At 40.1% G+C, this 50,709-nt stretch carries 52 protein-coding genes and 2 tRNA genes; 10 read left to right on the forward strand and 44 right to left on the reverse strand.

The window, feature by feature from the left end:
- From PE36_RS15800 to PE36_RS15960, 32 genes are all read right to left on the reverse strand, one after another.
- The coding region (locus PE36_RS15800; RefSeq protein ID WP_006033043.1) for a hypothetical protein at positions 1-373 on the reverse strand (373 nt) is incomplete at its 3' end.
- A gap of 10 nt (positions 374-383) precedes the next feature.
- Positions 384-662: a hypothetical protein gene (locus tag PE36_RS15805; protein ID WP_006033044.1), complete on the reverse strand. Its 279-nt coding sequence runs from the start codon at positions 660-662 to the stop codon at positions 384-386.
- Positions 663-820: 158 nt separating this feature from the next.
- Positions 821-1,114 carry a hypothetical protein gene (locus PE36_RS15810; protein WP_006033045.1) on the reverse strand — a complete coding sequence of 98 codons (294 nt, stop codon included), beginning with the start codon at positions 1,112-1,114 and terminating at the stop codon, positions 821-823.
- Between the two features lie 96 nt (positions 1,115-1,210).
- Positions 1,211-1,660, reverse strand: coding sequence for a hypothetical protein (locus tag PE36_RS15815; RefSeq protein WP_006033046.1), 450 nt, complete (start codon positions 1,658-1,660; stop codon positions 1,211-1,213).
- Positions 1,661-1,674: 14 nt separating this feature from the next.
- A complete protein-coding gene (locus PE36_RS15820) occupies positions 1,675-2,046 on the reverse strand; it encodes a hypothetical protein (protein ID WP_006033047.1) in 372 nt (123 codons plus the stop codon).
- Complete coding sequence (locus tag PE36_RS15825) at positions 2,037-2,669, reverse strand: hypothetical protein (protein ID WP_006033048.1); 633 nt, start codon at positions 2,667-2,669, stop codon at positions 2,037-2,039. The genes PE36_RS15820 and PE36_RS15825 overlap by 10 nt, the downstream gene beginning before the upstream one ends.
- Positions 2,670-2,671: 2 nt before the next feature.
- On the reverse strand, positions 2,672-2,998 hold the full coding sequence (locus tag PE36_RS25025; RefSeq protein ID WP_006033049.1) for a head-tail adaptor protein: 327 nt from the start codon (positions 2,996-2,998) through the stop codon (positions 2,672-2,674).
- A 2-nt stretch (positions 2,999-3,000) separates the two neighbouring features.
- Positions 3,001-3,543, reverse strand: a complete 543-nt coding sequence (locus tag PE36_RS15835) for a head-tail connector protein (RefSeq protein ID WP_006033050.1) — start codon at positions 3,541-3,543, stop codon at positions 3,001-3,003.
- A gap of 42 nt (positions 3,544-3,585) precedes the next feature.
- A complete protein-coding gene (locus PE36_RS15840; RefSeq protein WP_006033051.1) occupies positions 3,586-4,836 on the reverse strand; it encodes a phage major capsid protein in 1,251 nt (416 codons plus the stop codon).
- 107 nt (positions 4,837-4,943) lie between these two features.
- Positions 4,944-5,579, reverse strand: a complete 636-nt coding sequence (locus PE36_RS15845; protein ID WP_006033052.1) for an HK97 family phage prohead protease — start codon at positions 5,577-5,579, stop codon at positions 4,944-4,946.
- Positions 5,569-6,852, reverse strand: coding sequence for a phage portal protein (locus tag PE36_RS15850; protein ID WP_006033053.1), 1,284 nt, complete (start codon positions 6,850-6,852; stop codon positions 5,569-5,571). Before PE36_RS15850 ends, PE36_RS15845 begins: the two co-directional genes overlap by 11 nt.
- Positions 6,853-6,862: 10 nt before the next feature.
- Positions 6,863-8,563, reverse strand: a complete 1,701-nt coding sequence (locus PE36_RS15855) for a terminase large subunit (protein WP_006033054.1) — start codon at positions 8,561-8,563, stop codon at positions 6,863-6,865.
- A gap of 8 nt (positions 8,564-8,571) precedes the next feature.
- The gene (locus PE36_RS15860) at positions 8,572-8,931 is read right to left on the reverse strand and encodes a P27 family phage terminase small subunit (protein WP_006033055.1); all 360 of its coding nucleotides are present in this window, start codon (positions 8,929-8,931) and stop codon (positions 8,572-8,574) included.
- A gap of 201 nt (positions 8,932-9,132) precedes the next feature.
- Positions 9,133-9,465 carry an HNH endonuclease signature motif containing protein gene (locus PE36_RS25030; protein ID WP_006033056.1) on the reverse strand — a complete coding sequence of 111 codons (333 nt, stop codon included), beginning with the start codon at positions 9,463-9,465 and terminating at the stop codon, positions 9,133-9,135.
- A gap of 267 nt (positions 9,466-9,732) precedes the next feature.
- Positions 9,733-9,975 (reverse strand): hypothetical protein, encoded by a 243-nt coding sequence (locus PE36_RS15870; RefSeq protein ID WP_006033058.1) that lies wholly within the window; start codon positions 9,973-9,975, stop codon positions 9,733-9,735.
- Positions 9,972-10,145: a hypothetical protein gene (locus PE36_RS24430; RefSeq protein ID WP_006033059.1), complete on the reverse strand. Its 174-nt coding sequence runs from the start codon at positions 10,143-10,145 to the stop codon at positions 9,972-9,974. The genes PE36_RS15870 and PE36_RS24430 overlap by 4 nt, the downstream gene beginning before the upstream one ends.
- Before the next feature lie 101 nt (positions 10,146-10,246).
- Positions 10,247-10,666, reverse strand: a complete 420-nt coding sequence (locus PE36_RS15875; protein WP_006033060.1) for a DUF5675 family protein — start codon at positions 10,664-10,666, stop codon at positions 10,247-10,249.
- A complete protein-coding gene (locus PE36_RS24435) occupies positions 10,663-10,809 on the reverse strand; it encodes a hypothetical protein (RefSeq protein WP_157517796.1) in 147 nt (48 codons plus the stop codon). The genes PE36_RS15875 and PE36_RS24435 overlap by 4 nt, the downstream gene beginning before the upstream one ends.
- 72 nt (positions 10,810-10,881) lie before the next feature.
- On the reverse strand, positions 10,882-11,043 hold the full coding sequence (locus PE36_RS24440) for a hypothetical protein (RefSeq protein WP_006033062.1): 162 nt from the start codon (positions 11,041-11,043) through the stop codon (positions 10,882-10,884).
- 199 nt (positions 11,044-11,242) lie between these two features.
- A complete protein-coding gene (locus tag PE36_RS15885; protein ID WP_006033064.1) occupies positions 11,243-11,500 on the reverse strand; it encodes a hypothetical protein in 258 nt (85 codons plus the stop codon).
- An 872-nt stretch (positions 11,501-12,372) separates the two neighbouring features.
- Positions 12,373-12,449: transfer RNA gene (locus PE36_RS15900), tRNA-Met, on the reverse strand.
- A 442-nt stretch (positions 12,450-12,891) separates the two neighbouring features.
- Positions 12,892-12,978 (reverse strand) — tRNA-OTHER (locus tag PE36_RS15905).
- 450 nt (positions 12,979-13,428) lie between these two features.
- Positions 13,429-13,791 (reverse strand): hypothetical protein, encoded by a 363-nt coding sequence (locus PE36_RS15915; RefSeq protein ID WP_006033068.1) that lies wholly within the window; start codon positions 13,789-13,791, stop codon positions 13,429-13,431.
- The gene (locus tag PE36_RS15920) at positions 13,781-14,122 is read right to left on the reverse strand and encodes a VRR-NUC domain-containing protein (RefSeq protein WP_006033069.1); all 342 of its coding nucleotides are present in this window, start codon (positions 14,120-14,122) and stop codon (positions 13,781-13,783) included. Before PE36_RS15920 ends, PE36_RS15915 begins: the two co-directional genes overlap by 11 nt.
- 70 nt (positions 14,123-14,192) lie before the next feature.
- Positions 14,193-17,054, reverse strand: coding sequence for a plasmid replication protein, CyRepA1 family (locus PE36_RS15925; RefSeq protein ID WP_157517797.1), 2,862 nt, complete (start codon positions 17,052-17,054; stop codon positions 14,193-14,195).
- Positions 17,055-17,120: 66 nt separating this feature from the next.
- The gene (locus PE36_RS15930) at positions 17,121-17,759 is read right to left on the reverse strand and encodes a lambda exonuclease family protein (RefSeq protein WP_006033071.1); all 639 of its coding nucleotides are present in this window, start codon (positions 17,757-17,759) and stop codon (positions 17,121-17,123) included.
- Positions 17,759-18,022: a hypothetical protein gene (locus PE36_RS15935; RefSeq protein WP_198138627.1), complete on the reverse strand. Its 264-nt coding sequence runs from the start codon at positions 18,020-18,022 to the stop codon at positions 17,759-17,761. Before PE36_RS15935 ends, PE36_RS15930 begins: the two co-directional genes overlap by 1 nt.
- Positions 17,994-19,661 (reverse strand): DEAD/DEAH box helicase, encoded by a 1,668-nt coding sequence (locus tag PE36_RS15940; protein ID WP_006033073.1) that lies wholly within the window; start codon positions 19,659-19,661, stop codon positions 17,994-17,996. Before PE36_RS15940 ends, PE36_RS15935 begins: the two co-directional genes overlap by 29 nt.
- Positions 19,662-19,721: 60 nt before the next feature.
- Positions 19,722-20,303, reverse strand: a complete 582-nt coding sequence (locus tag PE36_RS15945; RefSeq protein ID WP_006033074.1) for a hypothetical protein — start codon at positions 20,301-20,303, stop codon at positions 19,722-19,724.
- Between the two features lie 4 nt (positions 20,304-20,307).
- On the reverse strand, positions 20,308-20,961 hold the full coding sequence (locus tag PE36_RS15950) for a hypothetical protein (RefSeq protein ID WP_006033075.1): 654 nt from the start codon (positions 20,959-20,961) through the stop codon (positions 20,308-20,310).
- Between the two features lie 233 nt (positions 20,962-21,194).
- Complete coding sequence (locus PE36_RS15955) at positions 21,195-22,733, reverse strand: recombinase family protein (protein ID WP_006033076.1); 1,539 nt, start codon at positions 22,731-22,733, stop codon at positions 21,195-21,197.
- Positions 22,734-22,858: 125 nt separating this feature from the next.
- Positions 22,859-23,560, reverse strand: a complete 702-nt coding sequence (locus PE36_RS15960; protein ID WP_006033077.1) for a hypothetical protein — start codon at positions 23,558-23,560, stop codon at positions 22,859-22,861.
- A gap of 1,352 nt (positions 23,561-24,912) precedes the next feature.
- On the opposite strand from PE36_RS15960, the gene PE36_RS15965 reads away from it, so the two are divergent.
- The 10 genes from PE36_RS15965 (at position 24,913) to PE36_RS16005 (ending at position 30,325) form a co-directional block, all read left to right on the forward strand.
- Positions 24,913-25,602, forward strand: coding sequence for a division plane positioning ATPase MipZ (locus PE36_RS15965; protein WP_006033078.1), 690 nt, complete (start codon positions 24,913-24,915; stop codon positions 25,600-25,602).
- Complete coding sequence (locus PE36_RS15970; protein ID WP_006033079.1) at positions 25,602-26,030, forward strand: hypothetical protein; 429 nt, start codon at positions 25,602-25,604, stop codon at positions 26,028-26,030. The genes PE36_RS15965 and PE36_RS15970 overlap by 1 nt, the downstream gene beginning before the upstream one ends.
- Before the next feature lie 132 nt (positions 26,031-26,162).
- Complete coding sequence (locus PE36_RS23790) at positions 26,163-26,915, forward strand: hypothetical protein (RefSeq protein WP_052298098.1); 753 nt, start codon at positions 26,163-26,165, stop codon at positions 26,913-26,915.
- Positions 26,916-27,004: 89 nt separating this feature from the next.
- A complete protein-coding gene (locus PE36_RS15980; RefSeq protein ID WP_006033081.1) occupies positions 27,005-27,913 on the forward strand; it encodes a hypothetical protein in 909 nt (302 codons plus the stop codon).
- A gap of 14 nt (positions 27,914-27,927) precedes the next feature.
- Positions 27,928-28,302, forward strand: coding sequence for a hypothetical protein (locus PE36_RS15985; RefSeq protein WP_006033082.1), 375 nt, complete (start codon positions 27,928-27,930; stop codon positions 28,300-28,302).
- A gap of 96 nt (positions 28,303-28,398) precedes the next feature.
- Positions 28,399-28,521: a hypothetical protein gene (locus PE36_RS24875; RefSeq protein ID WP_006033083.1), complete on the forward strand. Its 123-nt coding sequence runs from the start codon at positions 28,399-28,401 to the stop codon at positions 28,519-28,521.
- A gap of 10 nt (positions 28,522-28,531) precedes the next feature.
- Positions 28,532-28,798, forward strand: coding sequence for a hypothetical protein (locus tag PE36_RS15990; protein ID WP_006033084.1), 267 nt, complete (start codon positions 28,532-28,534; stop codon positions 28,796-28,798).
- Between the two features lies 1 nt (position 28,799).
- Positions 28,800-29,102: a hypothetical protein gene (locus PE36_RS15995; RefSeq protein ID WP_006033085.1), complete on the forward strand. Its 303-nt coding sequence runs from the start codon at positions 28,800-28,802 to the stop codon at positions 29,100-29,102.
- Positions 29,099-29,509, forward strand: coding sequence for a hypothetical protein (locus PE36_RS16000; protein ID WP_006033086.1), 411 nt, complete (start codon positions 29,099-29,101; stop codon positions 29,507-29,509). Before PE36_RS15995 ends, PE36_RS16000 begins: the two co-directional genes overlap by 4 nt.
- 252 nt (positions 29,510-29,761) lie before the next feature.
- Complete coding sequence (locus tag PE36_RS16005) at positions 29,762-30,325, forward strand: outer membrane beta-barrel protein (RefSeq protein WP_006033087.1); 564 nt, start codon at positions 29,762-29,764, stop codon at positions 30,323-30,325.
- Between the two features lie 152 nt (positions 30,326-30,477).
- Here the strand turns inward: PE36_RS16005 and PE36_RS16010 are convergent, their stop codons facing one another.
- The 12 genes from PE36_RS16010 to PE36_RS16065 form a co-directional block, all read right to left on the reverse strand.
- Entirely contained in the window at positions 30,478-33,291 is a 2,814-nt protein-coding gene (locus tag PE36_RS16010) for a hypothetical protein (protein WP_006033088.1), read from the reverse strand.
- A gap of 2 nt (positions 33,292-33,293) precedes the next feature.
- Positions 33,294-34,898: a hypothetical protein gene (locus tag PE36_RS16015; RefSeq protein WP_006033089.1), complete on the reverse strand. Its 1,605-nt coding sequence runs from the start codon at positions 34,896-34,898 to the stop codon at positions 33,294-33,296.
- A 9-nt stretch (positions 34,899-34,907) separates the two neighbouring features.
- On the reverse strand, positions 34,908-35,324 hold the full coding sequence (locus tag PE36_RS16020; protein ID WP_006033090.1) for a hypothetical protein: 417 nt from the start codon (positions 35,322-35,324) through the stop codon (positions 34,908-34,910).
- A 9-nt stretch (positions 35,325-35,333) separates the two neighbouring features.
- The gene (locus tag PE36_RS16025) at positions 35,334-35,636 is read right to left on the reverse strand and encodes a hypothetical protein (protein WP_006033091.1); all 303 of its coding nucleotides are present in this window, start codon (positions 35,634-35,636) and stop codon (positions 35,334-35,336) included.
- An 88-nt stretch (positions 35,637-35,724) separates the two neighbouring features.
- Complete coding sequence (locus PE36_RS16030; protein WP_006033092.1) at positions 35,725-41,445, reverse strand: hypothetical protein; 5,721 nt, start codon at positions 41,443-41,445, stop codon at positions 35,725-35,727.
- A 1-nt stretch (position 41,446) separates the two neighbouring features.
- The gene (locus tag PE36_RS16035; RefSeq protein ID WP_006033093.1) at positions 41,447-41,908 is read right to left on the reverse strand and encodes a hypothetical protein; all 462 of its coding nucleotides are present in this window, start codon (positions 41,906-41,908) and stop codon (positions 41,447-41,449) included.
- A 71-nt stretch (positions 41,909-41,979) separates the two neighbouring features.
- Positions 41,980-46,887, reverse strand: coding sequence for a hypothetical protein (locus PE36_RS23795; RefSeq protein WP_006033094.1), 4,908 nt, complete (start codon positions 46,885-46,887; stop codon positions 41,980-41,982).
- Positions 46,884-47,282 (reverse strand): hypothetical protein, encoded by a 399-nt coding sequence (locus PE36_RS16045; protein WP_006033095.1) that lies wholly within the window; start codon positions 47,280-47,282, stop codon positions 46,884-46,886. The genes PE36_RS23795 and PE36_RS16045 overlap by 4 nt, the downstream gene beginning before the upstream one ends.
- A complete protein-coding gene (locus PE36_RS16050) occupies positions 47,270-47,815 on the reverse strand; it encodes a hypothetical protein (RefSeq protein WP_006033096.1) in 546 nt (181 codons plus the stop codon). The genes PE36_RS16045 and PE36_RS16050 overlap by 13 nt, the downstream gene beginning before the upstream one ends.
- Positions 47,812-48,393 (reverse strand): hypothetical protein, encoded by a 582-nt coding sequence (locus tag PE36_RS16055; protein ID WP_006033097.1) that lies wholly within the window; start codon positions 48,391-48,393, stop codon positions 47,812-47,814. Before PE36_RS16055 ends, PE36_RS16050 begins: the two co-directional genes overlap by 4 nt.
- On the reverse strand, positions 48,390-50,366 hold the full coding sequence (locus tag PE36_RS16060) for a hypothetical protein (RefSeq protein WP_006033098.1): 1,977 nt from the start codon (positions 50,364-50,366) through the stop codon (positions 48,390-48,392). Before PE36_RS16060 ends, PE36_RS16055 begins: the two co-directional genes overlap by 4 nt.
- A 10-nt stretch (positions 50,367-50,376) precedes the next feature.
- Positions 50,377-50,709 (reverse strand): hypothetical protein (locus PE36_RS16065; RefSeq protein ID WP_006033099.1); only part of this gene is annotated, 333 nt, incomplete at its 5' end.

The following is a 50,709-nucleotide window of genomic DNA, read 5'->3' on the forward strand; positions in this document are numbered from 1 at the left end:
CAATTTTCTCATCAGTATCACCAAGTATCGAACCTAGTTGCTCTGTGCTAATACCAACAGTTTGAGCGGCGAACGCCATTGATTGAAACTTTGATGCTGATATTCCAGCCGCGTACGCTGACCGCTCTATTTCTATACTTGCGCTAGCCATTTCACTAACGAAACTAGAAACGCCACTGATTGAAAAACCGATAGCTATTGCAGAACTAATGGCGCTTGTTGCTTTATTTACGCTTTTACTTAGATTTTTATAGCTACGCTCCATGCCTTTAAGCTGTTTATCTGTCTGGTCTTGAGCTTTCTTTAATGCCTGGACGTATTGCGCGGTTGACGCATTAAGCGCAACGTTTACGCTTGATAATTGTTGAGCCATTGCGCCCCCATTAAGCGATTAGTTTTTTTAATTGACGGATAACGTAATAATCAGGATCGTCTAAATCACCCTCTATCTGAATTTCTTCTTTGATAGCGGTAATAAATGTTTTCAGGTTTGATTCACGCAGTTTATCTGGCATGTTTATTGTGGAATTTAAAATTTTACGGGCTTTACTAACTCTCTCGTCTTCTAAAAAATCAGGTACGCCAGGCTGTAAATATGGGAATAATTCCGTTGCTGGCTGGCCTTTTTTATAGACCTGGTGTGTTAACAGTGAGGCAATCAAACCTAACTGATTTGCTTGCCTGTCATCAGTCCAGGGATTCCAGGCATTTAATGCTTTAAGCTCTGCCAGGACTTCAAAGGGTAGATCTTCACATTCTTGTATTCTCCAACCTGTTTTCAGTGCTAGTTGAAGAATAAATTTACGCTCTGGATTTTCTATTAACGCCCGCGCGGCTTTTTTTCATCACCCATCAACGCTGCTTTTGAAACCGTGTTAATAATTACGTTAGGTAATTGTTTAACGTCTTCCAGCTCATCAATTGTAAACATTAATTGTCCGTCTTCTTCACACGCGCATAATGCAAAAATTGTCGCGTCAATATCACCTGATTTACATGCTGACAATAAATGTGATTGCGAACCTTTAAGGTGCATGTAATGAATTTTTTCACCCATACATTCAACTGTGTTAATTTTGTTTTTAATTTTTAATAAACGTTCTTTAATGCTCATACTCAATACCTTTTAAAAAACCACGCATTTCGCGTGGCTAGATTTTTATCCTGTAAAACCCATCGCCGGTGCGCGTGTTTTTGGGGGTTTACTCTGTTAAGTCGGGTTATCTTCCCAATCGCCTAGAGCGTCATCGACTGCAAGGCTAAATGTTAATGTTGTAACAGCGTCAAATTCGCCAGCACTTGAGCGCGAACTAACAAAACCATTCCAGGTAATAAATGTGCCAACAGCAGAACCAGCAGCCTCTAAGATCTCAATTTTAAATGACTCTTTATCACCAGCCTTGTAACTGGCTAATAGATAGATGTGAGAAGCGTCAGCAGGATCGAAATTAACTACGATCTCAGCGTTACCAGTTGTTGAACTGCCTGGTAGTTTTCGCGGGTACTTCTGGCCGAATTGCGGGACTTCAACAATATTTAATTCATCTGTCGGGTGTGTTATTGATTGTATATTTGCAATTTCTACAAACGTGCCCGGGGTGGCGCTTTCATAGTAAACTTTGGTAAAGTTACCTACTGAAATATCGGTTAAACCAGCCATGTTATTACTCCTTGTTATTCCCGCAGACGAACTGTCACGGTTAAAATTTTAATGAATACGTCTTTATCTGGATCGTATTCGTCTGCTACGTCCTCTACTAAAGTGAGTAAAAAACTTGAATCAGAATATTGATCTAATGTGCTTATTAAATTCTGAGTTAATAGCTGCGCCTCACTAAATTCATGCGCTACCAGGTACACGTTAAAAACGTGGGCTGAAATAGTCGTTCCGTTTTGGTTACTGTCAACATCGCGCGCCACTGATTCCATCGAATAACAAATAGCGGGATACTTTGCGGTTTCTGGTATGTAAACGGGATATGAATCTAAATTAGTGAGGTTATCTATTAGGGTTTTGAATTGCGGGTGTATTAGGGTTAGCGCCATCTATTACCTTGGCCTCCTGTTCTTCTGAAATTTCTTTCCGCACTTTTTAAAGTTGCGTAAGTGGATTTCGCATAAAACGATAAGTAATAATCCATTTTTCGAATCCAAATGCTAACCACCTTGTCAGCGTTTTGGCCTAATGCTCTGTGCTGGAATAAAAGCTGTTTTCGTGGGGCTTTTCTTTTAACAAGGTGAAGCTTTCCGTTAGTGCTAACTCTCGCGTATGTTTGAGGGGCAACGCCAACCTCATTCATAAACGGATAGCGAACGGGGCGACCTTTTCGGTCTTCTGGTGCGGAGTCATTGAAAGATTCTTTTAGCGTTGTAGCTATGCGGTATTCCTGCTTCTTACCTTTCTTAACCTTGCCAGATTTAGAGATAGGGCTAACCTTTCCGCCTATCTTGTTATAAATACCCTTAGTAAGCGTTAGGCTTCGTTTTGTTAGACCAGTAGCAAACGGGGATTTATTACGGGCGGCATAATTAACAACGTTAAAAGCGTCTTTACCGGCGCGAAGCATTGCGGTCCGCTTCCAATTTAGGCCGCGCTCATCTGTCATGCCCTTTAAGGCTTTATTAAGATGATCAACACCAATAGCATTAGAGGTTATTTGTAACGGCATAATTACCGCCTTGTAGCAGTTATAACCAGGTACTCGTTTAACAATCTAGGGTTAATGACAGAGCCAATGTCGTACTCACTGCCTTTAAATTTGATATACATCGTTGGATCTATATCTTCCAGCGATTTGTTATACCTGGTAGTGAACTCGACAACGTTTTGAACCTGTCGTAACGTACCGTCTGCTGTCTTACTTGATAGGTGATTTGACTCGCACCAATAAACACCAATGCTTTCGGTTTCGTTAGTGATAGCGCCGAATTCGTCTTTCACCTGGGAGGGTTTAACAACTTCGACTCTGTGTCTTAATCTTCCAGCTCTTACAGTCATTTCTAGCCCCCTGACGGTATTCTATGGAGGTTAAATAAACGTCTTGATGTGATGGGAACTTTAAACGCCTGAACGCCGTAGGTAACATCCTCGCGCACGTTATACATGCTAGCTGTTGCCATAAATACGCCCTGCTTAATAGCACTAGGCAGTGAGCCTATGGCATAACCGCATTCATAACGAATTACAAAATCTGTATGGTTTCGATATAACGATTCATTTAATGAAATGCTTTCGTCAATTTCGTTAAATTTATAACCAGTTATAATCTCAACTTCATCTGATGTATTTGTTGCTGACACCTCAACAATCGCGGATACCTCACCATAAGGCAGGTATATTTTTTCGCGGTATGTAGCAACGTAAGCATCAACCACGGACGGGGTTAATAATCGGTTTGTTTCTTTCTCTGCCGTATCAATGGCCGCCAGGTAATAAGCGTTTATTAAATCGTTGTCGTAATCATCATCAACACGTAAATGATCACGCATTTCTTTAGGCTGGAAAGCATAAAATTCTTCACGGCTTATAACTTTGGTTCTCATCAGATCCCCCAATAAAAAAGGAGGCCGAAGCCCCCTGATTAATTACGCGCCGTTAGTAGTGGCAACACCCATAACAATACTGTCGTTAGCTCCCGCCATTTCGAAGTATTCCATAGATTTTTTCAGGATTGTTTGACCATCAACCGTGATTTCGTCCAGGATAGTCTTGTTAACATCGCCGTTAGTAACGTTAATAGCTTCTGAAAGCTGACCATACATAATGAATGGAACGTTAGTATCAGTGCCGTTAAGCGCGGGCATGAAATCAGACAGAACAACAGGGATACCAAGAATGGTAATACTGTTAGTTTGGAAAGAATCCATGAAGATCGGACGCTGGTAAGCATCGCGTACTTTCTTAAAGCGTTGTAGCGTTGTTTCGTGCATATACATTTTCGCGCCAGAACGATATTGAATCTTGATCTGATACATTAAATCTATAAGCCAATTTACAATATCTAGATCGTCAACAGGTAAGCCAGTTGATACGCCAGTGGCGAAAGCAGGATAGAAATCAAGATCGCGCGAGTCAGCGCCGTATGTTGGTTTCCAAGATTGACCAGTTGTGTTGGTAATATCTAAACGGTTGCTAGATAAGATACCGCGCATTGAACGCTTAGAGCCTGTGTCTGAACCATCGCCAAACAGGATAGATTTTTCTAGATATTCATTTTCAACGATCTGGATCTCGTACATCAAATCCGACCATAAATTAATATCAGTACCTACCATCGCCTCGTCTGTAATTGGGTATTTACCATGACGTTTGAATACGTGAGAACGGATCTCACCAGTGTTAGGTGTATCCGATTCAGGCCATGAACTACCCGCAACATTTTCGAAACCATCCTCTACGCTGGTGAAAGATGTTGTCACTGTACGGCGTGTATTTCGAGTCATACCGCGCGAACCAACATTACCGATAATCGCGGTAGTTTCACGCGCGCGTTTTAGGATGCTACGATCTAGAATTTCAGCAACGGCGTTACCACCCTCGGCAGATGTTGTAAGGTTAAGAATTTTTTCAGCGAAAACTTCGAAACCGTATGTTTTTTCCTGGCCTGAAAGCTTGCCGTACTCTTTGAACATCGTAGCCCAGTCAGCAGATTCTAAGATTTGCTTTTCTGTTTTAGTCTCTACGTGTTGAGTTGAGCGAGTAGCAAAGTTAGCAATTTCGTTTTTAAGTTCTTCGATTGCGTCGATTTGCTTTTGTTGTACTTCCGTTAGTTGCTTAACTTCTGTTTCAACTGCGTCAAATTTTTCTACGGCTGTTTCTAGTGCTTTAGTGTCCATGATATTACCTTTTGGGTTTGGGTGATTTAGCTCCTGTGCGTATATCCCACACACACGAAATCGCGCCCGTTGATCCCCAACGTTCGTAATATAAAAAAGCTGTTTAGTTATTTAGATGTGAATTTTTGTAAGATTGAGTTCAGTTCGTCGTTATCGTCATTTGCTGACTTATTAGAAAACTGATTCATGATTTTTTCGGCTGTGCGCTTTGAGTAACCGCACTTGTACTGTAATAGGTCTTGTACTTCGCGCTGTGTTGGCAGGTCTTCATTAGACTTTATGTCGATCAGTACTGATTCTTCGTTACATGGAAAGTTACAAGCTGAGATCTCTTTAATGTCGATTTCTATTAGCTTGTTAATGCCTTTCTCGCGGTCGAATTCTTCTTTCTGTACCGTGTAGCCGATACTAAAAGAATTAACCGCGCCGTCTTTCATAAGCTCATAGAGATCTAAGCCCGCTGTAGTCTTTGAAAGCTTGCCTTTGAACATCAGGCCGCGCTCATCTTCTTTCATTCCTGTAATCACACCTACGGGCATTTCTCGGCCATCGTGTGACCAAAGCAATTGCGGCATAGTGCCTTTTTCAATATGGTTTTGTATCGACTTCTGATATGCGTTATTTTGCGTTTCGTCTTTTGCGTGATCCACGAAATTTTTCGTATTTCCGTAGGCGCTAAACGTCATACTTTCCTGATCAATGTATTTAACATCGAAGCCAACCTGTAAATATTTATTCTGCATTGTTGTTATTCTCCGCTGGGGTTGGTTTTGCGTTTGGATCTGGTAACTCTGGTTTTTCGTATTCCGCCCACGTTCCAAACATTAAATTATTCGTAGTTGTGGCAAATACCTCGCCACCCTCGACAGGTTGAAAGCCCAGGGCTTTTCGTCCCTCGTTAATGGTGATTAAACCCATTGAAACCTGTTTACTAATGATCTCGGTTTGAGTCGCACTATCGCCGCGCATAAAATGCGTATCATCAATTTTTATTTTGAAACCGCGTGGCATTAGTAGATTTAGATGTGACTCAATACGGGTTATGTATGGGGCTAGGGTGTCGGTATAAAATGATTTGTTATTCTGTTCTACGCTGGCATATTTAGAGCCGCTAGCATCGTTTAAGCGGTGCAACGGTATTCCAAACATCGTAGCGATTTTTCCGCGTGATAAAATTCGCTGCTCAATAAGCTGAGAATCAACAGGGGTCATCTGTAGTGGCCTGGCCTTGAAACCAAACTCAAGCAATGCAGTTTTTCCGCTATTACCAGATCCTTTATGGACTTCGTTCCAACTGTCACGCATACGGTTAAACGCTGTAAGGTCATCACCGAATGTCTGATCACTTTCAAGCACCATTCGCGGCGTTGCGTCATTCTCAAATATTGAAGCGGTATGTTTCTCTGTCGCCAGGGCAATACCAAGTTCTTTGCGCGCGTGGGTTAATATTGATGTGCCTATATACCCATCGTATGAATTCATTTTTATGTGAAGAATATCGAACGGGGCAAACGTCTGTTTAACAACTAAACCTGTTTCGCTGCTGTTGGTTGTGTAGGTATACTGAATTGAGCCATCAGTTAACATGATCACGTCTACAGAATTTTGCTGATAAAATGGGATTATTTGCGCTATATTTCCGTAGCGGTTACGGACAATCTCAGCATAGAAATTACCAGATAACGCCAGGCAACTAATACACTGTTCTAGCCATTCCTGGGTCGTTTGATAAAAGTTAGGCTGAACAGTAAATATATTAGCTAGTACCGTGTCTTCGACAGGCTCTAATACGTTATCAACCTTTCTATTAAGTACGATTGGTAGCTGGCCGATTGCGGTTGATAGGATTCTCACGCAGCTAAAAACATCACCATTTTTTGCCACTGTATCGAAATTAATCGGTAAACCAGCCTCTTTCGTTGTCGTTGAATAACGATGTAAATCTAGTATTTCTTTTTTCTTTAGATTCGCGGGAACGTCAGGAAATAACCAGCCCCGTATTGCTTCTTTTATCATTATTATTTCCTTAGAACACTAGGACAGGCCGTGATAGGTACGGGTTAATTTCGGGGGCTTTGTTTAGAGTTGCGCAGGAAAGCGCGATAACAGTTGCAACGATTGCATCAATTTTGTTTTGATAAACTTCTTTCTCAATGCGAACGTTACCCTGGCCGTTTACTTTTAAAATCGCGTTTGTTGCGCAATATTCAAAAATATTACAATCGTATTTAAAACGATTTTCTTTTATCAGTGCTTCTAGCTTGGTGCTAGGCTCTGACATATTCGACATCATTTGCCCCATGCCAAGCATAGGAACGCTTTCAAATTCCAGGTCTTCTGCAATCTCGCCCATCTTCCAGGGATCGAACGCAATAACCTTGGGCTTAAACTCTTTATTCAAGCGCCTGATTTCTTCAATCAAGTATTCGTCGCGTATGGTCTTGCCAGGTATTAAAATTAAGTTACCCAGGGCAGCAGATTTTTTATATATCTGTTGCTGTAGGACACTGGCATTTTGTACGGCATATTCGGGTAGATAGTTTCGAAGAAATACAGAACAACCACCGTCAGGTGTCGGGAATAATAATGCGAAACTTGTTATGTCATTTTTTTGGCTTTTGTCGATTCCGATGTAACACTCTTTACCCCTGAAATCATCAATGTTTAAGCTCTTATCTCTGCAAGCTTTTACTTCGTCCATATCCAGCCAGGAATCAGTACCAGTCACGAAAATATTTAACCTTTTCGTATACCAGCCCGCTTTTTTCTCGACTGAAATTTTAGCCATTTCTGCCTGGGCGCGTAGGGTCTTAATGTTGGGTAAACCGTGTGCCATGCCTAAATTTGCTTTGTACCAGTTTTCTTCTAACCAGGGATCATCGCCCTCATCAATTTCAGCGATCAAATAAAAGTATGAGTCCTGGTTTACCTGCTGTTCTAGTACGGCTTTGCCATCCCGATTAAGTTGGGTACAAAGACCATCTAAAATGAATCCGGCTGTAGTGATAATTAGGAATAATTGATCTGGAATTGTTCCCATTGCCGACTCTAAAACTTCATACAAATTTCTGTCAACGATAGCGTGTGCCTCGTCTAAAATTGAGATCGTAGGCTCTTTTCCGTCAAGCGTATGACTTTGAGAAGCAACAGGGCGAAAGATTCCCTGCTTATGTGGTAGCCTAATTTCGTTCTGTAAGACTTTAAATATTGTTCTCAGCTTTGGTGATTGTGAGATCATTATTTTTGCCGCATTCCATAGAATAGCGGCTTGCTCGCGGGTAGTTGCAGCAGAAAACGCCTGGGGTGCGTAACCGCCTTTAATTAATTTGAAAAGGGTTATCCCGCCGCTCAATGTGGATTTTCCACCTTTTCTGGCGATCTGCGCGTAACAGTAGTTATATTTAAGTAAGCCGTCTTCCTTTGATTTCATCCCGAACAGACAGCAAAGCATAAATATCTGCCACGGTAACAGCGTTGTCGATGGATAAACCACGTTATCCATCTTGCAAGGAATGAAACCAAAAAAATCGACTATCTCTTGCGCCGATTCTTCGTCAAAGTACCAATTTTCGCTGTTTATATCGCGGAAATGACGTTCAGCGGCTAGTTTTACCCACTTTCCAGCAGGTATAAGGCCGTTTAAAACGTCATACGCGTATCTGTGACACCATTTAAAGGTTTGGTCTTTCAGAGTGAGTTCAGGATAGGCATATTTTGCTATATCCATCTAAACCCTTATGTCATGAATTGCTCAAGGCCGCCGAATGTCGGAGAGTCCTTAACATTGCTGTTTTGATAAAAGCCTAACTGCTTTTTCATTTGGAATAGTCGCGCCTCCATCTTGTCGAGTTGGTTTACCTCTGGGCGCGCTTTAACACTGACATTACCGCGATCTGTATCGCTGTCGTATGTGTTACCCTCGCGGGCTAAAAATTTCTTTAAATTATCAATCTCAATAAACAAAACGGCATAAGATCCGATCGCTTCACGGTTAGATAACGTGGGATCTCCGACTACCTCGACATATATTTTCAAAAAGTAGTCATATACCTTTTTTTGCTTCTTGCCTTTGATCTCAATCGGGTATGATTCCATAGCAAAAACCGTCCAAAAGTGGCTAAAAGTGGGGTATTTTAGGTCAAAAAGTGTGATTTAACGTGAGTAAAGGTTTCAAGCAGCTATAACCATGATCGAGGGTTTTTCAGAACCTCCCCCCCTTGCGTTCGAGGTCGGAGGCATGTCATGGCATAGATTTATTTATTTATTCGCTTAGAATTGCATACAGAGACAATTAATTTATTTATATTGTCTTAATATATGTATGTGTGCATCACTCATAGGGCTAGGCTTATAGTCCATACACCAGTGTATGAGCTTATGTGGTGTAGCACGTATGCGCCTGTACTCTGCTGTTTTCTGCCTATGGCATGGGGCACATAGAGACACTAGATTATCTAAGTCCCATATAAGCATCCTAAAATCAATGATCTCTAACCAGTGATCTATCTCAGCAGCAGGGGTAAGAATATCAATGGTATTGCATAGCTCGCATATAGGGCTGTTCTGTATTTTACGCTCACGTAGGGCGCGCCATTTAGAACTGTTATATATGTTGTTTAATCTACCCATACGGTGATGGTCTAGCACCTTAGATGGTGCTGATATTAATTTGTGCTTCTCGCAACGGCTTCTATTAGTGGCTATCTGCTTACAGCCACCATAGGAACAGCACCTATTCAACTGTTTTTCGTTTCCGCTTAGGCTTATCTATGTGCATGGCCTTATTAATAATGCCCTGGCCGATAACCTCGTATTTATTAGGATCACGCTCATATAGCCACTTAGCTATAGTTAGCACCTGGCCTGTTTTAATGTGGGTTACTTCTAGCTGATGGCTCATTTTAATTTGTCCTCTAATCGAGTTAATCGCTTATCGAATTCATAGACGTATTCAGTGCGGATAGTTGATAGCTGAGTTCTAAATAACATCAGGTCTTTTTGTACCTGGGCTATAACGACCTGTTGCTTGATTAGCATCAACTGATTGTTACTCACTGTATTAGCAATCCACGCAGACATAGCTAATAGCAATGATATAAATAGCGTCAATACAATGTTATTAAATTTGCTGTCTGTCATAGCTTGGTTCTTAATTTGTAGTTATGTTTAACCAGGTCTTTGATCTTTTCACCGTCTTTATTCATAGACGTATCTTTACGCTCTGTAATCATATCAACGATGCTATCTAGCAGCATGAGAAGAATGTCAGAGCCAACAGTTTTAAGTAACATTAAGATAAACGCTTTCATGTGCTAATTCCTTTTAATTAAGGTGCTGAAAGCAATCCCATTAGGCAGCGCCAGGGAAAGCCTTATCAGTCCAGCGAGAACCTATCAGCAAATATGGTTAGCTAGAGTCGTTTGATCTCAAGCGTTACACCTGGGTTATTGTCTACCAGGCGGTAAAATTCTTTTATGGCCGTGTCACTATCATCTAAACCCCACAAGTTGGGATTCCATGATTTACCTAGTAAAATACAGCCTGTGGTATCAGCAGTTGTATTACCTGCATGAAAATAAACATAGGTACGCTGGCTGTTGCCGTTTAACGTTACGCCTAAGTTAAGATTATATAAGGCCAACACCATTCCGAACTTAGGTGAGCTGTGCCAGCGTAAATCGTAAGTACCAGCAGGAATACAGCTAATATTTTTCGCATTGTTCACCCATTCAAGTTCGAGACTGTAAGCAAAGTGACGGCCATTTACGAATAACTGACCGAATGTTGCCACGCCTGGTATCGTCTTTGTTTCAAGTAGCAGCTTAATCATAATCTAACCAGCTTTTTACCATCGCCAATATCGTTAACGACTAAAATTAACTGTCTAATAATGTATTCTAATTCTTCTATCTTCTCATCTTGCCTGGCAACTTTTAGTTCTACATAATGAAATTGTTTCTGTAATTCGTTCATTTTATTTTTCTCCACGCATAAAAAAAGGCTATCCGATTAGGGATAGCCTTTGTGTATGTGAGTATGTTTTGTTTAAAGCATTGAGCGTGATATACCGTAAACAATGGTGATGATTAACACGCAAGAAATATAAAGCTTTCGGTCTGACTTGTTGCGCTTGTTTAGTTCAGCAATACGCTCTATAAGCCTGTTATTATGCTCGATGATCTCTTGCATCAATTCATCCTTGTTCATTGGCTCATCCAGATATTTAAACCTAACGCTATGAAGTAAACAGAGGCGTTAATCAACAGCCACTTAACGTAACGCTTATTGCTTGCGAACATTCGCTCATAAATTTTTAGATTGTCCTGGCTCAAGCCTAGAATTATTTCATCACGTAATTTTATTGAGTTATTTAACCGTTCTACTTCTTCAACGTGTTTCAGTGTGTTCATCGTCTTGCAATCCATCCAGTAGGCTCTTTATCATCAGCAAAGCCATTACCTAACCATTTACCAAGCTCAAACAATGCGCGTTCTTCTGACTCGAAACAGAAGCGCGAACCATAACCAGAACCATCTAAATCATGCAGTATGGCCGTTGTGAACATTAAGCTAGTTAAACAACTGTAAGTATCCGATTCTTTGTGGTGTACGATTTGGTAATAGTGGTTCGATTCTAAGAACTCAACGAATTCTGGGTTAATCATTTGATCGTTTCCTTGGTTTAAGCTGACATATTAAGCAGAACAGAACGGTATAGCCTGCTGTGCTTAGACTCCGGCGAGTTGTCAACCTTTGGCGCTTGAGCCGCTAACTTAGCTGCTCGCTGCTTTGCTTTATACTGTAATTGATACGCAGCTATTTTTACCGCGTTTTTAATCCGTGATCGCCTTGCAACTTCGGGATTATATTTGCTCCTGGTCTTATCACCGCCAGCGCCATAACGTGACTGATGATAAGCAGCACAACACGGCTTACACTTATTCTGCAGGCCGTCTATGTTTTTAGTTGCTTTGCTAAACTCTGAATCGTCTTTAAACTCAAAGCATGTATTGCATGGTTTGGTCATAGTGTTGGCATCATCATTAAAACCTTTCGGTATAGCTCACTGTGATTTAGCAACTTAGCCTCATCATTTTTAAGCTTGATGTAATATTTACATGAACCATCAGAGATAACGTTTTTGCGTGGTGGTTTAGCTATCTTGGCTCTTAGCTTGCGCTGATACTCTTTATGGTAAGCATTACGCTTAGTGTGGTCTTGCGGGTTTTTAATCCTGTTAAGCCTGGCAGATACTTTACAGCATTTTTTGCAGTTACTTTGTAGGCCGTCTGGCCTACTGATACGCTTATAGAATTCGGTTACGTTCTTAACCTGGTTGCATTTACTGCACATCTTATCCATAAAATACCTTAATTCGTTTAGCAGGTACTAATAGCTCGACCTAAAAATATAAATAAAAAGCACCACATAAGTTGCTGCTATTAGTACCTACTAAAAAAACTATTAAAGAGTGACGCGCTTTGATTTTTAATTTATACATCGTTTTAAGATATATGATGCGTCACTCTTTAATTTTTGGTGGCTCTGATTGAACTTGAATCAATGACCCTCCCGTTATGAGCGGGACGCTCTAACCAACTGAGCTACAGAACCGAACTTGGCGCACTCCCCTCGCGTTTTAATACGACAATCTTGGTGGATTTTGGGGAATGCATAATTTGGCGCGCCGACCTGTAATCGTGCTGTTCAGCCCCCATTTTAAAAAAAGGCTTAACAAACCAGGTCGGCGCATTATTTAAGATAGAAGACGAGGCTAAACAGAGAAATAATACTTGAGACATAACAGCCCTATAATAAATCCCGTCTTCTAAATTTGGCGGGACAGTTCCACGCAGCGGATTAACAAGGCAAGAAACGATCAAATAACACCTTGATACTGTCCCATAAATTGGGTGGCGGGATAGTTGCCCAGAGGAATGATCAAAAACCCCTGTACCCCGCCATAATTCGTTATTTTTAAAGTGTCACTGCTACTCGTCATAAATACAGAATCGGAAACATTCAAATTTAAAAAACAGTGACACCATAAAAATATTGGTGCGGGGGATAGGTATTGCACCTATGACCTCATAAGGAAATCTTTTAAACCTTATGCGCTCTAACGTTTCTGAGCTACCCCCACATTATTCATCGCATAACAGGCATTGATAAAAGTGGATTAAACACCGGCTTAATAACCTGTGGCTTAACACATTTTTTCCTGTTAGCTATTACCTTGTCTTGATTGTTAGCCCGCCATAATTTCTGTTTGGATAAACGTGCTGCTTTCTTCTCTGGCGATAACTCAAGGTAAGCTCTACGCTGTCCCTGCCTTACCGTTTCACGGTTTGCAGCCTTAAACGCTGTAACCTCAGTGCTTTTACACGTCTTGCAAGAACCTTGATAGCCGTCTGATGTTGATTTATTCTTATAAAATTCAGTTACCAGCTTGGTTAATTTACAGCTATAACACCTCTTATCCAACATCGTAAACCCTTTTAGCACTCAATAAAAAACCCGCTTATCTATTGCGGGCTGTCGCTCTTGCAAGCTACGAAATAATCTTACATAAGGTGACTATTTTAGTCAACAGTTATTTTGTTAACTGATTCTTAAATACTATTCTACATAAATAGAGCCGTTTTTTATATGCCATAATACTAATGTTTATATGTTCGGCACGTTCTATCTGACTCCTGAATGTTTGCCTGGTTAACCCGTACTCAATATCAAATACCTGGCGCTGACCTTTGCTGATCTCATTCTCATATACCTGGTAAATAAAATCCAGGCGGTCTGATAAGAATAAGCCGCACGTACCCTTTTTGCGTTCTCCTTTGTTCTCGCCTGACTGTATCTGATCGCCCTGGTTTAATCCGCTGGCCTCACGACTTGAGATACATTTATCATTCAGTAACCAGTAAGCAAATAGATCTAACTCATCTTCAAAGCCCATACACAACCCCGCAACCAGCGTTTAACGAGGCTTTAACATCATCAATACTACGAACTACAGCAGCCAGGCCGCCATGCATAGCAACACGTTTTAACCACATACGCTGATGATCGCTAATTCTGCCCGTTGGTGTCTTAACCTCAATAGCTAAAAATTTACCGTTGCACGTCATCCCGATAATATCAGCCGTTCCACGACCTAATCCGAATTCGACCATCCGACCGTTAACCAGGGATTTACCTGTATTGCATCTATGCACCCAAGCGATGCGATCATCCCTGATTAAAAAGTTGATAATATCCGCCTGAATTCTGGTTTCTAGTCCTGACATATTATGTCCTATATGTGGCCGAATCCTCCATATTAGTTATAAGTATATACATAGGATTCGGCCATCTTAGTTAATGTTTATGGTAACTGAACTGGTGTTCAATGACGTGATTGATCATTTTTTGTTTCTCGTTATTCGTTAATAAAATCGGCTGTCTGTCGCCGCTTATCTGTCTGCGTGATCTGTTTGTCATAACACCAAACCTGATTAGCGTTTCCTTGGCGAACTTAATAGGCTTTGTTGGTCGTGGTTTATCTACCTGCTTATTCGAATATCGCTTAGTGGAATACTGAGGTGATAACAGTCCCAGGAATATCAAACGGTCTTTGCGTGACCACATATGATCTATTAGCTTTTCGGCGTTTGATTCGGTTAGCTCAAAATCTTCCTGGTACGCGTAATTAATCGAGTTCATAAGCTTACGAACTTCCGCGCCTCGCACTTTCTTGAATGCGTGTAGGCTTGATGCTTCGCTATCGTCTTCTGATAATTCGGGTAGGTGTTTAGCCCACATCATTCGTTTAGCCTTAACAACTCCACGATCTTTATAGAACGACAACCAGGTTTCACAAACTGATTCGATCCCGCACGATTTACAAATCACATAACAGGCTATTGCTGCATCGTCTGCCAGGGTTGGATTACCTAAATCAGTTAAGCGGTCGTATTCGTCATCCGTTGGCATATCAGCCGCAATGATCGCCGCTTTGAATTCTTCGTTATATTCTTTGCTGAATTGCTCAAAACAATCAGCCTGGTCTATTTCTTCTATGTTGATCATGTTTACCTTGAACCCATATTCTGCAAGCATCACGTATAGGTACGCCGAAAAGTTATTTTTAGCGCGGGATTCTTTAGACTCGATTTTATTTTTCAGCGTGTCGAAGTCGTGCGAGCTGGCCGTAACACCGTAATTATTTTTAGACTCATCTGATAAGATCTGTTGTTGTTCGTTCAGCAACCATTCGTCTTCGAGTAATGCGCTAAATATCTCAGCTACACCGATTACCCAATGCTTAACCATTCGCGCCCTCCGTAACATTTGAATACAATCCTGTGGAATTATTGAACCGCCACCAAACAGGCCAAAGCCAATATCAAATTTAACATCGGTAATACTTAGGCCGCTGCGGATTGATGGACTATGAATTATGCAATCATATTTAGCCGCTTCTACATTAGCGTTACCCATGAATTTGCTGGCTGGTTTGTATGGCTTGTCGGTGGTCTTGCTGGTAATGAGTAGAAATGATTTTTCGGGATATTCTTTAACTAACATAGCGTGAAGCTTTTCAGCATTACCGCACCAATCACACGCCACGATAGAACGCTGATCATTCTCTAATGCAAATTTAATACTGTTGGTAACATAATCACGATAACCATCACCGTAAAACCAGTCGCACGTCATGCCAGATTCTAATGCTGTCGGGTTAGGTACGGCAATAATATTAAACCGTTCACCTGGTCGGCAATATTCTAAAAATTCTAGTGTTGCCGTGTCTAGATCTGCATCGAGTACCAGGACTGATGCGGCTTTGTTTATTATGTATTTAAGCTTTTCGTAAACAGCTACGTTATTCATGCCGTTTAGCTTGGCAGTGATCATCCTTACTACCTGGCTAACCTCATCAATGATTAAAACCTGTGTTCTATCAACAAGGCTTTCAAGCTTACCGATTATTGACGGTAAACACGTTGCTAATTCTGTGTACTGCCTGGTGCTTTCGTTTAACTGCAAACCAAGTATTAATGATTCTTCTTTTACATCGTCGTAATGGTTTGTCTTGAACTTATTAACCAAGTCAGCAACCAGCGTTCGAAGATGAGCAAGCACCGTTATATATTCGCCCCTGGCCTTGGCATCGTTAAAAAACGGTATGCCTAACACGGACGTTTTGCCGCCTGCGTGAGGTGCTTTTACAACTGTTACGCCGAAATGATTAAGGGCAGAATTAACAGCCTCTGATATTTTTTTATATCGTTTGTAGTTGTGGCGGCCTGTTGTTTGCTTGTCGATACTGATTTGATCTTTTGCCTGGCGCGCGATTTCACGGCTGACTATTTCAATGCGGCGTTTTAATGATTCCGAAGTCTCAACGGACATAAAAGGATTTAGGCAGATTAGCCAATTAAAGAACGGGCGTTCACCACCATGTACCGTGAATATATCCGACTGGCAGCGCGTTAATAATGTAATTGCAGTGCGGGCTATGGCTTCGGGTGCGTCTGGTGATAATGCTGATAGCAGTTGAATCATCTTTTTTTTCTGTCGGCCATCTTCCGTGTCCAGTGCTTTAACCTGCCACATGTTAAAGTCAGGTAAAGGATCTCGCACGTTGTCCAGTTCCAGGGCTACAGCATTTAATCCCTGGCTAACATAAATATCATTCCAATCGCCAGGTTTACCAGGTACAACCCATCGCGTGACGGACTCCATGCAAACCCGTTGGCCTGTACGTGATTTGCTATCGTTATCCAGGGCAACCACAACAGAACAACCAGGTTTAATCTGCCTCAACTGCCTAACCAGGTTGGGTGCGTTTTTCTCGCCTACAATTGCCAGGATGCAAACATCATCAGGACAGCCCAGGGCGTTCCAGACCGTTACCCCATCAGCGAAACCACCAGTAATGATGAAGTCGTTATACTGTGCGGCCTGTTTGAATGTGCAGCCAATCGGGGTAAAACGTGGCGCTGAATTTTGATGTGCTTTATATTTTGCATCAAGCATCGTTCGCTTGCCGTCTATAAATATCCATTCCTCCCCACATTTGCCATATGCTAGGGTATATATTTCTCTTGCTATGTAACAGCCTGAAAGATCTGTTCGGTGGTCGTTGGTTGCATCGCTTGCGCGCAATGAAACGCGGGACATACTGAGCTTATTAAGCCCCTTTGCAATTATGTAGTTATTTGCTAGTATATCCATGCGTAAAAACCTGTAAGTAAATTAATGTATAGCCCGACTTGTTAAGCAGTCGGGCTTTTTTATGCTTTATTTTGGTGACTGAATGACGCTTATTGCCTGTGCCATTTCAAACATAAAAACGTCTATTCGTTGCTGCATATCCTGTATATATTCTTCATCACGATAAACACGTTCAGTTAAATAACCGCTGCGTTCTGGTAATCTTGGATCATAAGAAACAAAGTCGCACCACTTGCGGCCTGTGACTAATAAACCGAATTGTATTTGCGGTTTATATTCATCATGAATAGTTTCTTGCTTAACAACTAATTCAAAGAATCGCTTAACCTGAGTTGTTGATTTAGGGCATTTAATCTCTAATAACCCATCACCATAAATCACCCCGTCAGGACTATAACCGACATAATCATTTAACTCAAAAAACCCGATCTCTGTCACTGTATTACCTGAATCAAATTCGTACCGCTGACGGGCTTCGTCTTCGTAATCGTTGCCCCACTGCATTTCTTTTGACTTGAATTGCTCAACTGGTTTACCTGTCAACTTATCCGCAATCAATTGAATCATATAGTTTTTAGTCATTAATGATGGTTTACCACCTCGACCGTTTGACATAAGATTGTGAACCATAGACCCTGTAATTTTACCCAGGCGTATTTTTAGCCACTCATCAGATCCTTGCTTTAACGTTTTATGAATTATCATTAGCTAATCACCAGGGCGTTTTTAATTTTACCTACCAGGCAGAACAATCTATATTTGCTGATGTACTCGTTATCTAACGTGTATTTTCTGTAGCGGTTGCCCTTAGTCATAACAAATTTAATAGCATCTGATGTCACTGAAATGTTAAGCGTATCAGCGCCAATATCTCGTTTAATGTGATCGGTCATCTTTTGTATTTCGATCTTCTTTTCTATCGTTTTATGATGCGTTGTATTAAGCATTAAATCTGCCGACTTTTTCATAGTGACTTTCGATTTCTTCACAAATTTTATCCCATCTTGATTCGTTAGTGAGTACCATTAAGCAACTGGCTTGGTGTTTACTCATCCGTGTAAACTGATACTTTTCAGGTAGTCGCAATAGTTGCGCCTCGCTCGCCTGTTCTTGTAACCATTTACGCTGCTTACCTGCTAAATCTGGTTGCCCGTATTGGCTAACAAAATCGTCAGCAGTTGCCAGGGCTTCAACCTTATTTTGTGTGCAGCCTAATAATTTATGCTTACACTTCTTTTTAGCGCCGACCGTGTAAAATACGCCTTTCATGTTGTAGACCAGCACCCAGGCATCCCAACCATGTGACACTAAAATCTGACCATGCCGGAATGGTTCGTAATAGAACCGCGCTAGGGCGAATATCTCTTTTTCTGTCATCGTGAAGTTTGTTATTTTGTCTTTGCCGTTATCAATGATCTTGCCGTTCTTGTCTTTCTCGATCATGTATAAGCATTGAGGGCATTGTTTATCCTTTGGTTCGATAGCACCACCGCAACACGGACACTGTAACGCCGCGTCTATCTCAGCATCATAATCATGCTTATCAAACGTTAGGCGGTCGCCCGCGTTCAAATTGCCGTGTCGTATTAACGAGACACCAAAATCTAATATCAAAGCATCATGTTTAATTACGTTGGGATAATCTGATGGGTTAACCTTTCGGAGTACGCGCCCCGCCATTTGGATTAATGCGCCTTTGCTAGATGATCCCCGGAGGATAAGCAAACAGCTTACCGGGGGGCAATTCCAGCCCTCAGTTAATAGCGTTGCATTTGTTAGTACCTGGTACTCACCACGCTCAAACGCTTTCAATCTTTTTTTGCGTTCCCTGGGCTTCATTACTCCGCTAACATGCGTTGCTGCTATGCCGTTGTCGTTGAATGCCTGGGCTACATCTTTAGCGTGATTAACGGTTTGACAGAAAGCGACAGTTAACCTGGTACTCGCTCGCTCTTTCCACTCGTTAACTATTCGTTGATTGGTTACATCAGTGTTTAATACGGCCTCTACTTGTTCATCGTCTTTAGCGTTGGCCGCTGCTTCTACGCCATCAACTTTGATAACGAAAGCCCTGGGCGGGACTAGATAACCCTGGCGAATAAGATCATCAAGTTGTACCTGGTGCGCCACTACATCTAAGTATTTAGATAGTGACTTTTGATCTCTACGTTCAATAGTTGCTGATGTACCGAAAACTTTTACATCAGGGTTTATTACCCTGGCGCGTTCAATGATCTTTTCGTAACTGATAGCCCCCAGGCGGTGACACTCATCAATTATAATTAGGTCATAATGCGTCATATCATCAAGGCGATGTACAACGGTTTGCATCATTCCGAAAGCATAAGGCTTATTAAAATCGTTATTGTCTGGATCAATGAAACCATAATCTAACTTAGGGTTTACCCATCCAAAAGTCTCGGCGTTCTGTTGTTTCAATTCGTCCAGGTGTTGCAGTATTAACACTCGATTAAACTGTGCTGCTATATATGACAAAACGCAGGTCTTACCCGCGCCTGTAGCGGCCACGCAAGCAACGCCCTGATACTTCAATAAAGCGTCTAACGACTTCTCTACCATTTCTTCCTGGTATCTTCTGAGCTTCATAAATCCACCTTATAAAAAAAGCCCCTGGTATCGGGGCTTTCTGCTATTTTGGTAACTGAATTAGAAATCATCAACCGGAGCAAAATTGTTTGATGGTGCTGGCTGTTGTGCGCCCCAACCCTGGTTTGACGCTGCGCCCATATCAACGGGGTTTCGTTCGTCCTTGTCTTCCAGTGCAGCAACCATTTCATCAATATGTAATGCACTTTCTTTGTTGATAGCTTCTTTAAATGTAACACCTGTTCGTGCTGAGAATGGCATTTTAATATCGAACTTGTAACCATCTGTATTGTCTTGTTTTGTATACAATACTTTCTGTAACACCAGGCCGATTTCAAGCCCTAAAAATTCGTTTACGGCCTGTTCATGCCCCAGGTTATCAATGTTGATTTCGTTTAGTTTAAGCAAGCCCATCATTGCCATTATAATATTGTGACCGCCTTTGATTATTTTACCATCTGCTTTTTCGTAGTAGACAGTTAGATAATCAATCGACTGTTCAGAGGTCGGCCACAATGAAAACTGAATGCCTTTCGTACCTGTGCCAGCAATGATCTTTTTAGCTGTTAGCTTGCCAATATGCTTGCCAGTTTGAAAGCCCATCTGACCTGCTTTTACTGCTTCTTCTTGATTAAATTTCATTTAATTAAATTCCTTCGTATTCTCGAATGATGGCATCAATTGCCGCTAAATCGTTATCAATTTCTTCATATTCAAACATACCCATCGGCGTTTTTACGCAGTCCAGGCCGTTCGTTTTGGTGCTAAAATAATGCTTTCCGTCCCGCTCGTAACAGCGAAACACGATGGTAAATAAACCCTCAAGACATACCTGGCTATCAATCAGTTTACCTACCGTTTTAGGCTTAACGTTGCCGCGCTCGTCTTCCTGGATGTGCGACATAATATAAACGGTCACATCATCAGCCAAGGCGCTACAGTGCTCTATCAGGCCGATATAGCTCTTAGCCATAGCGGTAAACTTTGTATACCCTGTTTCGTCTACACGGCGTAGTGATTCGTTTTGCATAAAGTAATTGGAATCGTCAATGATTATGCATTTTTTACCCGCGTTAACTGCTGCGTCAATCACCTTGTGAACGGTTGTGTAGTTGTCGCTGATATACAGTGAGCCGCTTGTGTCTTGCGCGCTGAATTTCTTGCGCCAGGGCGTAGATTTGAACGGTAATGATTTTCCTTTGTTTGGCTGTATCAGTAGTGATTTTTTAGCATCTTGATTTCTTAATGACGCGCTCTTACCACTACCAGACCCGCCAATAATTAACGACAGTACGGCCATTTAATATCCTGCTATTTTGGTAACTGAATGATACCGACAAAAAAACCAGTAACTAGGTTACTGGTTGGCGGTGTTTATTTAATCTTAAATTTAATAATTTTAATTTTAATGCCGAGGTGAGATATAACTATCCCCTCGTTTTTTGAGAAACAATCCATATTTTAAAAGAACACCTAATCCGTAAGTTCGCAAACAGACTACTCCGATTATCGGTGTTCAATCAAGTATTTTTTTTAAGATATATCGAGAGTTACATCTACATGAGGCATTTTAATTATAACCTCACCTTTAGTTTGATTAATAAATATATCGTTATTCATTGATTTCATAAAGATAGAACCATCTTGATTAAAATCACAAACGTCTAATATAGTTGACAGATTAATAATGAATTCTGCGCGGTTATCGTCATTAGATAGATCTTTAGACAGTTCGCTAATTTTTTTATACGCGCCCTCTATACCGCCAAACTTATTAATGGTCGATATATCCTCAAGCGTCTTATATATTTTGTTGTTAATATTTTCTAAATCTACGTTTAATGATTTTATTTTATCTTTAATAATATCAATACCAATTTCAGATATTAGATCCGCTAACTGTTCGATCTTAATTTCTAGGGCTGCTTTGTCGTTCTTCAATGATCCTAGCGTACCCCTAAGGTAAGCAACGCGCTCTACAGCTTCGTGTTCGTGTGGCATGTTCTCAAGCAGTCCAGCAACAACGATAACGATGGCCTCAACGTACTTATAACGAAAGCTAGGAAGCTTACATTTTTCATTATTATACTTTCGGCTAGAGCATGTTAAATATCTGTAGTCCTGGATCTCTCCGCTTGCTGGATATTGCTTTTTTCCATGCAGATAGAGGTTCATGCCGCAAACGCCGCATTTAGCAATTTTAGTAAGGATATTTGATGTTTTTAGATTTGATAGTATCGGATCTGAGTTAGTAGAGTTGCGCCTTTTAATCTCTGCCTGGGTTAAATAAAAGGTGTCTTTGGATATTACGCCAGGGTAAAAGTCTTCGTGCTGGAACGTTCTAACGTCTAATAGGCCATAAGTTGCCTTGTTAACTAATATTTGCCTAACTGATGTTTGACCCCATTTCTTAGCAGATCCAAGGGTGTTAATGTTCATATCATTTAACAGTCTTGCAGTTGCAGACATTGATTTATTATCGAGGTACTTTTCAAAACATAACTTAACTGATTTTGATAAATCATTTAATATATATTTCTTGTTCTGTTCGTCATAGGTAAACCAGGCAGGACTTTTAAGTTTTGGAGTTTCACCGCTTTCTATTAATTCCCTTTTTACACTCCAAACTTTTGCGGCTGAATTAGATTTTTTTAGTGATGATTTCTTTGCTTCCCATAATTCAATAAATTTAAAAATTAGATTATGGATAGCATTCGGTTCATCTTTAGTATAAATATGATCGCAATCTGTGGTAGCCATGTTAATTCCAAGGCTCATAAGTAAATATATGTCAGCATAAAAATTATGGACGTTCTCTCTATCTATTTCGTTAATATCCCCGAATAACAATACGATAGGTTTAGATAGTGTTGATTCATCAGAAAGTGCTCCAAGCTTGCCCTGGAAAACTAGCCTTTTTATATCTGAAATTGAATCTATAAAGAATCTGCTTTTATTTATATCTATATTTATTATATTGGCGTTATTATCTTTAACCCATTTTGATTCTTTCTTAGATATTTTAGAACTATCTATAAAATATCTATATAAAATAACGTTGCAGTCTGTCATGTTGTGGACTCATTTAAATATCATGGTCTATGTATAACACATTAACTTTGTTATTAAAAATGGTTTACCTCAACTATCGGAACAGCAACGTCATAATATGTCAAAATCTTATCAATTATAAAGCCTTACTGAGTTATAAATTTATTATAAGATTCGTGAGTCATTAGCTTTAATTTGGCAGGTAATCCAGACTTTTCAATTAGAACAGCTCTGAATGTCTTGAATTCTGCAACTCTATACTCATCATTACAATTTAGTTTTCTAAGTGAATCAGAGTTAACTGCTTGAATTAACTTAATAGAATTTTCAAAATTAACGCCTTTCCCAATCTCTATTTTTTTAGTTTCAATTGAAAATGTATTATTTAATTTTGATGCGGCTTTAAAAAAAGATTTAGAATAATGAAGTAATGAGGCATTTATATTTAATTTAACCTCTATCTCTTTGTTAGATATACCATTGTTATGCATATTAAGTGCCTTACCGCCGATTTCGAATTTTTCTAGTATCGTTTTAGCTTTAGCGTATGGCTTTCTGGTAGGTGTTAGCTTTGTCTTTGCTATGTGAGCAGATAGAGCGTCAACCTTTGGGGCTTCTGTGGTAACTATATCAGATGATATATCTCCAATTGATAAGCCTAGAGTTTTAAGCATATCTCTTACGGTTTCTATATCAGTGTTTTTATTCTGAGCTGAGTCTATAGAGGTTTTGAAGTGTTCAAGCTGTGACTTATCAAACTTGGTAAATATGCTAGTTAGCTGGTCGCCTGATAACAATACTGCTTCTCTAAATATTGTCGAAATTGCTGGTCTTACTTCAATCATCATTTTTACTCAGTGGGTGTTAGTTGAAAGCACCATAGAGAATTTGTGACACATACGCAAAAAATTAAGCAAAATAATCGACTTAACTGCATTATGTATAGAATGTGATCTGATAAGCGATCAGATAATAAGCTATACCAGCTCATAAAATGTGATCACTATCTGATCGTAATAGTGACACAATCTGATCAAATGTCATGTATATAACGTATGACTATGATTTATAAAAAAAAGACTATACATACTTATAAAATATATAGTGTCAATACCCATTTAATACTAACGCGCTCCGCTTGCATCCTGCCTAAACCGTGTCGCCTAGATTAGCAAAGACACGCTAATCACGACACTCTCAGGCAGTCTAGTACCTATTTTGTTAGCTGAGAATGATTATTATTATGGATATTAGATGATTAGCACTGAAAGCTTTTACGGCTTTTTGTAAAAACTGTAAGGGCTGCCTCGCGGTCAGCGTCCTAAACATAAAACCAAGTGATTAAGTTCAATGTGTGTGTTGTAAGGCTTGCGCAGCATACAATACCCCCTAGCCCGTAGCATCATTAAATGCTTTCAAGGCGTAGGAGGAGGTTGTGGTATTAATCTAATTAAAGATTTAAGTCAGTCCCACATGCTTTAAGGTCATCGTATAGTATTTCTTAACATACCTACCAGGGGCGACTCATTACAGACCGCGCAAACATCCTGGCGTAGCTACTCGCTTAAATTACCCTAACTGGTCAGCTTAACTAGCTTTTCACTCCGCTTTAGCCGTGGCCTATAGCATCGCGTTCTAGCTGACTTTAAAACTCAACTTGTCGAACCGTGAAATCAAGCGGGGATTTTAAACCCTCGTTGGCATCCATCTGGGTATCGCTCTGGGTTTGGTTATCCAGCTAGCACGATATTTACCCCGAATGGCGATCGGACATATAAACAAGTTAAGGCAGGGAAAAATAAATTGGAATTTTTTCGAAGTGTCCTATATAATTAAGGAGTACGAAAACGTTTATTTTCCCTGACGTTCTTACATTCATTCAAATAAACCAGTCCGCCAAGATAGAGTTATTTGAATGATAAAAATGATTGAAAAGAAAAGCTGATTCTAACGAGTCGGCTTTTTTTTCGACTTCGAAACTCACTCTATAGATCATTTCCGATCAGATCAAGATCTTTATTTCACCAAGCCTAACAAACATACTACAAACATACTGAGATAGCGTGTTACACATGCTACAATCATTAACTGTTATGTTTCTGTGAATTTTATTTGAAATGTAGTGTGTTTGTAGTATGTTTGTAGTATGCTTTCAGCGTGTAAAACATGCTACATTTAATATATTTGTGATGGAGATCGAATGTCTAACATAGAAAAAGTCGCTATTAGAGGCGAAAAGAAATCAAAAAACATTATTGCTATCATCTCTCAAAAAGGTGGATCTAGTAAATCTTCAACTGCGATGCAGTTAATATCATTTCTTCTTCAGAGTGGGAGAACCGTTTGCTTAGTTGATGCAGATAGGCAGGGTACGCTTGCAAGGTGGGGGCAGGATAGAAAGCTAGAAAAAGATTTACCTCAACCAACTATAATTCAAATTTATGATGATATAGCGGCAACGCTTCATGATATGAGCAAGATTTTTGATTATGTAATTGTTGATACTGCTGGCCGTGATGCGCCAGAAATATACTCTGCACTTGCTATCTCACACAAAGCAATTGTAAGCATAAGGCCTAGCCAAGTCGATTTAGATACATTGGAAACAATGGATAGAGCAATAAGAAGATCTAAAAAGATTAACCCTAATGATCTATCCGCTCATATATTGTTTACTCAATGCCCTACTAATGCAAATTCTAAAGAAGTCATAGAAGCTAGAGAATATGCAGAAGATTATGACGAAATGACAGTTTTGAAAAATGTAGTAAAAGAAAGGGTTGTTTACAGACATTCTGCCAGTGAGGGTAAAGGCGTAATTGAAATGAATGACTCAAAAGGAATTATTGAGTGTAATAATTTTATTAAAGAAATATTAAAGGCTGACTAATGGCAGTAAAAAAAAGAGATAGACCTAGTGATGATAAATCTTCACAAGAACATAAGCACATTGATCCAATAGCTGAACACCTAAAAAAAACAGAAGGAGATCGACAGGTTAATATGTCGTCTGCTGATGGTGGTAAAACTGTAAAAATTGCAGACTTGCCAATATGGGAACAGGATTTAAACGATGTTTATGTTGATCCTAGACCAAGAGCAAATACCAAAGGCGAAATAAAACCTCAAGATGGTAATGCTGGTTTCAAGTTTGAATGTAGATTAAGTGAGCATCACGGTAAATGGTTAGATTACATAGCAGCTAAAGACGGAAGAACTAGAAACGGAATGATAGTTCATTTGATAAATGAGCTTATAGAAGAAAAAATGCTTGAGATAGCATCTAAAAATGATGGTGAAGAAATAGTAAAAGGTTGATATGCAGTGCTACAAACATACTATAATCATACTAAGTTAGTGTGTTTGTAGTATGTTGCAATCTCGTTATTGTTGACATTTACCATGCTAACGGTAATAATAGCCTCATCTTTTGGATTGAGGCTTTTTTTTATGGATAGAACACCGAAAGACATGTTGATCGGTAGCGAGTTTAAAACTAATCACGGAATAGCTAAGTTGTTGCAATACAAATCTGCAACGGAAGTTATTGTTAAATTTATTGATTCTGGGATTGTTAGAACAACTTTCTCTCAATCTCTGCGTAAAGGCAGGGTTACTGATCCGAGTAATCCAAAAGGATTAGGGGTTAGAGTCCCAAATGATATTCAAGTCGGCAATATTTTTGATTCAAAGCGTTATGGAAAGTTTGAAATTTTAGAATATGTAAGCAGTGGAAGAATAAGGATTAAGTTTTTAAATACTGGATTCGAGACATTTGTAAAGGCTTATCATGTAAGAAATGGCAGCATTAAAGATCCATATGAAAAGATTGTTTGTGGCGTTGCTTGTATTGGCGTAATACCCAAAGGCGCAGCGTGGGATCATAAAAAAATAAAAGACACGCGAGCTTATAAGGCTTGGCAGAAGATGATAGAACGTTGCTATGACAAGGCAACGCAAAACAGGCAACCAACGTATAAAGGTGCGTTAGTGTGTAAAGAGTGGCTATGTTTTGAAAACTTCTTAAAGTGGTTTAACGAGACATACCCGAAAGACGGAAAACTATACTGCTTAGATAAGGATAGCGTTAAAATTGGAAATAAGTTTTATTCTCCTGATCATTGCATCTGGCTAACGCGAATAGAAAACTTAAATGAAATGAACGTTCGAGTTGGTAATAAACGAAAGAAACGAAATAAATAACAAAAAAGCCCGCAAGTGAACAGACTCGCGGGCTAATCGGCGCAATCCTTGCGCGTGTACCGTTAATAATCTGATGGACAATTAACAAAATGAATAATACACACAACACGAATTTTTTAAAAGCATTAATATTTATTACTGGCGCTGCTGTTGCTTATTATAGCGCAACGCTTACATATCAGTTTATGTCCAGCCTATCCCCTACCCTGGGAAAAATCGGCGTATTATTCGAATTTATTAAATTCTTTCTTCCGATGGTCGCTCTGTATGCGTTCAAGACAAACAAAAACATTCGAGGTTATGCGTTATCTTCAATAGGTTTAATGCTTGTCGCTATGAGCTTTACAGCGTCATTTATTGCCGTTGATGCTGGTTTTGATGAGAATCGTAAACAATCAGCCGAGTTTCTAGCGATTAATCAACAAATAGACCTGTTAACCGTCCAGGCTTATGAGATTCGAAGCCAGGCTAGATCCCTACCCTTTGACTACATCACCAAGCGATCACAACTAAACGACCAGGCTGTTAATATTGAAAACAATATATCTGAGTTAATTGGTGATCGGGCATCATTAAAAACTGACAGCATAGCTGACCTATACGGCGAATATATTGCGATTGCATCAGCCGTGATAATCGAACTGTTAACTGTATCGACAACGATTGCAATTAGCCTTTTATCGTCAAGCGTCCCTAACGTTACACCGCAGGACAATAAGAAACAGGGCGTTACACGTACCCCGTCCGCGCCAGGTTTGGCAACGGTTGAGGTGGTACGCGAGGCTGAACCAGTTAAACAACAAATTACATTCATGGCTAAACAGAACGTAGAACAGGAAATAAAAGAGGCCGTTATTGTAAAGGTAGTTAAGCCAAGTGTGCGAGGTGTCAGAGCCGCGTTTAACGGCATTAGCAACGGGCGCATTAGTGCGGTATTGTCAGAGTTAGGCGAGGCAGGGGTATTGGCTAGAAATGGGAACGGGTGGAAATATGCTTAATTATAGGGGTTACGATGGGTTATTTTATAGGACATAGAAAATTTGTATTTAGCCAAAAAGAAAAAGATGATTTTAGAGATATGCGAGATCAGCAATTTAGAGATCAGCGCGAAATATGGGACTTACAATTTATAACCGTGTGGCGATTGAAATCAGATAGGTTATGGACTGATAAGGCTATAGAGCAGTGGTTAGGCAAGCCAAAGAAAAAGGGAAAGTATAAAATATTCAATATTGGTGATGTTCGTATAATTGAGAAGAAGAAAGTATTTAAAGAGTGGTTAGAACCTAGATTAGCTAAAAAACTATCTAAAGATGAATATTTTGAAATTCACAAAATACCAACAGATTTACAGCGTAAAAGATTGCTTGTGGAACTGAAAGGTTAATTAGCATACTGAATTAAAATAAAACTATACTATGTCACGGTGACATAGTATATTAGACGCATCTACACAGACAGGCATTAAGCCGAGGCGAATAAGATGACAAATTTAGAGAAAGCACAAAATTTAATGAATCGTGCAATTAGCATGATGAAGATTAACCCAGCGTTTGCAGAGCGTCTTTTTGAATCAGCAAAGATGGAGTTGATTAAATGTAAATAAAGAGGGTTAAATGAAAATTACGATTGATGGTCGTGTTGTGACTAGAGAAGTTAAAGAGCCAACGCCCGAAGAAATTACGCTGGTTATGAATACGATCAAGGCCAAGTACGGGCTAGGGTGGTCTGGTGTTGCCTGTATATTCGGCATGAAGCCTAACGCTGGCTCTGCTATGAATATAAAGCACTGGTGCGCCGGACGGCGACAAATACCTTATATTCATTGGGTTACTGCAAAGTTAATCCTAGACGAGTATAAAATAGAAATATTAGAGGTTTAAAATGGAATTCGACATAGTTGTTAAAAATAAAGTTAAGCTAGAATTTGATGAGTTTTACACTGCCGAAAACTTATCAAAGGCAAAATCTAAAGCCGCTAGAAACGCAGATAATAAACATACTGTTATTTATATCCGCGAGGCAACGGCAAAGGGTGAATTGCTTTCAACCAGGATAGGCGGACAGTGGAACGATGAAGCGCAAAGCATCACTTGCCCTAAGTGTGACCGTAAGAGTTACAGCCAGGGCGATATAGATAATAAATTCTGCATAGTTTGCGGATACCATAGAGATCTTAAAAAATGAAAAAATTAATAGTAGTAGTAATAGCAGCGGTTGCGCTTTCAGGTTGCGCGAAAACTTTTAAATCAAATATAAGTGAAGTTACACCAGTAACAGGCATAAGCTCTATTTGTATTGAAGATAATATTAGAGTTGAAATACCGTTAGGCACTTGGATTAAGATAGCAGCTAACGACAACGGCTACTCTATTGATAGAGAAGATTGTGAAGCTGTTGTTACCTACACCGCGCTTCGTTATTTTGATTTTCACGCGCCACTGGCAGAGGCAAGGGTTACGGTTAAAGCTAATGGGGTTGTTAAAGGTAGTTTATATTTCCAACAGCCAGCTAACATGTTTACAGGTGATAAATACATGACACCATCAATTAAGATTTTAACGCCTATGCTGAATGAATTATTTGAACATTAAATTGAAAAGCCCAATGCTGAGAACATCGGGCTTAAATCAATAAATCATAATCATCTATAAAATAGAAGATTATGATTGCGACAATATCACCTACATTGTTTTATAACAAGAATAAATTTAAGCATTAAAAATAATTTTACAATTTATTTCGTTACGGGTTTTTTTGTTCTAAACGAAATACTTTTTTAATAATAGTTAATTTAAAATAATCAATAAATCAATAAATCAATAAATCAAACTGAGAAAATAAAAATGAAAAAAACAATATTAGCACTATCAATCGTTCTTGCGTCATCATCAGTATTTGCAAAGCCTGATACTAGAAATCAATCTTCACAAGTTAAAGAAGTTTCACAAGTTGAAGAAAAAGCGGAATCAGCAGAAAGAGAAATATACCTAACTGTTTCTAACATTGAGATCGAAGACTCAGTAGAATATTTAACGTTTGGTGTCGGTGGTCAATCAATCGAAAAGAACGCGCTATATACTCAGATAGGCGGCCAGTTTTCGACTCTATCTGATGCGCCAAGCGGTATTTCAGAAAAGATTATCAACCTAGAAACTAAGATAGGTTATTCTTTCAATGGTGAGGATGTTGCGTTCATTCCTTATGTTGGCGCGTCTGTTGGTGTTCTTATGTATGAAATAGAAAGTCGTAATTCAACTGTTTCTGACACTGAATTTTTAACACGTTTATTTGTTGGTGCTGAATTTCGAGTTGCTGACACTGTAGGTATTTACTTCAATACTGGCGTTGTAACAGTGTTCGATACAAACCTAGACTTTTCTGAAATTGGCTTAAAAGTTTCATTCTAATTGCATTGCTGCAAAGATCGTGAAGTTGTAAGAGTTCGAAGAACATGGATACAACGCTGGTCATACTGTTCAATATGGAAATGCGTTAATTGTAACGAACTAACAAAGATTAAGATTAAATAAATTAAGCCCGCATTTAAGCGGGCTTTTTGTTATGTGGACCTCAAGCCCACTGTGAAATAGGCCGTATATCCCTCAACAGAATCGACATTCCCGCAAAGAATGGTCCCTTTATTTGTGCCAAAATGCGGCTGAGTCGTACCTTCTAGATTTATTAATACAAATGATTCTGTAGCCTCTCGCATAATAAATACGTCTATAGGATAGGTTGATTCCCACGTAACCGTAGCGCCAGCAGCGAGCGAATCATTGCGTTGTAACAAAAAGATTATATCCCGCAATCCTGACAGTTTAAAAATCGTGTTACGAACCATGTCTTCGTTTGTTACAGTGATAACATTCGAACCTGTGAAGATACTTAAACCTAATTGCTTAACGTATTTGGTGCTGCCTGTTTCTATTGGTATCCCGCACGTATCAGAATAGGACGGATCATGTTGTACGCTGTCGCCGCTATAAACAAACCAGGGGATACTAAATTCAGGAATTATAACGCCATCTAAATGCGCTGTAATTTCCTGATTATCGGAATCAATAAACAATACCCAATCATGATAAACAGTAAAGTCCCAATCCTTAATAACCTCAATGTCACCGCCGTCTGATAGATCTCGCTTTAACACTAATCTAACTTCGTTTGCGTTTGCAGTGGCGAATGTTTCAACATGTAAGCCGTGATATTCTGGTTGATCGTAGATAGTCCAATCATCGTTAACAGCAAGCAAACCGCCCCCTGTGCCATTATTAGTGATTAATGTACCTGATGCCTCATTAATGGGCGCGTTGATAATGTTGCTGCTGTTCTCGGTTAGGCTGAAATTCTTGATTGAGCCGACAAAGTGACTCGCTAGCGTCCAGGGCAAACCTGATCCGTTAGGTTGTGCGCTTGCGTGGCCTATAGAGTTCATGCCAGCGAATGAACCGCTAATATTGCTGTTAGAATCAGCGTCAAATACGATTGTTGACGTGTCTAAATCAGTAACAACTAAATGACCTGGGGCAGAATCGCCTAGATCTGGTTGGGTATATACAACGTTATAATTCCCCATTGCCAGGTTACATGAGAAAGTAGACGTCCCGCCGCCAAAATATCCGCCCTGGTTCATAACGAAAAATTGATATAACTGGCCGCTGCCCTCATCCACTGGAAAGAACCCCATAAACGAATCACGGTTAGATCTGTTTGATGCCCAAATAGGTTGCGGGTCGCCTATTGATGGATCGGCCATCATGTAACAGTCAAATGACAACTCGAATAAACCACTATTAGTTAAGTCAAATTCATATTGAATTGTTTGGTCTACGCCGTTCCAGTTGAGATATTGAATATTAGGCGCAACGCCCCAATCAGCGCGATAACTCATAGAGGTACTGCCATGCGTTTGACCATTCGGCAACGCTGCGTTTCCATACCTGAATGTAGAATTTAAAGCGCCGCCGAATTCTAATATGTCACTAATATCTGATTCAGAAACAGGCGTAACAATTGACGGGTTTAACAGAGTGTTGTTATCAATCATTTCAAACGCTGAACCTAAAGCCCCATCATTATCTATGTGATATATTGTTGATCCGTCATTTGTGATAACCCAATCATTTACATCATAGTTAGGGGCTTGTAGAACAATCGAAAGGCCAGTGTTTTGATGATCTTCGATTAGTGTATTCGTTCCCTCATTCATAGACCAATGAAGTTGCCCCATATACAATTCGATCATAGTCCCAGTAAATGACTGTCTTAATGTTTTCCATTCTGCGGTATTTTGAATTGTCCAGTTACCCGCATAGTTACCAGTTGATACGCAAGTGTTGCCTGTTCCCTCGTCTATAAGTAAAACTTGATTATTAGGTGTATGAACTGTGCCTGTGTGGTTAACGTCCCATATAAAACCTTGAAAACGGCTTGTACCAGTGAATCCGTTTGCAAAACCGACCTGATCAATACGCATATCTAAACCCGTATTACTACCAGTTGTAGAATATACAGCGCCATTAATTACCATTTCGTATAAACCTGACGGCTTTCTATTTAGTTGCCACTGAATTTCTTTATCAAAATTTATGCCTGTTGGATCAATTGACCAATGCGCTCTATTATCTGATTGTCTAAAACCAATTTGAAATTCTAAATTAGCTCCGTTCATTCTAAAGCTAATATGAGTACCGTCATCATTGCCGCTTGAATCTGAATTACCAAGAAATGAACGCCAGCTTGTATCTACTAACATTTTCTCAGTCTTCCACTGAATATAAGAGTCAGCATTATTTCCGCGCCAATTCCAATCGCCGCCTGAAACTTTTAATAGATGGTTATCAACACCATTAAAATAGTGCTTAATAGCGCCCTGAATCGTGCTTACCGTTTCAACTCTGAAAGGTGCGTTAGGTATTGTTTTAGCGTCTGGGTGATCAATGTATTTACCTAACATTGTTCTAGTCGATAAAACTAATAACTGTGCGTCATTTCGTTCAAAGTGTAATGTTATCTGATCACCATTGAATTCAGGAATTGCAGACCATGTAACCACTTCACCATTGATAGCCATTGAAACTGAGTTGTCAGCATTTAATCTGATTAGATTTAATCCGTTCGAACTATCTAAAATGTATTGCTCTGTGTTTACGGTCCAATCTGAAACGGTTATTTCAATAAAGCCTGAAAACACGTCAGGCAACGGGAATATAAAATTTCCGTATGTGTTAGACGTTCCGAAGTTATAACGAACAGGCTCGAACCGTCCGTTACCTATGTATCCATGATCTATTAGAGCCGCTGAACCCGAGCTGGTTAACTCTCGCACTTCGATTGGTTCAGATCTTAATTTGTGTTGTGATTTTAAGGCCATATCTACGCTCCTTGTAATTGCATAATAGTGAATTCAGAAGTGACGGGATCTTTGATCATGTAAATTCTGCGAATGCCGCCTACATTATTTTCGTTAACAATTACGTTAGGGCCAGCCATACCGGTAATGGTTATTTGCGTATCTTCCAGTAGGTCTATTTCGAATATCGAACAGTCTGTTGATAATTCTGCGGTTGCAAGATCAATGGTCACATCAGCAAGGCCAATGATTCCCGTAATTGCGTTGTGGTGAAAACCCAATTCGTTTAGGTCGTAATGGCGGTTGTCCTCATATGCGCTCAACTGAGCTAAAATGTGCTTCGATTTACGATTTACACCGCCGCCGCTTCCCGACTGAATTGACCACGTTGACTCTGAATTGGAGGCAGCGTTTACCCAGTTGCTTTCATAAGAACTTGTAACACCATCCACACGTAATGCAGCGTCACCCCAATTAAGGCCATCAGGACTAGGTTTGATTAATACGCGCACATCATGAAAGTTATTATCAATTGTCATGGTTGCAGCTAGCGTTGAATTTGAAACGCTCCAACCGTAGTTAGTCCCGTCATTGCCGCCCCAAATCAACATACGGCCTTTAGATCCTGCGCGTAGCCAATTTGACTCATCGTAATTCTGTATAATCCATTCTTGAGGAGTATCAACGCCGTTATCTATTTCGTTTAATGTATCTGAAAATATATTAGGGTTTAGATCCCATGATCTAACAGTTGAGGTAGGGGTTTCTTTAATGTTTAGATTGATAATCGCTATCGGTGAACCAGATCTATTGCCAGAACTTGAAATACCGCCTAACAGTCTATTAATGTTTAACGATCCGCTTGATGGTACGCCCATGTTTACACCGCCAGAAAAAGCGCCGTTGTTTTTACTCATACGGGCAAACATATTCCCGCCAACATCGTATATCTCTATTTTATATCTGGTGTTAGCGGTGTTTCTTGAGGCTATAGCATTTGAACCGCTGCCATCTAACCTGATAGACATTTGATTATTTGGATTATTCGATACAAAAATACCGTCACCGTTACCGGCTTCACCTAAAAAGAATGTGCTATTAGTTACGCTAGAAGAAATGCCAGCAGCATCGAATTCAACGTAACCACCTGCTACAACTTCAATATCAGCACCTTGTAATGCCATGTAAGTACCTGTTACACCTGATCCAACGCTAGGTGCAAAATAAGCAAGCGGGGCGCGGGGATCGTCTGCGTCACCCCATCCCCAAGTCCAAGCGCAAGATCCTGTTATTGAGTCACCTTCTGATTGGTCACATTTATTAACCATGACAATCTCACCGCCAAAATTAAAAATCTTGCTGATAAACTGTGCGTCTATTGGTTGCTGGAATTGTGGGTTTTCGCTGGCTGACGTATCGTTTAGATATAAGCATGAAGCGCCTGTTACATCAGGATTTCCAGATTTAGCATTGAGGTATTCGATTAGTGTGAAGTCACCTGTCCAGCCAAGCGGTAATAAATGATCGTTTACGCTAACCCCTGCGCGGTCGTTTATATATGAGTTATAACCCACAATATCAACGCCAGTGGCGCGAAAGCGCCTCTGTGTTGTTGATTGAATAGTCATTGATTATCCTTAGATCAGAGGTATTACGATGAAATTTCCTGATGTTGTTCCCTGGACTTGGCGATCAACTACGATTTCAAAATATGGGGATGAAACAGTGGTTTGATGTTCATCACCAATAGAAACTGATCTGTCACCTACGATTGTTACAGTCACGAAATTAGGATTGAATACGATTACGCGAGTGCCTACTGATTCAAGCAACAGGGTAGGCAACAGCATTGTGTGTGAACCTGTACTGGTAAGCCTGAACAGGCCGTTATATTCGAGGTGTATGTTTGTTATTTGCGTATCAACTGAGTGAACAGGAATGTCTGTGCAGCGTTCCTGGTAAACTAAAACCTGGTCTAACGACAAACCAGTAGCACTGATAGCTTGTTTTATAACTCGCTGTATTGTTGTTTTTATTGCGCTTAAAATTGCCATGTGATTTCCTTATAGTGAAACCGCAACGCAAGCAATTCGAGTCGCGCCAGTTGATCCCGTAACAACTAAAATCAAGTTTCGTTTTTTACCAATTGATAGCTCGTAATCTGCCGCGCTAGATACAACCGCTAGATCGTCAACGATTGCCGACACTGGCTCTGTTACGCCGCCGATTGTTAATGATTGTGATAGCGTGATAGTTGCACCTGAAAATTCACCGCCCAGGCTTAAACGCTCGCGGCCTTGTGGTGATACTTCGATAATTTCGTATGTGCCGTTTGCTGTGATAATTAATTCGCGTAAGTTAGCCATGTTGATTCCTTGAATTTCAGGTATAAAAAAGCCCCCAATTAAGGAGGCCGATATTTTGTGTTGTAAAAGTGTGTCCCTGGGAAAGCTTTTACAGAGTATTATTCTGATTTGCGATACCTACAGGTATTTGCTCAGTGTGAGTAAACGTCTTAACACTGTTACCGTTAAGATCATCACGTACACTTTCGTTATCCACAATTGGAATAGTCTGGTTGTCACCCCAACCTGAACCGTTCCAAAGTCGTGCAATTGTAGTTTCACCTTTTAGACTTGGATTGTTAACAACGTGGTCTAGTGTCGCAAGAATCTGAGATGCGTTATTTGTGGTGTCTACTTTAAACTGCCAGTATGTTTGATTGACAACACCAAAATCAGCATGATTTAAGTAGTATGATTTACCTATCTCATATGAAAATGCAGCACTAGTTGCAACCTCTGTTGGTGTTGCTGCTGTTGTTGCCCAAGCCAACTCTGAACCATGATATTGAACATACAACAAACCATCTTTCTCAACTAAGTGAGGAAGCGCTTTAACTGCTGGACTGTTGTTATCAGGCGCATTTAAATCAAGCGGGTTATGTGTCGGTAACGTTCTATTGCCAATTAGTATACCACTTGTTGTTAATTCTCCTGTATGTGTAAGTGTTGCACGCTTATTTACAGAAAGTGGTGGAGTTTGGCTACTGGTAAGTACCTTATTAATAAGTGACGGTGCTAACCTATTACCATAACCAATTAGGTTTATCTGTGTACCGACTACATCACCCAACTGCCCCTCAACTTTTCGATTAGTATCAGACTCCGTGAAGTTTGATAGGTTAGAGTAATGAAGCAATCTAACTCGTCCTGTTGGTGTTGCATTGGTATACCCGTTAGCAGTCGAATTAAACGAAAAACTACTACTCCATGGCTTCTCACTCCAAGTAACACCGTTATCATCAGTATCTACCAATCTGTTGCTGTTAGGAGAAGAATCTGAAACCTTACGATTCATAAACCAATCTTTAGTAGAACCATCTGGAATCTGTGGTTGCCACATTCCGACAACACCATCAGGGAACGTAGCCGCAATGCGAACAGGATCACCGATAATATCTACCCAAGGTAATGAGTCGTAAGAGGCCGAAAGATAATCGCCAAATACAACATCAACATTATTAAAGATAGGTGGATTTCCTACGTAGGTAGTATTGAAGCCAACATTAATACCACCAGAACCAGATACTGTTACACCTGTTATGGCGTATGCAGAACCGTTAATAATCATGTAGCCATGCGCTTCATCAGGAGTTAGATTATTTGTTGCAGTTATCCAATCGAAGTTACCAGTTAGACTGGCTTTTCCAATAGGAATAAACCCAGATGTTCCGCTTGAAAGTGTGGTTACTGATTTACCAGTATTTCTAGTAAACGGAACTTTCCCTAATCCCCGTGTCGTACCACCAACCGCTGAACGTGTAGCATCTTCTAACAAACGATTGTAATCAAGTTTATTGGCGTTCAAGCGTAAATCTTCAACTTGACCTGCGTAGATAGCATCATAGAAATCATATTGATCAGAGCGTCCATCACCAGCAGAAGCGCCAATATAACCAGATGTTGAACTTGCAGCCGTTTCTGTAGGTATTCCAGTAGGTAAAATCTTGAATGCGTTAGGGGTTGAGTACTCACCAGCACCAGCAAACTTATCCTGATACCAGAATTCAGAATTACTTAATGTAGGAGAACCATCTCTCCACTTTCTACATCCACCTTGATTATAAACAGGGTGATAAGCACCTTGATTAAGTCTCTGAACCAGTGCGATAGGTAAAGCGTAACCTGTAGATTCACCAATAGAATCATTATAAGACTTAGGGTAAACGTGCATCGAACCTTTATCTTCTGTCTTCCAAGTTCCATAATCGGATGCAGCAAAACAGTTAGTATTATCATACTCGATAGAAGTATCTAATTTACCTTGCGGCAATACTTTATGTGAACCATCAAACGCAAGTCTTGCACCGTCACTAGTTCCGTTATCACGAACTTTTAGCCAATCATCACCTAAACCCTCAATCGTTCTAACACGATAATTTTCCATGTAGAAACTATCAGTACTTTCATCGTAATGAATATTATTCTTTTCGTTCTTTGACCAAGTTAGTTTCTGAGTATCAGACATACCAACCCAATCAGCAACACGGCCAACGGTTAAAATATCCCATTCACCGAACGCTGAATACCCCTGACCAACAAAGTTAGTAACTGGTACAAGTGGAACGCCATCATGTGAAGTACCGCCAAATTGGACGTTACCGAACGGACAAACAAAGGTTGTAATCTTCTCGCGCCACGTTTCCAAGAATACTAAATCTTTACGTGATGTAATAACGTTGTGACCGTTACCCATGTAATCAGCGTATTCATAGAATGCTTTCTGTGATGGTTGTAGACTTGAGATCTTATGTGCTGTTGTACCTACGATTGTTCCGTCTGTACTAGATGTAACGTAATGCCACGGTTGCGTGAATCCGATAAATGATCCATCTGTCACGGGCAAATCTGCCGCCCATTCTGATCCACCTGTAAACCCGATTAATTCACCGTTTGATTGTGCTTCTTCTGATTGCAATAATTGCCATTCGTTGCCGCTAGGGAAGTTAACTAGAGTACCGTCTACTTCTTGCCAAATACGGATATTAGAGATTTCAAACGTTTGGTTGTCGTTTGCTGAGAAATAAAATCTATTATCAGTGCCAAAGTCATTCATACCATTAAACGTTATAGAGAATGTAGTGCCTACGTTAGCAGTACCGAATTGGATAGAACCATCACCTGAACCTTGACGATATACTATTAACTCTGCATTTGTACCACTGAACGAATCAACATAGAATTCAATTGTTATTAGTACATTTATATCAAGTGCTCTTGTACTTAATCCTGCTTGAATACCAGATGTTGCATTTGTTACTGTTAACGTATTACCAGAAATACTCCCTTGTGCGCTCCTAGTCCAATCAGTTGCAAACGTATCAGATAACACTGCTGAATCTTCACTTGCTTCTAACACCGTCCCACTAAACGCGCCCGCTGGACTGTATTCAATACTTCCATAGAAACGTGAGTTAGTAGGGTCTGTGTTATCTGTTAAAGATATGTCCCATATTTTACCATTGTGTACCGCTGAACTATTCCATGTATAACCAAATCTACTAACGAAACCATTAACAGGTATTTTACCAGTAAATGTATATTCAACACCTGTCTGTAATGGGTTATGAAGTGGTGTTACTGTAAGTTCAGTAATACCCCTAACAGATACAATACCTGTATTAGAATAAGATAGTGATGTTTGCACTGGGTCTGAACCTGTTAGTCTTCCCTCAATAATGTACGATGACGTACTAGTGAATGAATCAATTCTTGCTTTAACAGAAAACGAATTATCTGTTGATGGTGTCCATGTTGGTATAGTTACACCGCAAGTATTATTAATACCATAAGCAGGAGTATAAAACGGTGCTGTGTCTTTATCGTAAAGCGTATCAGTGGCTACTAACGTTGTAGGCTGAGTAGGTTGATTAATTACTAACGGGTAATGTCTAGAGTTAGCATGGTTTGTTAAGTCTGTTAGGCGTACGTTTGTTATAGAACCGTTCATATGGTTATCAGGGTTTGCAAAAATATCGCCAACAGCACCAACAGCAAAATTATTAAGTTCTGTTACTGGTACAGCACTAGTTAAAGTAGTAACTAATACACCATTAATATAACAACTAGCTGTAACCCCTCTTGCCTCTATTTTAAATACATTCGTTTCACCTGCGGGAATGTTATACCCTGCAATAATCTCATTGACTGAGCCATACCCAAACCAAGCACTACCGTCTGGTCGAATGCCAGCATACAGTCTACCCAAAGCTGAACTGTTTAACTGACCAGATAATTGATTAGCAGAAACTATGTCAGTAACAAAAGTAAATTCGTAATCAAAATCACCTGATACAGTAAAAGGCGGTACAGTGATTACATCAGCACTAGGAGTGAAACTAGGCGTCCAATCTTCTGAACCATAACCTACACCGTCATGTAAAACTAATTCATCAGGTGTGCCAGTTGGATCAGTAAGTGAAACAGAACCGTATACGCGATTAAGATCTGGTGCGTCTGGATATTCGATACCAAAACCAAAGATTGCACCGTCCCAACGTATAGCAGGGCTAGCACCATGACCATATCCACCTAAAGCAAAATTACTAATCGAACCATTAAGAGCACTTAAGTCTACGTTTACTTCTGTAACAGTCTGTTGATTGCATGTACCTGTAACAGTGTAGTTTGCACCTACATTCTTTGTAATATTAATACCAAAAAAGTAAATACGTCCTGTAATAGCCGTATTAAAATCAAAAATAGTATTGCCTATAACGAACTGTAAAGTGTTAGCGCCTGTAGATGGGTGTGATGCAAAATAGAAATCATTACTACCTGTTTCCTGATGCCCAAAAGCATAGACTGAACTAACATCATCAAGTCTAACAATCATACTAATGTTCATGTTGTCTGCTAACGGGAATTCAGGAATAGTAATATAACCTGTTCCATCATAATCAGGCATGTAACCATCACGTAACGCTGTATGATTGTAATCACGTAATACTGATGTATCTAACGTTTCACCTGTTACACCATGTTCTAACGACTTGTACCAACGGCTAGGTATCGGGAGCGTATCATCTTGAAGTTGTATGTCGTATATTTCACCCTGAACTCTCTCGTTATTTAATGAGTATCTAACGCCGATATGTTCTATTGATGTTGCAACAGAAGAAATTGCTTCCATGTGATATTCAACACCTGTTACTGGTGTGAACGATCCACTTAATACTGTTGTTCCGTTAATCTTTAGTTCTGAGAAACCAACGAAATTATAAACACCACTTGTAAGATAGATAAACGCTCTTGGTGCTTCTGCATCAATAATATATTGATTATCAAGTGCAGTATGTTTAACTTTCAAACTTACCTTTGAACCAACGGCCATGTTGTAAGTTGGAATCTCTGCATAAGTAGAACCGTCATAGTCTACTGTTAGCGCGTCGTAAAATTCGCCAACGCCCGCTTTATCTGTGTACTTATGAACTGCACCTGTATCTGAAAGTGTTTTTGTACCGTCTGGTGCATCAGGGAATTGTACTAGGTTAAATATATCTTCATTTCCAGTAGCCACGTTTTCTATGTGATGCTCGATACCATCAACAATAGCAATAGGCTCATGAGTTCTTGAATCCCCACTTACTGAATTTTGTCCTCGACCTATTCTTAATGCGTTGTTATATGTTGCAGATTCAAGTGTCCATATTCCTTGATTTACTTTTTCAAATGCAGTGGCACTAGCATGTTTACCCCACTCCGCCATACCTGAACCAGCATATTCGCGCTTGCGTAATTCTCTACGCGCTTCAAAGTCTGCGGTCATAGGAAATACTGGTTTGATTTCTTCTGCTGTTAGGCGTTCTTCAATCGCGTCTTGATCTGCTTTCTGTTCTTCTAATGCTGCTTGTACGGTTACGGCTTCAATGTCTGCGTATGGCGTTACTACAACCTCTGAGGCTGTTACGATTTCCCATGTTGTACTGTTTGCTGCTGTATTAACTTTTAAATACTTATTAGCGTTGCCAGCGTATGATTCAACATCCTGTAAACCAGTTAAGAAACTAACAAGCTGTAAACCCTCCACCACAACAACCTGTGTCGATGTTTCAACTGTACCCATGTTTGAGTCAAGCGGGTGTATAAAATCAACTACAATTTCAGTGCTCATATTAATAGCCTCGCTTTGCTTTTCTGGCTTTATCAATTGCCATGTTTACTGACATATCACTCATCACTACAACAGATTTAGGAACAGCAACACGGCTAACATCATTTTGGCCTGTCCAAGAACCTGACATAAATGTTATTACTTGCTCTGTGTCTTCGTCAGTTTCTTGTGTCCGTAGCTGAATATCATAAACGCCTGACTGAACTCCTAACGCTTCTGAAATACTTGGTTTAATATCCCACTGGAAAATACCGTTTGCTGCGTCTGTCTTCTCTAGAACTGGCTCATAGATAACTGTCGCTGATTGGGCGGTTAACCTGATTTGCATTAACAAATCGAAGTTGGTTATATCAACAGGTGTATAAACGTCTGTCTGCTCGTCATAATCCAAAATTGTAAATTGGATCTTGTATGCGTCACCGCGATAATGTGAAAAATTTAACGTGCCTCGTTGGATAGCCATTTAAACTCCTTGTTGAATTTCAGGCATAAAAAAAGCCGCTAATTTAGCGGCCTGGTTTGTTTTTTTATTTACTAACTTAATACGGATGTTTCTGGGATTAGATCAACTTTTACTGGTGATGCAGAGCAACCCGTACCAGTAAAGTAACTATCCACTTGCCCTACCTGTATCTGATACGACTCAATAGTGTTAGCTGCCAATTGAAAGCTAGGCAACTGAAACCCAAGTGTTCCACTAGTGCCAGATCCAGCAGGGGTTGCAACGTAGGACATTTGCATACCATCTCGAACTCTTACTATTCTAATTCTTGATATATTACCAGGAGGGGAGCCAGACACACTTTTCATGTTAATTGAGTTCGATAAGAAAATGTTTCTATTCTTTATTGATGGACTCACAACATTAAATGTTAATACTACGAACCAGGCACCAGTTGGAATATCGAATATAGAGGATGTGGTATATGTCCTAGCACTAACAACATCACCATCAATACGATCTGCTTGTACTGTGCCTTTAAAAATATATGTATTAGCAGCAGGATTAAAATCTAAAACTGTATCAGTGCCAGCTTGATTATACATTCTCAAGCGTCCGTCATAACCCCATTGAACCCGATTGTAACCACCATCTTGAACTTGCATAAACGGAGCCGTTGAACCTGCATTACTACCGCCGTTGAATCTAACGAAATTACTAACTGATGTATTTCTTCCTATCGTGAGATCACCTGTTATCGTTCCATATGTAGCGTTAATTTCACCTGTTATATAAGCGTTACTCGCATACAATCTACCAAGTTGATCTACTCTAAATGGTGCTGATGCTGCATTAACATGACCTGCATATATACGGTCTGCGCTAACGCCATCCAATGTAACGCTAGCATTACCTGAACCAGCAACGATAGTAGTTGCTGAACTTATTTCATTACCAGTTATTGTATTAGCGTATATTTGGTCTGCTGTAATTGTTCCTACTGCGATCTTTTCTGCCGTTACTGATAAAGCATCTAACTCGTCTGTTTTAATCGCCCCTGCTTCTATCTGGTCAGCGGTTATGGTATTCGCTGCAATATGATCTGCTGTTACTGTTCCATCTACTAATAGATCCCCGTTTATTACAACTTCGTATCTGTTCCAGTTTGCTAAATCAGTTGGTGTGCCACCTGTGAAACGAACTGATATAGGTAATTCTGTTACATGGTTATCACCAAAAATAGTAACAGCATCATCAGGTGATGGTGTTCTGTTCGTTGTCGCGTTGATACATGCTTGTAGCATTTCCTGTGAGCCAGTCCCAACAGCAGGGAAATTAGGATTCCAAACGTTAGGGTAATCTGAAACTGTAAATTGACCAGCACCACGATTACCATCATCACCACCCACACCGCCTAAGCTTTTAGTGAATGATTGACGTTTAACAAAACTAAACGGTGCGCCTGTAAGTGTTAAACCACTAACAGTAAAATCAATCGTTGCACCTAGAACAGAAGTACCAGCAACAAACCCAGAAGCATTGCCATAGGTAACAAACAAACCTGTTAACGTTGGCGTACCTGCTGTGATACTTGTTGCATTAGCAGAAACCGTATAAGTACCCACGTCTGTACCATTGCCGTATTGTAATTCAGTAACACCGTCAAACGCTCTAACGGTTGTTCCTGAACCATTGTAAACGTCAACGGGAACTACACCGCCTGAATCAGCAGGGACACTATGAGCATCATTACTTAATGCAGCAACTAAAGAGTTTTCACCATTACCTCCTGCAATGCCTGTGCTAATAGCAATAGCATTAAACGTTGTTCCTGTATGCTGGAAACCAACACCGAAAGCGAAAGCAAAATCTTGCTCTGATGGCGGAATTGCTGTAGTTAAAAACTCATCACCATTTCTACGATATGAAATATTATTACCGATACGGGCAACAGCAAACACATCTGTATTATCTGCCGAACCATAACCAGAACCAATCTGTGTACCATTTTCATATACACGAATTACATCTGAACCGCCTCGCTGGATGGCGTAATCAAATTGTGGTAAAGGTGTTCCGCCTGTAATTAATCGTCTTGCACCGAATACTGATATATCATTAGGATTGTGAATAAATCGACCTGAGAAACTAAATTCAGAACCATAATATTCTACAGCTACAGCACCAGAATCGTATACACCATTAACGCCGCCTGTAGACGTTACAGAGTTAGTGCCGATTGATGTATTCGCAATATTTTCTAGCGTGAAAGCGCCCGCGCCATTCCCGCCATCTTGTAAGCGTAGAATAGTAATAGTGTCAGTAAATGTGCCGTGTGTGTTAGTTGTCATAGTTGCTGTTACTGCAACTGATGATTCAGCGCCAAACTGTGTAGAGCTTAAAGTAAAATCATCACCAACAACGGGCGCACCTATAACGTCAGGAATTACAGTCCATGTAACAGGTCTGTCGATATTCTGTTTAAGTGCGTTAAATACAATTTCTGTTGGCTCAATTAGATTACTATCTGAATCATACTTAAACGCTTGAGCATCAGATTGAATATTCATTGTTACAGCAGCAGCAGCAGGGTTATATAAAACTGTTTCTTCTGGTGCGTAGTTTATATTGTCACGACCGAAAAAATCGTAATGACCCATTGTTACATATCGAAGATCATTATCTGGCGTTCCGTCTGGAAAATACCAAACATGTAACGTTTCATTACCAAGTAATGTTGCTAACGTTGCATCGCTAGGGATAAAATTAGGCGTTGTTGATATGTGAACTTCTGTTCCTCTGAAATCACTCTCAATATTTGGCGCGAACTCAAACCAAATAGCGCCAATCTTACCGTATATATCTACACCGCCAGGTGCAAAGCATTGATCATTAGTTACCTGTAAGTTTGCAGCGCCAAGCTGTGACCGTGTACCGTCTTTAGAAACTATGTAAACGTGCGCCCTGATCTTACGGTTTAAATTATTATCAACATTTGTCGGGTAAGTGTAATTAAATTCATTTGTTGCGGCCTGGAATATAGCGGGGGTGCTTACGTCATCACCTTGAAAAATATTTAATTCGTAGTGACTAAAAAAATCCCTGACCGTTGGGTTAGTTGGGTTGTTTGGGTTGGTTGGGTCTGGAACTGCAACAGCAGAATCTAACATATCATCCCACGACCATTTAAAATCTTGAGTGGTCGTGTCACATTTCAAACCTGTAACGGGCGGTAGCGTTGCAGACTGTGATACCTCTTGATCTTCTAATACTGTCCAGTTAGACGTGCCATTTACCGCCGACACTGTGCGAACTCTGAAATCGTATACATCAGGGTACAATCTTGGAAAGTCCCAGAATAACTTATCTGTGCGGCCTAATGGTGTCCAGGCTGATGAGGCATCGCTTTTGTATTGAACATCAAAAACAGAATCACTGGCGTAAAATGTGCGCGACCAGGTAAGCGTTGCGCTTGCCGTATCTGTTAGAATATGCTGTGTAAATACCAGGTTAGTCGGCGGTGATACTACAGGCTGTATCGGTAAAGGCTGACCGCCTCCGCCTCCGTTTTTTATGCCGGTGTATACGCTGTCAGAATATTCAATACAGTTAATTGTAGCTATATTTAGCTGGTCATCAGATATGCTGCTTTTAATAGAAGTTACGCGAAACTCTTTTTTATTCCAGCCTATATTATTCTCTGTGATGGTTATAACATCATAAATTCTTACAGGGTATTCCATCAAATCAATATCAATTTCTACCTGCTTTTGAAATTCGTTAGCGCGTAGAATACGGTTAGCTAAAAATTTCATAGGCGAATCTGAATCGTTTCTGTTATTACCGTTGTACCTGGTAAATGGCATTGATAAAGTTTGTGCGTTTATAAATCCATTTTGTATAACAAGCGGATCATTTATAACATTTTCAGGGATCGTGAATGTATCCTGTGCATCATGTAGCAGCGTATTTTTAAACTCTACCTCTACGCAGTTATAATAATTTGATGAGTTCTGTTCTGTTATTTTAACGCCGCCAGAATTTAGAATATTGTTTTCATCAAAGTCAAATGATGGCATTGCCACATCTTGAAATCTTAATACAATAGAACCATTTTCAATAAATAGCGCCAGGTCTGCACATTTGCACATATTGTCTAACGCTGTAGCGAAATCGCTAGAGCTATCAACAACAGCATCAATGTAAAGTTTGTTAGCATCACAATAGTTTGCCGCTGCAATTATTGAGTTGTAATCAATATAATCAGAAGATAATCCCATCCCGAAATACGGGTCTACCATATAATCCAAAATAGCCAGGGCGGGATTTCTTCCGCACTCTCTCGCGGTTACTGGTACGCTAGGATCGCTGTGTATATACTCTTTTTCACCTGTAGAATGATAACGTGGATCATAAACAGGTAAGCCCTCGACAAGTAGCGAGACAGAGAAACTGTCAGATAAAATTCTAATTCCCTCGTCATCAACAATTCTCTCTGACTTAATAGCTACGCAGCAAACTCTATCGCCTCTCATTAATGCCGACCATTCGCCATCGCCGTAATCAATAGCTAACTGCATTGGTATGCCAGTGTCTAAGCCAGATCTAATCTGAACTTCACATTGCTTTTCGAAACCATTTATTAAATTGTTACCTGAAAATCGTAGCTGATTGTTGCCACCTGTAGGTGTTTCTCTATATCTTGATTGAAACCCTAACACTGCTACATCATCAATATAAACCTGTAGAATATTAGTTACACCAACACCGCAAGCGAATACATTTAATAGCTGTGATGAATCATTATTCTGAACGTTTGAATAAACAGGTAATCCACCTGTACGAACCATGCCGTAACAAGGCTGGCGACTGCCTGATGTGCCAGATTTACCAATCTGTGCGCCGTTATCCTCGTTATCTGTTTCAATCTGTGATGCTGTGTATAACGAAACACCGACAGATAAAATTGATATTAATAATGCTACTTCAACGCCTGTCATCTGATCACCTTTCTATAGCATTTAGCTTTAAATAATGCGTGTGTGTTTACGATGCAAAATATGTCGTTGTGCATTGAAAACGATTTATTACCCAGGCAAATTGCCACCGAAACATCATCTATAATCACATCGCCATACTGTGCAAACTCAACGGGTATTTGATCGTATTTAAAAGAGTGATTAACGAATTCAAGGATTGAATAAACGCCATATTCTTTTTTAGCTACGCGCGCGCCGCCCTTGGTGGTTGTGTAACGGCCTGATAATGTTTCGTACATTTCAGGCTCATGTATTTCTAAAAACGCCAGGTTGCAATCTAACTGGCCGTAATCAACAGGTTTACCAAGATACTTTCTTAATATCCTGGTCATCCTTACCTTGTCTATGTTTTCCATGTTTCTTCCTGGGCTGTTGACGCAACATAAGTAAAAAACTTGTCGCCGTTGTGCCTGGCTTCATGGCTTGATTGTGAGGTGCGGCAAAGGTCGGGGGTTTTTGTTAATGACTGAAAAACGCTTTCAGTTGCAACGGCAATAGTTAGCGATCCGTTCGAGTGGTCTATCTCGCTGTTAGGCGTATCGCAAAAACCTCGATGGACATAACCTGCTGTGCCATCTGGTATGATGTTTGTCCCTGGCGTTATCTCGCCAATTCTTAAATCAATCGGGGATTTTAAGAATGAACCGTTATCAATCTCGCGGCGAAAACTCGGATTTATACCGCTTAGTGTTATTGTCGTTCCGATACTTGAGAGATCAGCCGATTCTGACAGGTCGTCTATCTCCAAAAGATCCCCTACGGCCATGTATTCGTTGCCCTCGTATATGACGTTAAACGCGGCTGTGGTTATCTGGTAAACAAAACCGATAGGATTACCGCCTGAATCTGTCTTGCGTAAATCAAGGTCTAATAAAAGTACAAAACTCATGCTAAATGCTCCACCCATTCCATAGAACTTTCTAACTGGAAACCGTTTTCAGTAAGTGAATAAGACTGTGAATCATCAGTGAATTTTGCAGTTATAACGGGGTTAACAGCTTCAATTGTTGAGTTTGATAATTGCGCTTGTCTTAAAGCGGGGTAAATTTTCATAGTCCCGCCGCCAATAACGTTTTCAAGTACCGTATATATTTTTGTATCATTTAAAAACGTAATCATTGAACCCGCGTACAACGTGCCAACGAAAACGGATAATGCGATCTCATTTGAACCTATACCGTTAGCTAACTGCATTGTTGGATTTCTTATTATTTCTGATTTAAACATCAAAGGTAAATCAATCTGAAACTCGTTAAAACGTCCCTGGATGTTTACCAGGAAACCGCGCCAGGCTTTTTGCGCCTGTACGCTTTTACCTATGTTTATATCCATTGAACCCTCTAAACGATGAAGCCCGCGCGAACGGGATTTTATTTTCATGTTTAAAGATTCGGTTACAAAGTTAGGTATATTTTCTGTTAACTCGACATTTGAAATTACTATTTCACTAGGTAGGGTTATTATCATTTTCGCTGCCTCGGTCGTTCACGTTCTACCTTTTTAGTAGCCGCGTAAATTGTTTCTCTCTGCTTCACCAGTTGAGCGTTAAACCATTTCTCATCTGTTACGTTACCCGTGATATTTACGGGCGCGCTGATGCTTGTAGAGCCGCCGCCTGTGTAGCCGTCCTGCTTTTGCATCTTGAGATAATCGGTTAGGTCTTCGTTCGCTTTAGGCTGTACGACACGCTCGCCCGCGCTTAATAGGAATGATTGGTTATCACCAGACATAGGAACAGAATCAGTGCCGCCGTGAAACTGGCCGAAGTTAACTGTCTTAATCTCTGCAATGGTTGCCGCTGTTTCTAATGTTGCAAAACCAATGGCGGGCAAGTTATACGGGAAAGGGGCGGATGCTACCGCTGTGCTGATTGCGGCGGGTGCGTTTAATAACGCTTCTGCTAACACTAGGTTTTTCTTAGCGTTAAATTGAACACCGAAAGCCGCGCCGATTTGATCAATATTGCCTAGTGCGGTATTAACTTCTGCATCGCCTGAGATCTTGTCTAACAGTTCTTTTTGTTGACGGTATTTATCTTCGATTGATTTTTTAGCGGCTTCGTATTCTTCCGTTTTCTGTAATTTCTCGCTGGTTGAATTGGCTAGTGCTTCAAGCTCAAATTCACGCATCAGCTCTAACCGCTCATAAATATCTTCTTCACTTGCCAGGGCAACTGTTTGCTCGTTAGATAATGCCACTGCTGCCAGGTCTGCTTTCGCCTGGTTAAATACCGCTTGATCTGCCAGGTATTGATCACGTTCCGCCGCTATGATTTTATTTTCAGCTTCTATCTGTTCGGGGGTGATGAATAGAACTGAGAAATCGGTTGACGATGTTGGTGTTGTTGAGGCTGGTTTTTTCTTTGTATCAGATCCTTTATCGTTAGAATCTGTTAATGGATTATTCTTTTTATTGTAAGAAGCCTGTAAATCTTCATAGGCTTTCTTTGCAATATCTAGTTCGTTCTTCCAATCAGCAAGCTCATCACCACGAAATGATTTAAACAAATTATCTAGAACGCCATCACTACCACTTTCAACACGCGAAATATTTTCTTCTAATGTTTTTATTTCATCATTTAGATCTGCCAGTTCTGAAAGGTCGGCTTGCTTAGTTCCCTCTTGCAGTGAAGCCCAAAAAAACGCGGCGTTCTCAGTGGCAGTTATAAAACTATCGCTAATACCAGCTAATGCGGTAGCTAGTGTATTTGTAATGTTGTTAGCTAATATACTTGATGAAGTAGACATTAAATTTAACTGTTTGATCGTGTCATCTTCAAGCGTTGTAGCAAGCGCATCAAACCTACCAGTTAAGGTGTTTAGCTCTGTCCCGTTATCACGTAGCAACGGTATTAGGTATCGTGATTCGCTAGCCATGCCCTCTAATGCAAAATTCATATCGCCAGCGGATTTCCCCGCCGCTTGCATCTGGTTTACCATCGCTTGCAATACATCTGGCGCGGATAAGTCTTTAAACGATCTAGCCGCTTCCTCTGCCTGTTCTTTGGTTAAGCCCATAACATCTGCAAAATCTTGGAAACCACCGCCGCCAGTAGCGAGGAAATCAGCAATTTTCTCATCAGTATCACCAAGTATCGAACCTAGTTGCTCTGTGCTAATACCAACAGTTTGAGCGGCGAACGCCATTGATTGAAACTTTGATGCTGATATTCCAGCCGCGTACGCTGACCGCTCTATTTCTATACTTGCGCTAGCCATTTCACTAACGAAACTAGAAACGCCACTGATTGAAAAACCGATAGCTATTGCAGAACTAATGGCGCTTGTTGCTTTATTTACGCTTTTACTTAGATTTTTATAGCTACGCTCCATGCCTTTAAGCTGTTTATCTGTCTGGTCTTGAGCTTTCTTTAATGCCTGGACGTATTGCGCGGTTGACGCATTAAGCGCAACGTTTACGCTTGATAATTGTTGAGCCATTGCGCCCCCATTAAGCGATTAGTTTTTTTAATTGACGGATAACGTAATAATCAGGATCGTCTAAATCACCCTCTATCTGAATTTCTTCTTTGATAGCGGTAATAAATGTTTTCAGGTTTGATTCACGCAGTTTATCTGGCATGTTTATTGTGGAATTTAAAATTTTACGGGCTTTACTAACTCTCTCGTCTTCTAAAAAATCAGGTACGCCAGGCTGTAAATATGGGAATAATTCCGTTGCTGGCTGGCCTTTTTTATAGACCTGGTGTGTTAACAGTGAGGCAATCAAACCTAACTGATTTGCTTGCCTGTCATCAGTCCAGGGATTCCAGGCATTTAATGC

Origin of the sequence: Moritella sp. PE36 (genome assembly GCF_000170855.1) — a bacterium.
Lineage (GTDB): Bacteria > Pseudomonadota > Gammaproteobacteria > Enterobacterales > Moritellaceae > Moritella.

Bases quoted from the DNA above. Each gene is read 5' to 3' on its own strand.
- PE36_RS15840 (WP_006033051.1), bottom strand. From the start codon at position 4,836: ATGGACACTAAAGCACTAGAAACAGCCGTAGAAAAATTTGACGCAGTT.
- PE36_RS24435 (WP_157517796.1), bottom strand. From the start codon at position 10,809: ATGAACGAATTACAGAAACAATTTCATTATGTAGAACTAAAAGTTGCC.
- PE36_RS15925 (WP_157517797.1), bottom strand. From the start codon at position 17,054: ATGGATATACTAGCAAATAACTACATAATTGCAAAGGGGCTTAATAAG.
- PE36_RS15995 (WP_006033085.1), top strand. From the start codon at position 28,800: ATGGAATTCGACATAGTTGTTAAAAATAAAGTTAAGCTAGAATTTGAT.
- PE36_RS16020 (WP_006033090.1), bottom strand. From the start codon at position 35,324: ATGGCAATTTTAAGCGCAATAAAAACAACAATACAGCGAGTTATAAAA.
- PE36_RS24430 (WP_006033059.1), bottom strand. From the start codon at position 10,145: ATGAAAGCGTTTATCTTAATGTTACTTAAAACTGTTGGCTCTGACATT.
- PE36_RS15850 (WP_006033053.1), bottom strand. From the start codon at position 6,852: ATGATAAAAGAAGCAATACGGGGCTGGTTATTTCCTGACGTTCCCGCG.
- PE36_RS15825 (WP_006033048.1), bottom strand. From the start codon at position 2,669: ATGCCGTTACAAATAACCTCTAATGCTATTGGTGTTGATCATCTTAAT.
- PE36_RS16035 (WP_006033093.1), bottom strand. From the start codon at position 41,908: ATGGCTATCCAACGAGGCACGTTAAATTTTTCACATTATCGCGGTGAC.
- PE36_RS15980 (WP_006033081.1), top strand. From the start codon at position 27,005: ATGAATAATACACACAACACGAATTTTTTAAAAGCATTAATATTTATT.
- PE36_RS15920 (WP_006033069.1), bottom strand. From the start codon at position 14,122: ATGTCAGGACTAGAAACCAGAATTCAGGCGGATATTATCAACTTTTTA.
- PE36_RS15935 (WP_198138627.1), bottom strand. From the start codon at position 18,022: ATGAAAAAGTCGGCAGATTTAATGCTTAATACAACGCATCATAAAACG.
- PE36_RS15815 (WP_006033046.1), bottom strand. From the start codon at position 1,660: ATGGCTGGTTTAACCGATATTTCAGTAGGTAACTTTACCAAAGTTTAC.
- PE36_RS15870 (WP_006033058.1), bottom strand. From the start codon at position 9,975: ATGACAGACAGCAAATTTAATAACATTGTATTGACGCTATTTATATCA.
- PE36_RS16050 (WP_006033096.1), bottom strand. From the start codon at position 47,815: ATGAGTTTTGTACTTTTATTAGACCTTGATTTACGCAAGACAGATTCA.
- PE36_RS15820 (WP_006033047.1), bottom strand. From the start codon at position 2,046: ATGGCGCTAACCCTAATACACCCGCAATTCAAAACCCTAATAGATAAC.
- PE36_RS15915 (WP_006033068.1), bottom strand. From the start codon at position 13,791: ATGGGCTTTGAAGATGAGTTAGATCTATTTGCTTACTGGTTACTGAAT.
- PE36_RS16000 (WP_006033086.1), top strand. From the start codon at position 29,099: ATGAAAAAATTAATAGTAGTAGTAATAGCAGCGGTTGCGCTTTCAGGT.
- PE36_RS16030 (WP_006033092.1), bottom strand. From the start codon at position 41,445: ATGAGCACTGAAATTGTAGTTGATTTTATACACCCGCTTGACTCAAAC.
- PE36_RS15990 (WP_006033084.1), top strand. From the start codon at position 28,532: ATGAAAATTACGATTGATGGTCGTGTTGTGACTAGAGAAGTTAAAGAG.
- PE36_RS15955 (WP_006033076.1), bottom strand. From the start codon at position 22,733: ATGACAGACTGCAACGTTATTTTATATAGATATTTTATAGATAGTTCT.
- PE36_RS15960 (WP_006033077.1), bottom strand. From the start codon at position 23,560: ATGATGATTGAAGTAAGACCAGCAATTTCGACAATATTTAGAGAAGCA.
- PE36_RS25025 (WP_006033049.1), bottom strand. From the start codon at position 2,998: ATGACTGTAAGAGCTGGAAGATTAAGACACAGAGTCGAAGTTGTTAAA.
- PE36_RS15985 (WP_006033082.1), top strand. From the start codon at position 27,928: ATGGGTTATTTTATAGGACATAGAAAATTTGTATTTAGCCAAAAAGAA.
- PE36_RS16010 (WP_006033088.1), bottom strand. From the start codon at position 33,291: ATGGCCTTAAAATCACAACACAAATTAAGATCTGAACCAATCGAAGTG.
- PE36_RS16055 (WP_006033097.1), bottom strand. From the start codon at position 48,393: ATGATAATAACCCTACCTAGTGAAATAGTAATTTCAAATGTCGAGTTA.
- PE36_RS16060 (WP_006033098.1), bottom strand. From the start codon at position 50,366: ATGGCTCAACAATTATCAAGCGTAAACGTTGCGCTTAATGCGTCAACC.
- PE36_RS15950 (WP_006033075.1), bottom strand. From the start codon at position 20,961: ATGGCCGTACTGTCGTTAATTATTGGCGGGTCTGGTAGTGGTAAGAGC.
- PE36_RS15855 (WP_006033054.1), bottom strand. From the start codon at position 8,563: ATGGATATAGCAAAATATGCCTATCCTGAACTCACTCTGAAAGACCAA.
- PE36_RS23790 (WP_052298098.1), top strand. From the start codon at position 26,163: ATGGATAGAACACCGAAAGACATGTTGATCGGTAGCGAGTTTAAAACT.
- PE36_RS16045 (WP_006033095.1), bottom strand. From the start codon at position 47,282: ATGGAAAACATAGACAAGGTAAGGATGACCAGGATATTAAGAAAGTAT.
- PE36_RS15860 (WP_006033055.1), bottom strand. From the start codon at position 8,931: ATGGAATCATACCCGATTGAGATCAAAGGCAAGAAGCAAAAAAAGGTA.
- PE36_RS25030 (WP_006033056.1), bottom strand. From the start codon at position 9,465: ATGGGTAGATTAAACAACATATATAACAGTTCTAAATGGCGCGCCCTA.
- PE36_RS15835 (WP_006033050.1), bottom strand. From the start codon at position 3,543: ATGAGAACCAAAGTTATAAGCCGTGAAGAATTTTATGCTTTCCAGCCT.
- PE36_RS15940 (WP_006033073.1), bottom strand. From the start codon at position 19,661: ATGAAGCTCAGAAGATACCAGGAAGAAATGGTAGAGAAGTCGTTAGAC.
- PE36_RS24440 (WP_006033062.1), bottom strand. From the start codon at position 11,043: ATGAACAAGGATGAATTGATGCAAGAGATCATCGAGCATAATAACAGG.
- PE36_RS15930 (WP_006033071.1), bottom strand. From the start codon at position 17,759: ATGATAATTCATAAAACGTTAAAGCAAGGATCTGATGAGTGGCTAAAA.
- PE36_RS15965 (WP_006033078.1), top strand. From the start codon at position 24,913: ATGTCTAACATAGAAAAAGTCGCTATTAGAGGCGAAAAGAAATCAAAA.
- PE36_RS15970 (WP_006033079.1), top strand. From the start codon at position 25,602: ATGGCAGTAAAAAAAAGAGATAGACCTAGTGATGATAAATCTTCACAA.
- PE36_RS15875 (WP_006033060.1), bottom strand. From the start codon at position 10,666: ATGATTAAGCTGCTACTTGAAACAAAGACGATACCAGGCGTGGCAACA.
- PE36_RS15885 (WP_006033064.1), bottom strand. From the start codon at position 11,500: ATGATTAACCCAGAATTCGTTGAGTTCTTAGAATCGAACCACTATTAC.
- PE36_RS15945 (WP_006033074.1), bottom strand. From the start codon at position 20,303: ATGAAATTTAATCAAGAAGAAGCAGTAAAAGCAGGTCAGATGGGCTTT.
- PE36_RS16005 (WP_006033087.1), top strand. From the start codon at position 29,762: ATGAAAAAAACAATATTAGCACTATCAATCGTTCTTGCGTCATCATCA.
- PE36_RS15810 (WP_006033045.1), bottom strand. From the start codon at position 1,114: ATGAGCATTAAAGAACGTTTATTAAAAATTAAAAACAAAATTAACACA.
- PE36_RS16025 (WP_006033091.1), bottom strand. From the start codon at position 35,636: ATGGCTAACTTACGCGAATTAATTATCACAGCAAACGGCACATACGAA.
- PE36_RS24875 (WP_006033083.1), top strand. From the start codon at position 28,399: ATGACAAATTTAGAGAAAGCACAAAATTTAATGAATCGTGCAATTAGC.
- PE36_RS16015 (WP_006033089.1), bottom strand. From the start codon at position 34,898: ATGACTATTCAATCAACAACACAGAGGCGCTTTCGCGCCACTGGCGTT.
- PE36_RS23795 (WP_006033094.1), bottom strand. From the start codon at position 46,887: ATGACAGGCGTTGAAGTAGCATTATTAATATCAATTTTATCTGTCGGT.
- PE36_RS15845 (WP_006033052.1), bottom strand. From the start codon at position 5,579: ATGCAGAATAAATATTTACAGGTTGGCTTCGATGTTAAATACATTGAT.